General features: G+C 75.5%; 54 protein-coding genes (1 of these 54 running past the window's edge). 26 read left to right on the forward strand and 28 right to left on the reverse strand.

The window, feature by feature from the left end; genetic code table 11:
- The 19 genes from ACLQ2W_RS12670 to ACLQ2W_RS12760 form a co-directional block, all read right to left on the reverse strand.
- The coding region (locus ACLQ2W_RS12670) for a thiamine pyrophosphate-dependent enzyme (protein WP_425786545.1) at positions 1-451 on the reverse strand (451 nt) is incomplete at its 3' end.
- Complete coding sequence (locus ACLQ2W_RS12675) at positions 448-1245, reverse strand: DUF3050 domain-containing protein (RefSeq protein ID WP_281941737.1); 798 nt, start codon at positions 1243-1245, stop codon at positions 448-450. The genes ACLQ2W_RS12670 and ACLQ2W_RS12675, both read right to left, overlap by 4 nt.
- A gap of 3 nt (positions 1246-1248) precedes the next feature.
- Entirely contained in the window at positions 1249-2172 is a 924-nt protein-coding gene (locus ACLQ2W_RS12680; RefSeq protein ID WP_425786960.1) for a phytanoyl-CoA dioxygenase family protein, read from the reverse strand.
- Positions 2173-2225: 53 nt separating this feature from the next.
- Positions 2226-3323: a 4-hydroxyphenylpyruvate dioxygenase gene (gene hppD / locus ACLQ2W_RS12685; protein WP_396774985.1), complete on the reverse strand. Its 1098-nt coding sequence runs from the start codon at positions 3321-3323 to the stop codon at positions 2226-2228.
- A gap of 64 nt (positions 3324-3387) precedes the next feature.
- Complete coding sequence (locus ACLQ2W_RS12690) at positions 3388-4629, reverse strand: beta-ketoacyl-[acyl-carrier-protein] synthase family protein (RefSeq protein WP_425786546.1); 1242 nt, start codon at positions 4627-4629, stop codon at positions 3388-3390.
- Positions 4626-6245 carry a class I adenylate-forming enzyme family protein gene (locus tag ACLQ2W_RS12695; RefSeq protein WP_425786547.1) on the reverse strand — a complete coding sequence of 540 codons (1620 nt, stop codon included), beginning with the start codon at positions 6243-6245 and terminating at the stop codon, positions 4626-4628. The genes ACLQ2W_RS12690 and ACLQ2W_RS12695 overlap by 4 nt, the downstream gene beginning before the upstream one ends.
- Positions 6242-6733, reverse strand: coding sequence for a beta-ketoacyl synthase chain length factor (locus tag ACLQ2W_RS12700; RefSeq protein ID WP_425786548.1), 492 nt, complete (start codon positions 6731-6733; stop codon positions 6242-6244). Before ACLQ2W_RS12700 ends, ACLQ2W_RS12695 begins: the two co-directional genes overlap by 4 nt.
- A gap of 104 nt (positions 6734-6837) precedes the next feature.
- The gene (locus ACLQ2W_RS12705) at positions 6838-8010 is read right to left on the reverse strand and encodes a beta-ketoacyl-[acyl-carrier-protein] synthase family protein (protein WP_425786549.1); all 1173 of its coding nucleotides are present in this window, start codon (positions 8008-8010) and stop codon (positions 6838-6840) included.
- The gene (locus ACLQ2W_RS12710; RefSeq protein ID WP_107160333.1) at positions 8003-8248 is read right to left on the reverse strand and encodes a hypothetical protein; all 246 of its coding nucleotides are present in this window, start codon (positions 8246-8248) and stop codon (positions 8003-8005) included. The genes ACLQ2W_RS12705 and ACLQ2W_RS12710 overlap by 8 nt, the downstream gene beginning before the upstream one ends.
- Positions 8248-8511 (reverse strand): acyl carrier protein, encoded by a 264-nt coding sequence (locus ACLQ2W_RS12715; RefSeq protein WP_107160335.1) that lies wholly within the window; start codon positions 8509-8511, stop codon positions 8248-8250. Before ACLQ2W_RS12715 ends, ACLQ2W_RS12710 begins: the two co-directional genes overlap by 1 nt.
- 206 nt (positions 8512-8717) lie before the next feature.
- On the reverse strand, positions 8718-10064 hold the full coding sequence (locus ACLQ2W_RS12720) for a class I adenylate-forming enzyme family protein (protein ID WP_425786550.1): 1347 nt from the start codon (positions 10062-10064) through the stop codon (positions 8718-8720).
- Positions 10065-10347: 283 nt separating this feature from the next.
- The gene (locus ACLQ2W_RS12725; protein ID WP_425786551.1) at positions 10348-11595 is read right to left on the reverse strand and encodes a beta-ketoacyl synthase N-terminal-like domain-containing protein; all 1248 of its coding nucleotides are present in this window, start codon (positions 11593-11595) and stop codon (positions 10348-10350) included.
- Between the two features lie 55 nt (positions 11596-11650).
- A complete protein-coding gene (locus tag ACLQ2W_RS12730; protein ID WP_425786552.1) occupies positions 11651-12922 on the reverse strand; it encodes a beta-ketoacyl-[acyl-carrier-protein] synthase family protein in 1272 nt (423 codons plus the stop codon).
- Entirely contained in the window at positions 12919-13329 is a 411-nt protein-coding gene (locus tag ACLQ2W_RS12735; protein WP_107160343.1) for a cupin domain-containing protein, read from the reverse strand. Before ACLQ2W_RS12735 ends, ACLQ2W_RS12730 begins: the two co-directional genes overlap by 4 nt.
- Positions 13326-14033, reverse strand: coding sequence for an SRPBCC family protein (locus ACLQ2W_RS12740; RefSeq protein ID WP_425786553.1), 708 nt, complete (start codon positions 14031-14033; stop codon positions 13326-13328). The genes ACLQ2W_RS12735 and ACLQ2W_RS12740 overlap by 4 nt, the downstream gene beginning before the upstream one ends.
- The gene (locus ACLQ2W_RS12745; RefSeq protein ID WP_425786554.1) at positions 14030-15511 is read right to left on the reverse strand and encodes an acetyl-CoA carboxylase biotin carboxylase subunit; all 1482 of its coding nucleotides are present in this window, start codon (positions 15509-15511) and stop codon (positions 14030-14032) included. The genes ACLQ2W_RS12740 and ACLQ2W_RS12745 overlap by 4 nt, the downstream gene beginning before the upstream one ends.
- Positions 15511-15990, reverse strand: coding sequence for an acetyl-CoA carboxylase biotin carboxyl carrier protein (accB, locus tag ACLQ2W_RS12750; protein ID WP_425786555.1), 480 nt, complete (start codon positions 15988-15990; stop codon positions 15511-15513). The genes ACLQ2W_RS12745 and accB overlap by 1 nt, the downstream gene beginning before the upstream one ends.
- Entirely contained in the window at positions 15990-17723 is a 1734-nt protein-coding gene (locus ACLQ2W_RS12755) for an acetyl-CoA carboxylase carboxyltransferase subunit alpha (RefSeq protein ID WP_425786556.1), read from the reverse strand. Before ACLQ2W_RS12755 ends, accB begins: the two co-directional genes overlap by 1 nt.
- The gene (locus tag ACLQ2W_RS12760; protein WP_425786557.1) at positions 17720-18049 is read right to left on the reverse strand and encodes a TcmI family type II polyketide cyclase; all 330 of its coding nucleotides are present in this window, start codon (positions 18047-18049) and stop codon (positions 17720-17722) included. Before ACLQ2W_RS12760 ends, ACLQ2W_RS12755 begins: the two co-directional genes overlap by 4 nt.
- Before the next feature lie 434 nt (positions 18050-18483).
- Here ACLQ2W_RS12760 and ACLQ2W_RS12765 point away from each other — a divergent pair, with 434 nt between their 5' ends.
- The 5 genes from ACLQ2W_RS12765 (at position 18484) to ACLQ2W_RS12785 (ending at position 22929) form a co-directional block, all read left to right on the forward strand.
- Complete coding sequence (locus tag ACLQ2W_RS12765) at positions 18484-19323, forward strand: AfsR/SARP family transcriptional regulator (protein ID WP_425786558.1); 840 nt, start codon at positions 18484-18486, stop codon at positions 19321-19323.
- A 96-nt stretch (positions 19324-19419) separates the two neighbouring features.
- On the forward strand, positions 19420-19767 hold the full coding sequence (locus ACLQ2W_RS12770) for a TcmI family type II polyketide cyclase (protein WP_357297193.1): 348 nt from the start codon (positions 19420-19422) through the stop codon (positions 19765-19767).
- Positions 19768-19985: 218 nt separating this feature from the next.
- A complete protein-coding gene (locus tag ACLQ2W_RS12775) occupies positions 19986-21119 on the forward strand; it encodes a helix-hairpin-helix domain-containing protein (RefSeq protein ID WP_425786559.1) in 1134 nt (377 codons plus the stop codon).
- Positions 21120-21402: 283 nt separating this feature from the next.
- The gene (locus tag ACLQ2W_RS12780; RefSeq protein WP_425786560.1) at positions 21403-22605 is read left to right on the forward strand and encodes a low temperature requirement protein A; all 1203 of its coding nucleotides are present in this window, start codon (positions 21403-21405) and stop codon (positions 22603-22605) included.
- Between the two features lie 117 nt (positions 22606-22722).
- Entirely contained in the window at positions 22723-22929 is a 207-nt protein-coding gene (locus tag ACLQ2W_RS12785; RefSeq protein ID WP_091574126.1) for a hypothetical protein, read from the forward strand.
- Positions 22930-23132: 203 nt separating this feature from the next.
- Here the strand turns inward: ACLQ2W_RS12785 and ACLQ2W_RS12790 are convergent, their stop codons facing one another.
- The 4 genes from ACLQ2W_RS12790 to ACLQ2W_RS12805 form a co-directional block, all read right to left on the reverse strand.
- Positions 23133-25229, reverse strand: coding sequence for an amino acid transporter (locus ACLQ2W_RS12790; protein ID WP_425786561.1), 2097 nt, complete (start codon positions 25227-25229; stop codon positions 23133-23135).
- A gap of 63 nt (positions 25230-25292) precedes the next feature.
- Positions 25293-25724, reverse strand: coding sequence for a hypothetical protein (locus ACLQ2W_RS12795; protein WP_281941770.1), 432 nt, complete (start codon positions 25722-25724; stop codon positions 25293-25295).
- Positions 25725-25821: 97 nt separating this feature from the next.
- Complete coding sequence (locus ACLQ2W_RS12800; protein WP_107160365.1) at positions 25822-26592, reverse strand: DUF5995 family protein; 771 nt, start codon at positions 26590-26592, stop codon at positions 25822-25824.
- A 110-nt stretch (positions 26593-26702) separates the two neighbouring features.
- A complete protein-coding gene (locus ACLQ2W_RS12805) occupies positions 26703-29633 on the reverse strand; it encodes a helix-turn-helix transcriptional regulator (RefSeq protein WP_425786562.1) in 2931 nt (976 codons plus the stop codon).
- Between the two features lie 189 nt (positions 29634-29822).
- Between ACLQ2W_RS12805 and ACLQ2W_RS12810 the strand changes: the two genes are divergently transcribed.
- Positions 29823-32855, forward strand: a complete 3033-nt coding sequence (locus tag ACLQ2W_RS12810; protein WP_425786563.1) for an AAA family ATPase — start codon at positions 29823-29825, stop codon at positions 32853-32855.
- Between the two features lie 223 nt (positions 32856-33078).
- On the opposite strand, the gene paaI is transcribed toward ACLQ2W_RS12810, so the two are convergent.
- A complete protein-coding gene (paaI, locus tag ACLQ2W_RS12815; protein WP_425786564.1) occupies positions 33079-33486 on the reverse strand; it encodes a hydroxyphenylacetyl-CoA thioesterase PaaI in 408 nt (135 codons plus the stop codon).
- Position 33487: 1 nt separating this feature from the next.
- Positions 33488-34795, reverse strand: a complete 1308-nt coding sequence (gene paaK, locus ACLQ2W_RS12820; RefSeq protein ID WP_425786565.1) for a phenylacetate--CoA ligase PaaK — start codon at positions 34793-34795, stop codon at positions 33488-33490.
- Between the two features lie 308 nt (positions 34796-35103).
- On the opposite strand from paaK, the gene ACLQ2W_RS12825 reads away from it, so the two are divergent.
- The 3 genes from ACLQ2W_RS12825 to ACLQ2W_RS12835 are packed head-to-tail and all read left to right on the forward strand — an operon-like array spanning position 35104 to position 36711.
- Positions 35104-35607 carry a FluC/FEX family fluoride channel gene (locus tag ACLQ2W_RS12825; protein ID WP_425786566.1) on the forward strand — a complete coding sequence of 168 codons (504 nt, stop codon included), beginning with the start codon at positions 35104-35106 and terminating at the stop codon, positions 35605-35607.
- Positions 35604-35966, forward strand: a complete 363-nt coding sequence (gene crcB, locus ACLQ2W_RS12830) for a fluoride efflux transporter CrcB (RefSeq protein WP_425786568.1) — start codon at positions 35604-35606, stop codon at positions 35964-35966. The genes ACLQ2W_RS12825 and crcB overlap by 4 nt, the downstream gene beginning before the upstream one ends.
- Before the next feature lie 40 nt (positions 35967-36006).
- Positions 36007-36711: an MBL fold metallo-hydrolase gene (locus ACLQ2W_RS12835; RefSeq protein ID WP_425786569.1), complete on the forward strand. Its 705-nt coding sequence runs from the start codon at positions 36007-36009 to the stop codon at positions 36709-36711.
- 126 nt (positions 36712-36837) lie between these two features.
- Here ACLQ2W_RS12835 and ACLQ2W_RS12840 read toward each other — a convergent pair whose 3' ends face one another.
- Positions 36838-37170, reverse strand: coding sequence for a hypothetical protein (locus ACLQ2W_RS12840; RefSeq protein WP_425786570.1), 333 nt, complete (start codon positions 37168-37170; stop codon positions 36838-36840).
- An 88-nt stretch (positions 37171-37258) separates the two neighbouring features.
- On the reverse strand, positions 37259-38494 hold the full coding sequence (locus ACLQ2W_RS12845) for an MFS transporter (RefSeq protein WP_425786571.1): 1236 nt from the start codon (positions 38492-38494) through the stop codon (positions 37259-37261).
- Positions 38495-38611: 117 nt separating this feature from the next.
- Here ACLQ2W_RS12845 and ACLQ2W_RS12850 point away from each other — a divergent pair, with 117 nt between their 5' ends.
- Positions 38612-39601, forward strand: coding sequence for a LacI family DNA-binding transcriptional regulator (locus ACLQ2W_RS12850; RefSeq protein ID WP_425786572.1), 990 nt, complete (start codon positions 38612-38614; stop codon positions 39599-39601).
- Positions 39602-39659: 58 nt separating this feature from the next.
- Here the strand turns inward: ACLQ2W_RS12850 and ACLQ2W_RS12855 are convergent, their stop codons facing one another.
- Complete coding sequence (locus tag ACLQ2W_RS12855; RefSeq protein WP_425786573.1) at positions 39660-40808, reverse strand: FUSC family protein; 1149 nt, start codon at positions 40806-40808, stop codon at positions 39660-39662.
- Between the two features lie 193 nt (positions 40809-41001).
- On the opposite strand from ACLQ2W_RS12855, the gene ACLQ2W_RS12860 reads away from it, so the two are divergent.
- The 16 genes from ACLQ2W_RS12860 to ACLQ2W_RS12935 all read left to right on the forward strand — a co-directional run.
- Positions 41002-41295, forward strand: a complete 294-nt coding sequence (locus ACLQ2W_RS12860) for a hypothetical protein (RefSeq protein ID WP_425786574.1) — start codon at positions 41002-41004, stop codon at positions 41293-41295.
- A 131-nt stretch (positions 41296-41426) separates the two neighbouring features.
- Positions 41427-42263, forward strand: a complete 837-nt coding sequence (locus ACLQ2W_RS12865; protein WP_425786575.1) for an LppM family (lipo)protein — start codon at positions 41427-41429, stop codon at positions 42261-42263.
- 272 nt (positions 42264-42535) lie between these two features.
- The gene (locus tag ACLQ2W_RS12870) at positions 42536-42880 is read left to right on the forward strand and encodes a hypothetical protein (RefSeq protein ID WP_107159812.1); all 345 of its coding nucleotides are present in this window, start codon (positions 42536-42538) and stop codon (positions 42878-42880) included.
- A gap of 13 nt (positions 42881-42893) precedes the next feature.
- Positions 42894-43502 carry a glycine zipper family protein gene (locus ACLQ2W_RS12875; protein ID WP_425786576.1) on the forward strand — a complete coding sequence of 203 codons (609 nt, stop codon included), beginning with the start codon at positions 42894-42896 and terminating at the stop codon, positions 43500-43502.
- Positions 43499-44182, forward strand: a complete 684-nt coding sequence (locus ACLQ2W_RS12880) for a carboxypeptidase-like regulatory domain-containing protein (protein WP_425786577.1) — start codon at positions 43499-43501, stop codon at positions 44180-44182. The genes ACLQ2W_RS12875 and ACLQ2W_RS12880 overlap by 4 nt, the downstream gene beginning before the upstream one ends.
- Before the next feature lie 16 nt (positions 44183-44198).
- On the forward strand, positions 44199-45425 hold the full coding sequence (locus ACLQ2W_RS12885) for a phage tail sheath family protein (RefSeq protein ID WP_107159804.1): 1227 nt from the start codon (positions 44199-44201) through the stop codon (positions 45423-45425).
- A gap of 1 nt (position 45426) precedes the next feature.
- Positions 45427-45909, forward strand: coding sequence for a phage tail protein (locus tag ACLQ2W_RS12890; protein WP_281941795.1), 483 nt, complete (start codon positions 45427-45429; stop codon positions 45907-45909).
- Between the two features lie 1548 nt (positions 45910-47457).
- Entirely contained in the window at positions 47458-48219 is a 762-nt protein-coding gene (locus ACLQ2W_RS12895) for a hypothetical protein (protein ID WP_405089722.1), read from the forward strand.
- An 82-nt stretch (positions 48220-48301) separates the two neighbouring features.
- A complete protein-coding gene (locus tag ACLQ2W_RS12900) occupies positions 48302-49873 on the forward strand; it encodes a phage baseplate assembly protein V (protein WP_425786578.1) in 1572 nt (523 codons plus the stop codon).
- A complete protein-coding gene (locus tag ACLQ2W_RS12905) occupies positions 49873-50211 on the forward strand; it encodes a hypothetical protein (RefSeq protein ID WP_281941801.1) in 339 nt (112 codons plus the stop codon). Before ACLQ2W_RS12900 ends, ACLQ2W_RS12905 begins: the two co-directional genes overlap by 1 nt.
- Positions 50208-50714, forward strand: coding sequence for a GPW/gp25 family protein (locus tag ACLQ2W_RS12910; RefSeq protein WP_425786579.1), 507 nt, complete (start codon positions 50208-50210; stop codon positions 50712-50714). The genes ACLQ2W_RS12905 and ACLQ2W_RS12910 overlap by 4 nt, the downstream gene beginning before the upstream one ends.
- Entirely contained in the window at positions 50711-53371 is a 2661-nt protein-coding gene (locus ACLQ2W_RS12915; protein ID WP_425786580.1) for a putative baseplate assembly protein, read from the forward strand. The genes ACLQ2W_RS12910 and ACLQ2W_RS12915 overlap by 4 nt, the downstream gene beginning before the upstream one ends.
- Positions 53352-53948: a phage tail protein gene (locus ACLQ2W_RS12920; RefSeq protein ID WP_425786581.1), complete on the forward strand. Its 597-nt coding sequence runs from the start codon at positions 53352-53354 to the stop codon at positions 53946-53948. The genes ACLQ2W_RS12915 and ACLQ2W_RS12920 overlap by 20 nt, the downstream gene beginning before the upstream one ends.
- A complete protein-coding gene (locus ACLQ2W_RS12925; RefSeq protein ID WP_425786582.1) occupies positions 53945-54865 on the forward strand; it encodes a hypothetical protein in 921 nt (306 codons plus the stop codon). Before ACLQ2W_RS12920 ends, ACLQ2W_RS12925 begins: the two co-directional genes overlap by 4 nt.
- On the forward strand, positions 54862-55338 hold the full coding sequence (locus tag ACLQ2W_RS12930; protein WP_425786583.1) for a hypothetical protein: 477 nt from the start codon (positions 54862-54864) through the stop codon (positions 55336-55338). Before ACLQ2W_RS12925 ends, ACLQ2W_RS12930 begins: the two co-directional genes overlap by 4 nt.
- A gap of 27 nt (positions 55339-55365) precedes the next feature.
- Positions 55366-55369, forward strand: partial view of a hypothetical protein gene (locus ACLQ2W_RS12935; RefSeq protein WP_425786584.1) — the 5' portion only. 761 nt of this gene lie beyond the right edge of the window; only the first 4 of its 765 coding nucleotides appear in the window; it begins with the start codon at positions 55366-55368; the stop codon falls past the right edge of the window.

The raw sequence follows: 55369 nt of genomic DNA on the forward strand, positions 1-55369 counted from the left end.
CGCCCCCCCGTGGACGCGCGGGCGCGCAACGGATGGGCGCCCGGCCCCGGGGGCCCCCGCGCCGCCGGCGCTCCCACACCGCGCCGGTGAGGATCGCGCCGGCGGCCCCGACGATGGCATTGGCGCCGAGCACGCCGACGCCGAAGTCGGCGGCGTGCATCGACCCGCCGCGGCCCCGGTTGAGCCCGGTGACCCGGCCGCACAGTTCGGCAAGCATCCGGGCCGGGTCGGCGCCCTTGGCCAGCACGTGCCCGTGCCCGCGGTGGGTGCCGGTCACCAGGTCACCGGCGGTCAGCGCCGCGCAGACCCCGGCGGCGATCCCCTCCTGACCCAGGTACGGGTGGATGCCGCCGACGATCTCCCCGGCGTCGACCAGCTCGATCGCGCGCTCCTCGAAGCGGCGGATCAGCCGGACCGTCCGGTAGAGCGCGGCCGGGTCGGGGCCGGTCACGCCGGACGGCCCTCCTTGATCGCGGCGAGGATGTCGTCCCAGAGCCGGGCCCGGGCGGCCAGCGCGTCGTTCACCGTGTCCGCGCACTCCTGCCACTTGGTGTCGTCGTCGCCGCACAGGTCGGCGAGCATCTGCATGGCCATCGGGGTGTGCTGCTCGCCGTCGACCTCGATGTGCCGCTCCAGGTAGTCGACGAACGTGTTCAGCCGGTTGCTGCGCTCGTTGACGGCGACGACCTGGGTGAACATCTCCGGGATGAGGTCCTCCCGGCCGAACGCGAACGCCGCCGCCTGGCAGTGCACCGGGGTGGTCTCGATGATCCGCCAGGTGGTGCCCGCGAACGCCGCCGACGGCGCCGGCACCCCGGCCTCGCCGAACGACTCGGTGACCGGCCGGCCGGCGCGCAGCAGGTCGACCAGCTTGTCGACGGGGGTGGTGTCCGCGCCGGCCTCGGTCATGCCGCGCACGTAGAGCTCGAAGTGGCTGATGTAGCCCTCACCCAGCTCGTCGCTCTCCTCGACCATGACGATGTCGTTGATCAGGCGGCGGCTGCCGGTCGGGCCGGTCGGGATCCACGGGACCGTGACGCAGGTGAGCTGGCGCTGCAACGACTTCAGCAGCGACATGAAGTCCCAGACCGCGAAGACGTGGTGCTCCATGAACGTCACCAGCGCCTCGTGGGTGTCCAGGTTGGCGTAGAGCGGGTGGTTGACCACCACGTCGCGGCGTTCGGTCACCGCCCGCTCCAGCCGCTCGATGCCCGGGTGCGTCTTACCCCAGTCGTACCGTGACATTTGTCAGCCTCCCTGCTGGGCGCGATCGCGCCAGATGACCGGGCAGTAATCGGGGTCCGCGTAGTCCGGCCGGCCCTCGTGGGTGCGGCGGACCAGCACGTCGTGGTTGTACGCGGCGAGCGTGCCGTCGGAGAGCGGATACTCCCGCCAGGCGTTCTCGCCGTCCTGCAGGTGCAGCGAGATCGCCCGCCGGGGGCGACCGCTGACGTTCGCACCGCTGCCGTGGTAGGTACGGCAGTGGTGGAAGCTCATGTGCCCCTTGGGGATCACCATGGGGATCTTGCGGATCTCGGCGTGGTTGTACGCCGCGTTCTCGGCCAGCATCTCCTCCAACTGGCTGCGGTCCCGGTCGGCGAAGTGCCGCACCACCGTGTCGTCCGCGCCGATCTCCCGCCACCGGTGCGAACCGTCGACCATGGTGATGGTGCCCATCTCCACGCCGCAGTCGTGGAACGGGATGAACGCGGTGAGCATCTCCTCCGACGACGAGGACGCCCAGTAGTGCTTGTCGAAGTGCCAGGGCACGATGTTGGACGGCTCGCCGGCGATCGGCGGCTTCCAGATCAGCGTGGACTGGAAGATCCGGATCTCGGTGGCCCGGGCCAGCCGGGCCGCGACCGCCCCGATCAGCGGCTTGCGCAGGATGCGGGCGATCCCGTCGTGCTCGTGGTGGACGTAGTCGTTGTGCCGCTGCACGTCGCCGCGCGACGGCTCCCAGTAGGCCAGCTTCGGCGGGCGTACCGGCAGCCGCCGGTCACGTTCCCCGGCGTAGTAGCCGTCGGTCGCCGCCACGAGTTCGTCCACCTCGTCGTCGGTGAACAGCTTCTTCGACAGGTACCAGCCGTGCTCGACGTAGTGCCGGACGTCGTCGTCGGAGGGCAGCAGCGCCTCCTCCTCGGCGGTCAGCCCGGGATCGATGGTGGTCATGCCGGACCGGCCGGGCATGGCCTCACGGCCCTCGCTTCGCTCGGTGCGTTCACTCATGCCGTCACCCCTCCGGCCGCGACGACGGGGGTCGCCCCCGCCGCGGCCAGTTCACGTTCCTTCGCCTCGTAGAGCGCCTTGATGTTGCCGCTGCCGAAGGTGCGCGCCCCGCGCCGCTCGATGACCTCCAGGAAGAGCGTGCGACGCACGTGCATCGACTCGGTGAAGATCTGCAGGAGCTGGCCGTCGTGGTCGGAGTCGACCAGGATGCTCAGCTCACGCAGCCGGTCCACCGGCGCGTCCAGCCGGCCGACCCGCTGTTCCAGGTCGTCGTAGTAGGCGCCGGGCGTGCGGGCGAAGCGCACTCCCCGGCCGGCGAGCGCGCCGACGGTGGCGACGATGTCGTCGGTGCGCAGCCCCAGGTGCTGCACGCCGGCGCCGGCGTGCCAGCGCAGGAAGTCCTCGATCTGCCCGGGTCGGGCGCCCGTGTCCGGCTCCAGCAACACCAGGGTGACCTGCCCGGACGGGCTCTGCACCACCTTGGAGTTCATCGCCTGCCCGCCGACCTCGACGTGCTCGGTGAAGATGTGCGCGAAGCCGAACACCTTCTCGTAGTGGGCCACCGTCTCGTCGAGCTGCCCGGGCGGCACGCAGACCGCCAGGTGGTCGACCTCGGCCAGCAGCGCGTCGCCGTCCGGCGCGGCGACCGGCTCGATCGCGCCGGGCAGGAACACGCTCCGGTCCCCGCGCCGCTCCACGAGCCGGTGCAGCACGTCGCCGAAGCCGCCGACCTCGGCGATCACCACCTCGGCGTCCGCGCCGGTGTAGGCGCGCGGCGGCGTCACCCCGGTCGCGCCGCGGGCCACCAGCTCCGCGTACGCCCCGGCGGCGTCGTCGACCGCGAGCGCGACCACGGCGATGCCGTCGCCGTGCCGGTGCACGTAGGTGGCGGCCGGGTGTTCCGCGGACAGGCCGGTGGTCAGCAGCAGCCGGATGCCGGCCTGGGCCAGCAGCAGGGACCGCTGCCCGGCCAGCCCGGTCTCCGGTCCGCCCTGGCCGTGCAGCCGGAACCCGACCGCGGTGTCGAAGTAGAAGGCCGCCTGCCGGGCGTCCCCCACGTAAAGCTCCAGATGGTCTATGCCGTTGATGTGCATGGGCTTCCCCCTGTTCCCCCCGTGGTGGCGACCCGGGCTCGTCGCCCGGGAATGGAGTCTCCGGTCAGGCCGCGGCCGGGGTGGCGACCCGGCGCAGCAGCAGGCTGACGTTCTGGCCGCCGAACCCGAACGAGTTCGACAGCGCGTGGTCGGTCCGGGTGGGCCGGGGCACGGCGCGGACGTGGTCCGCCTCGCACTCCGGGTCCGGGTCGTCCAGGTGGTAGGTGGGCGGGAGCAGGCCGCGCCGCAGCGCCAGCGCGGTGGCCGCGGCCTCCAGCACGCCGGACGCGCCGAGCAGGTGCCCGGTGAGCGCCTTGGTGGAGCTGACCGGCACGCCGCCGACGCCGAACACGTCGGCCAGCGCGGTCGTCTCGGCGATGTCGCCCAGTTTGGTGCCGGTGCCGTGCGCGTTGACGTAGCCGACGTCCGCCGGCCCGATCCCGCCGGCGGCGAGCGCCCGGCGCATGCACGCGGCCGCTCCGGCGCCGTCCGGCCGCGGCGCGGTCGGGTGGTACGCGTCGGTGTTGGTGCCGTAGCCGGCGACCTCGGCGTACCCGGTGACGCCCCGGGCGGCGGCGTGCCCGGCCCGCTCCAGCACCAGCAGCGCCGCGCCCTCGGCGAGCACGAAGCCGTTGCGCCGCTTGTCGAACGGGCGGCTCGCCTCGGTGGGCTCGTCCCAGCCCCGCGCCAGTGCCCGGGCGTTGCCGAACGTGTCGGCGAACGTGCCGAACAGCGGCGCCTCGCTCGCCCCGCAGACCACCACGTCGGCCTCGTCGGCGCGGATCAGGCGTACCCCGTCGGCGACGGCCTGGGCGCCGGAGGCGCAGGCCGTGCCCACCGACGAGCTGTAGCCGCGGATGCCGTGCGCGATGGCGATCCGGGCCGACGGCATGTTCGGCAGGATGCCGGTGAGCAGGTACGGGCTGACCGCCGCCCGGCCGCGTTCGGCCCGGGCCACGACCTGACGTTCCAGCGTGGCCATCCCGCCGACGCCGCCGACGATCACCGCGATCCGCTCCGGGTCGACGTCGCGCCCCACCTCGATGCCGGCGTCGGCGAGCGCCTCGGCGGCGGTGAGCAGGGCGAGCAGCACGACCCGGTCGAGCACCTTCGTCTCCGGCCCGGAGGCGACGCTGCGCGGGTCGATGTCGGGCAGCACCCCGGCCACCTCGAGGCTGTCCCGCGCGGGGTGTCCCTCGGGGGGCCGGCACAGGCCGGAGCGGCCGTTGAGCAGCGCGTCGAACGTCTCCGCGACGCCGCGACCGGCCGGCGTGAACAGCCCCATGCCGGTGATCACGGCGGTCATGACGGCGCCTCGGTCAGGTAGCGCTCGCGCAGCGCCACCTTGCGGACCTTGCCGGTCACGGTGACCGGGATGTCCTCGGCGCGTACCGGCACCACCCGGCGCAGCGTGGCGGCCACGTCCGGGCCGAGCGCCGCGCGGATCGCGGCGGTGCGGTCCTGGGCCGGGTCGGCGCCGGCCGCCAGCTCCAGCAGCACGTCGGTGGTGACCGTGCCGTCGGCCTCCTTGACGATCACCACGGTGCAGTCGGTGACGTCGGCGCAGGCGGCGAGGATCCGCTCCTCGGACAGCGCGGTGAAGAACCGCTTCCCGCCCGCCACCTCGACCGAGTCGACCGCCCGGTCCAGGTGGTAGTAGCGGCCGTCGTCGTCGGCGTACACCAGGTCGCCGGTGAGGTACCAGCCGCGCAGCCGGAACCGGTAGGTGGTGATCGAGTCGTTCCAGTAGCCCCGGAACAGCGACGGCGAGTCGATGCCCAGCCAGCCGACCTGCCCGGCCGGCAGCTCGTTGCCGTCGGCGTCGAGCACGGCCACCCGCGCGAACCGGTACGGGCGGCCGACGCAGCGGCCGTAGCGGTCGGTGTCCACGGTGTGCGTGATGTGGAACATCGAGTGCCCCATCTCGCTGGAGCCCAACCCGTCGATGAACACCGAGCCGGGCACCCGGGTCACCCCGGCGCGGGTCACCACGTCCCGCGAGCCGACCGCGACCAGCCGGCGCACGTGCGGCTCGTGCGAGCAGTCGCCGGTGTTGAACCACAGCCGCACCGAGTCCAGGTCGTAGCCGGACAGGTCGAAGCGGGCCAGTTCGGCCCAGGTCATCGAGAAGCCGAAGACGCCGTCCGGCCGCCACCGCTGGATCGCGTCGAGCACCCGTTCGCCGCCCTGCTCGGAGAGCAGGTACATCTGGGCGCGGTTGCCCAATGCCTGGTTGACCATGAGCACGGTGGCGGTGTGCGGGGCGGGCAGCGCGTTGAGGATCCGGGTGGTGCCCTGCGCCTGCGGCATGGACAGCAGGTGCCGGGTGGCGGCGAAGAGGCTGGCGTGCGAGTGCAGCACCGCCTTCGGCACGCCGGTGGTGCCGGAGGTGTGCGTGATGACGATCGGGTCGTCGGGGTGGTGCCGGTAGTGCGCGGGCGCGGCGGCCGGATCGCCGGCACCGGCGTGCGCCGGCTCACCGAGCAGCGGGGCGCCCAGGTCGTGCCCGGCCAGCGCGGCGGCGTGGTCGGCGTCGGCGAGCACGCCGGCGGCGCGCAACCGGCGAATGTACTCGGCGGCGATCTCCGGGCGCAGCCGGCCGTTCATCAGCGCCGGGATGGCGCCGAGTCGGGTCAGCGCCAGGAACGACAGCACCATGTCGGCGGCGGTGCCGGCCCAGACCGCGACCGGATCGCGCGGCTGCACGCCGCGTTCGTGCAGCCAGGCCGCCCGGGCGGTGACCATCCGGTCGAGTTCGCCCAGGGTCAGCGGGGTCTCGGCCGGGTGGTCGTCGACAGCGGTGTCGAAGGTGAGCCCCGGCCCGTCCGGGTCGGCGCCGTGGGCCAGCACCCGGGCGAGCACGTTGCCCGCGCCCAGTTCGGTGTCGGCGGCAAGCGCGCCGCGTAGACCTTTCGTCCTCATTGACGTGTCTCCTCCCCCAGCAGCACCGCGGTCGCCTCGCCCGGCGCTCCGTCCGGTGCCGGTTCGATCAGGATCAGCAACGCCTGCGCGGCGTCGCCGTCGTGGCACAGCAGGTCCACCTCGGCCTCGCCCTCGGCCCGGGGGTCCCCGGTCGGGCTCAGGCACACCACCGGCCCGTCCAGTCCCCAGCGCGCCGCCACGTGCCCGGCCACGCTGTTCGGCACCGACTGGAAGAAGAACAGCGGGCCGACCCGCCCGCCGCCGGCCACCGTCTCCCGCACGTGCGCCGCCCCGGCCGCGTCGCCGCCGGCGCTGGTTAGCACCACCGCCGTCCGGTTGCCGGCCGGCAACGGCCCGGCCCCGTACCGCCGGGTGAGGCACCGCTCGGCGACGGCCACCACCAGCGGATGGAACCCCGAGAACACGAACCCCGGCACCCCCGGCGGCGCCCCGTCCCCGTCCTCCGGCCAGCGCGCCTCGGCCAGCACCCCCCACCTCGTTGATCTTGCAGTTGGTGCCCCCTGGCCGGGCGTTGTGCCCGTCTTGTCGGGGCGGGAAGTGCAAGATCGCGGGGTGGGGTGGGTCGGCGCGGTCACGGGGCACCCACCAGGAGCGCGGTGTTGGCGCCGCCGAAGGCGGCGTTGAGGGTCAGCGCGTACGGGGTCGGGGCGGGTCGGGGGGCGTCGCGGATGACGTCGAGCGGGCAGTCCGGGTCCGGGGCCAGCCAGCCGGCGGTGGGCGGCAGCTTGCCGTGCCCCAGCGCCAGCACGGTGACCACCAGTTCGAGCAGCCCGGACGCCTCCAACGCGTGCCCGTGCACCGACTTGGTGGCGCTCACCGGCAGCCCGGCGGCCAGGTCGCCGAAGACCCGGACCAGCGCCGCCGCCTCCGAGGCGTCGCTGAACGGGGTGCCGGTGGCGTTGGCGTTGACGTAGCCGACCTCGGCCGGGGGCAGCCCGGCACGGCGCAGCGCCGACTCGACCGCCCGGGCCAGCCCGAGCCCGCCCGGGTGCGGCTGGCAGGCGTGGTAGGCGTCCCCGGCGCGGCCCCAACCGGCCACCGTGGCCAGCGTCGGCGCGCCCCGTCGGGCGGCGACGTCGGCCGACTCCAGCACCACCGCGGCCACCCCGTCACCGAGCAGCAGGCCTTTCCGGCCGGCGCTGAACGGGCGTACCGCCCCGTCGGCGGCGAGCGCCCGGCCGGCGTCGAAGAGCGCGTACTGGTCGGGTTCGACCAGGTAGCCGGCCGCGACCACGACCCGCTCCAGGTCGCCGCGCCGGATCAGCGCGGCGGCGTCGGCGACCGCGGTGCTCGCCGAGACGCAGGCGCTGGTGTAGACCCGGGTGGGTCCGCCGAGGCCGCAGCGGTCGGCCAGGTGACCGGCGAGCGCCGGCACCGGCGGCCCGAGCCGCCCGCCGTCCGCCGCGCCCGGCACGTCCGACGGTTCCGCCGGCCGCTCGGGTACGGGCAGCGAGTGCGGCCCGCCGTGGGTGGCCAGGAACAGCGCCGTGCCCGCCCGGTCGGCCGGGTCCAGCCCGGCGGCCCGGCCGGCGCGGTCGATCGCGTCGGCCAGCTCGTCGGCGAGCGTGCCGACGTCCGGCAGCGTGGCCGCCACGGTGACGCGTCGGCCGGTGGTGTCGAAGCGGCGCACCGGGCGGAACGCCGGGGCGCCGGTGAGCACCCCGGACAGCAGCGCGTCGGCGCCCCGGCCGAGGGCGCTGACCGCGTACATGCCGACGATCCGTACGGGGTCCCGCTCAGCCATCTGCGGGAGCGGTCAGCGAGGCGCGGAACACGGTCAACGCGTCGTCGACGGTGCGGACGCCGGCGACCTGGTCGTCGGTCAGGTCGAGCCGGCGGTCGAACCGCTGCTCGACGAGGTGCACCAGCCAGGCCAGTTCCATCGAGCCGAGCCGGTCCGGGACCTGGTCGGTGGGCTTCGCGGTCAGTTCGGCGAGCATCTGCACCAGGTCAGCTCGCCCCAGGTCGGGCTGACCGGACATCAGGAGTTGTCGCTGTTCGCAGCCGCCCGGTCGGCGACCATGGTGGTGAACTCGCCGACCGTCATCAGGGCCAGCTTCTCCGACTCGTCGTCGGCGAACTTCAACCCGTACCGGTCCTCGACCCGGACGGCGAGGTCGGCCAGCGCCAGCGACTCCAGGTCGACGCCGGAGGGGCCGAGGGTGGTGCCGTCGTCGAGGTCCTCGACGTCGTAGTTCATGTCGGCGAGCTGGTCGATGACGAAGGTGCGGACCTCGTCGCGCATGGGTGGAACCTCATTTCGGGGTAACCAGTTTCCGGTGCCCGGTCGGGACACCGTGTCCGGATGGGCCGGCCGGTCCGCCGGCGTCGAGCGGGAGCTGACGCGGCGGTTGCTCCGGCGCACGGGTGGCGCGCCGGCCGGTCCGGGGCGGGGATCGGGGTGGGCCGGGCGGCCGGCGGACGCCCGGAGGTGCTCGCGCAGCGGGCCGGTCACGTGACCGCGTCCCGCAGCGCCGGGGCGGAGCGGACCAGCTTGCCGGTGGTGGTGCGGGGCAACTGGTCGAGCAGGTGCAGCGTGCGGGGCCGTTTGAAGCCGGCCAGCCGCTCGGCGATCAGGTGGTCCAGCGTCTCCTCGGTCGTCGCGCCGTCGGTCTGCACGTAGGCGCTGATCCCGTCGTCCCAGACCACCACCGCGGCGGTCACCCCGGGCAGGCCGGCGACGGTGGCCTCCACCTCGGTCAGGTCGACCTTCAGGCCACCCACCGACACCTGCGAGTCGAGCCGGCCCCGGATCGTCACCAGCCCGGTCTCCGGGTCGACCACGCCGGCGTCGCGGGTGTGCAGCCAGCCGTCGGCCCAGCGGGTCGGGTCGGCGAGCCCGACGTACGGGTTCGCCGGGCAGCTCACCCACAGCTCGCCGTCCTGCTCCCGGACCTGGATGCCCGGGGCCGGCGCGATGGCGGGACGGTTCCGTCCGTACAGGTCGGTGCCGATGACGCCGACCTCGGTCATCCCGTACATGTTGCCCAGCGGGACGCCGTAGCGGTCGGTGAAGGCCCGGGCCACCGCGGCGGGCACCAGCTCACCGCCGGTGGTCATGCGCGCGAACTGGGGCAGCGGGCCGGAGGGCACGGTGGAGGCGAGCAGCCCGATGTGGAACGGCACGCCGAGCACGGTGGCCGGGGTGTCCTGGGCGGCGATCGCGGCGAGCACGGCGTCGCCGCTGAGCCGTTCCGGCGGGCACAGCTCGACGCCGGCGTGCAGGCCGTAGAGCAGGCCGCCGACCAGGCCGAGCACGTGCACCATGCTGGGCAGCAGGATGATGCGCTCGCCGGGCCGCGCCACCCCGTCGATCTCGGTGTAACGACGCACCTCGGCGACCAGGTCGGCGGCGGTGCGGCCGATCACCTTGGACGGGCCGGTCGAGCCGGAGCTGAGCTGGATGACCGCGTGCGGGCTGCCGGCCGGACGGTCGGAGTACGCGGTGACGCCGGCGTCGACGTCGACGAAGACGCGCAGCGCGCCGCCGCCGGAGCGCACCGGCGCGACCACCACCTGCGGGGTGAGCCGGCGCAGCGCCCGGTCGACCTCGTGGTCGGTGAGCCGGTGGTCGAGCAGCACCGCCTGGGCGCCGGTGCGCCAGGTGGCCAGCAGGTGCGCCACGTACGCCAGCGACGGGGGCAGGCGCAGCGCCGCCGCGCCGCCGGCGCGCAGCCCGGCCCCGGTCAGCCGGGCCTGTGCCTCGCCGACCAGCCGGCGCAACGTGCCCCGGTCGACCGGGTCGGGCAGGCGGAGACAGACGTCGCTGTCGCGCCCGGCGAGCAGGATGTCGTCCACCCAGCCCGCCGTCGATACGGCATCTTGCGCCCCGGTCACGACCCGCCACCGCCCAGCCTGAAAATGGGCGGGGAACCCGCCCGAGAAGAATGCCCTTCGCGTTCGCTGCCCGGAACACTACGAGGGCCTTCTCGGCATCACCAGATGCAAATGGCTAGATCCAAAACAGCGGCTGGGTGGATTGCTCAGGCTCGATCGGACAGGCAGGATCGGGCGCACGCCGGCACAGTGGCCCGCCGGCCGCGTCGCCGTGCGCGACCACCGGTGCCCCGGGGAGGGCGGGTCAGCGGTCGACGGTGGGCGGCGGCGCGGCGCCGCGCAGCACCAGCGCGCTGTTGAACCCGTCGAAGCCGCGGGCCCCGACCAGCGCGATCCGGCTGCGCGGCCGGCGCGGCTCCCGCAGGTACGTCAGCTCGCACCCGGGCGCGGGCTCGTCCGGCCCGGCCGAGGCGGGCAGCACACCACGGGAGAACGCCAGCAACGCGGTGGCCGCGTCCAACGCCGACCCGCCCTGGTGGGCCCGGCCGGTCAGCGGCTTCTGCGTGGTCACCGGCGGGGTCCGGTCGCCGAACACGGCACGCAGCGCGCTCGCCTCGGCCCGGTCGTACGCCGGCACCCCGAGCGCGTCCGGCCAGATCACGTCCACGTCGTGCGGCCGGACCGCGGCCCGCTCCAGGGCCAGCCGCAGCGCACGGGCGTAGTGGGTCGGGTCGGGGCCGGCCGCCACGTCGGTGGGGGTGGCGTCGTGGGTGGCCGCCCAGCCGGTGATCTCCCCGTAGATCCGGGCGCCCCGCTCCAGCGCGTGCCCCAGTTCCTCCACCACGAACACCGCACCACCCTCGGCCGGCACGTACCCGCTCGCCGCGGCGTCGAACGGCCGGTACGCGCGCGCCGGGTCGGCGACGTCGCTGAGCAGGCCGGAACGGAGCTGGCAGGCCAGCGCGTACGGGCTCAGCGGGCACTCGGTCGCGCCGGCGATCACCACCGGCGTGCCGCGCCGGACGGTGCGTACCGCGTGCGCCAGGCTGTCCAGCCCACCGGCCGACTCGGAGACGGTGACGCCGGACGGCCCCTTGAACTGGTGACGGATGGACAGTTGTCCCACGCTCGCGGCGTAGAACCAGGCGATCGACTGGTACGCCCCGACGGTGCGGTTCGACCCGCCCCAGAGCCGTTGCAGCTCCCGCTGCCCGAACAGGTTGCCGCCGGACGAGCTGGCCAGCGTCACCGCCCAGCGGTACGGGTCGGGCGAGACCTCCGGCAGCCCGGCGTCGGCCAGCGCCAGCCCGGTCGCGGCGAACCCGAGGTGCGTCCACCTGTCGGTCTGCACCCGCGCCCGGGTCCCGACGAACCCGGCCGGGTCGAAGTCGGCCACCTCGCCGGCCACCCGGGTCGGATAGCCGGCCGGGTCGAACAGCGTGATCGGGCCGGTACGCCGGGTGCCGGCGAGCACGGTGGCCCAGTGCGCGTCCGCGCCGACCCCGCTGGGCGCGACCACGCCGATGCCGGTCACCACCGCCCGGGCCGTCATGGTGCCGTCCTTGTTCGCGACTGCGGGGCTCGCAACACCGGCTCACTCCTCGCGCTCACGATGCCGCCACGGCGAGCCGGCGGAACACCATCGCGGACTGGAAACCGCCGAACCCGCTGCCCACCGAGAGCGCCACGTCCACCGGCACCTCGCGGGCCTCGTTCGGCACGTAGTCCAGGTCGCACTCGGGGTCGCGGGTGGTCCAGTTGGCGGTGGGCGGGACGACGCCGTACTCGATGGCCATGGCGCAGGCGGCCATCTCGATCGAGCCGATCGCGCCGAGCGAGTGCCCCACCATCGACTTGATCGAGCTGATCGGCACCCGGTACGCGGCCGGGCCGAGCGCCCGCTTGAACGCGGCGGTCTCGTGCCTGTCGTTCTGCCGGGTGCCGGAGCCGTGCGCGCTGACGTACGACACGGCCGACGGGGCGAGCCGGGCCTGACGCAGCGCGTCGGTGATGGCGACCGCCATCTCCGCGCCGTCCGGGCGCAGGCCGGTCATGTGGAAGCCGTTGCTGCGGCTGGCGTAGCCGGCCACCTCGCAGTAGACGTGCGCGCCCCGGCGGCGGGCGTGTTCGGCCTCCTCCAGCACCAGCACGGCCGCGCCCTCGGCCAGCACGAAGCCGTGCCGGTCGGCGTCGAACGGCCGGGACGCGTGCTCCGGGTCGTCGTTGTCCGGGCTGGTCGCGCCGATCGCGTCGAACGAGGCCACGGTGACCGGGGAGATCGGCGAGTCGGCGGCGCCGGCCAGCACGATGTCGGCCTCGCCGTCGGCGACGAGCTGGTGGGCGTACCCGATCGCGTCGATGCCGGAGGTGCAGCCGGTGGAGACCACCTGGGCCGGGCCGTGCAGGCCGTGCCGGCAGGCCACGTCCGCGGCCAGGCTGCTGGGTACCAGCGCCTGGTAGAGGTACGGCCCGCCGAGCGCGTGGTCGACCAGCCAGTGCCGGCCGGAGTCGCTGACCCGGACGTACTCCTGCTCCAGCGCCATGGTCCCGCCGACGGCGGTGCCGAGCACCACGCCGGCCCGCTCCCGCGCGGCGTCGGTGAGCGTCAGCCCGCTGTCCGCGAGCGCCTCGGCGGAGCAGGCGAGCGCGAACTGCACGTACCGGTCGGCGCGTTGCCGCTCGGCGAGCGTGATGCCGGCCGCGTCGGGGTCGAAGTCGCACTCGGCGGCGATCTGCGACCGGAACGGCGACGGGTCGAAGAAGCTGATCCGCCGGGTGGCCGTCCGCCCCTCGGTGATGGTCTTCCAGAACCGGTCCCGGGTGGCGCCGCCGGGGGCCACCACGCCGACGCCGGTGACCACGGTGCGCCGGCCGGTCACGACGGCTCCCGTGGCGGTGGGGCGGCGCTCTCGGTGTCGACGTGCCCGAGTTCCGGGCGGGGCGCGAGCGGACCGAGGTGGAAGACCACCTCGGCCGGCTCGTCGCCGGTGTTGCGCAGCCGGTGCCGGACGTCCTTCGGCACGTAGAGCGCTTCCCCGGCGGCCACCGGGACCGGCTGGTCGTCCAGGTCGACGGTGATCGCGCCGCGCGCCACGTAGAGGAACTCCTCGCTGTACGGGTGGTAGTGCTCGGCGATCCGCTCCCCCGGCGCGAGCGCGGCCACCCCCATGAACCCGGAGGTGCTGCCGACGGTCTTCGGGCCGAGCAGCACCCGCAGCTCGCCGCCGCGCCGCCGGTCGGCGGGGACGTCGTGGACGGAGACCCGGGCGGTGGTGGTGTCGGTCATCGCGCGCCTCCCGCGTACGCCCGCTCGATCCTGTCCTTGATCACGGCGAGCTGGATCGCGCTGTTGGTGTTGATCCGCGCGGTCATGCCGGCGTTGTCGACCGGCGCGGTGGGCTTCATGGCGAAGTCCTGCGTCCAGGTCATCCGGGTGCCGCCGGGAATCTCCTCGTAGCGCCAGTGGATGCGCATGTACTCGAACGGACCGGTCTCCACCCGCCGGGCGTGCACCTCGCGGGTGGCCGGGTCGGCGGTGCGTTCGCTGACCCAGCTCCACGCCACGCCGTTCTCGTCCGGGTGCATGGTGAGCCGGAAGCGGACCGTGTCGCCGTCGCGGTGCAGGATCTCGGCCACCGCGTACTCGGTGAACAGCTCGGTCCACCGGGCCACGTCGTTGGTGACGTCCCAGACCAGCGGCAGCGGCGCGAGGATGTCCACCGCGTTCTCGGTGTGCCCCGGCGGGTCCGCGCGGCGGGCCACCAGGTCGGCGACGCCGGCGATGCTGAGTTCGCCGGCCTGCTCGGGGATCTTCACCCGCCACCGGTCGGCCACCACCGCGGCGAGTTCGAGCAGCGCCAGCGAGTCCATGCCCAGTTCCTCCAGGCTCGCCGCCGGGGTGGTGGCGGCGGCGTCGGGGTCCAGGCCGCAGTGCGTCACCAGGATGTCGGTGATCTCGCTGGCGAGCGGTCGGTCGGGGGCGACGGTCATGGGTTCCTCCAGGTGGTCGGGCCGGTGGCGGGCACGGCGGGTACGGGGGTACGGCCGGTCGGGTCGGTTCCGGCGCGCGGGTCGGGCACGGCGGCCCGCGCGGCGTGGTCGACGTCGGTGCCGGCGTCGCCCGGGGCGAGCAGGCGCTCGACCAGCGCGGTGGTGTGCCGGGCGGCCCGGAACGCCGGGTCGCGCAGCACCCGCCGGGCGAACGGGATGGTGGTCCGCACGCCGGGTCCGGCCACGTCGAACTCGGCCAGCGCGCGGTCGAGCCGGTCCAGCGCGGCGGCCCGGTCCGGCGCCCAGACCGCCACCTTGGCCAGCAGCGAGTCGTAGTGCGGGCTGACCAGGTAGCCGGCGTATCCGTGCGTGTCGACCCGGGTGAACGGGCCGCCGGGCGGGCGGAACCGCTCCAGCCGGCCGGGGGCGGGCGCGAAGTCGCGGTCCGGGTCCTCCACGTTGACCCGGCACTCGATCGACACCCCGCGCAGGTGGACGTCGGACTGCCGCAGCCGCAGCGGCGTGCCGGCGGCCACGTGCAACTGCTCCTGCACCAGGTCGACGCCGGTGACCATCTCGGTGACCGGGTGCTCCACCTGGATCCGGCAGTTGATCTCCAGGAAGTGCGCGCGTTCCGCGTCGTCCACCAGGAACTCGACGGTGCCGACGCCGGTGAAGCCGACCGACAGCGCGCCGCGCAGCGCGACCTCGGCGAGCGTGTCCAGGGTGGCCGGTCGCAGCGCGGGCGCCGGCGCCTCCTCGATGAGCTTCTGGTGCCGGCGCTGCACCGAGCAGTCCCGGGTGCCCAGGTGCACGCCGTTGCCGTGGTTGTCGCAGAGCACCTGCACCTCGACGTGGCGGGCGTCGGCGAGGTAGCGCTCGACGTACACCCGGTCGTCGCCGAAGGCGACCTGCGCGGCGGCCCGGGTGCGGGCGTACGCCCGGGGCAGCTCGGCGGCGGAGCGCACCACGGTCATGCCGCGTCCGCCGCCGCCGGCCGCGGCCTTCACGATCACCGGGTAGCCGACCTCGGCGGCCACCGCCTGCGCCTCGGCGACGGTCGGCAGCGTCCGCACGCTGCCCGGCGGCAGCGGCAGGCCGGCCCGGCTCATCAGCGCGCGGGCGGTGGACTTGTCCGCCAGCGCGGCCATCACCTGCGGCGGCGGACCGACGAAGACCAGCCCGTTCTCCGCGCAGATCTCGGCGAAGTCGGCGTCCTCGGAGAGGAAGCCGTAACCGGGGTGGACGGCCTGCGCGCCGGTCTGCCGGGCTGCCTCGACGATCGCCGCGGCGTTGAGGTAGCTGCGGCGGCTGGCCGCCGGCCCGATCCGGACCGCCTCGTCGGCCAGCCGCACCGGCAGCGAGTCGGCGTCCGCGCTGGAGTGCGCCACCACCGTGCGGACGCCCAGTTCCCGGCAGGCCCGCAGCACCCGTAGCGCGATCTCGCCGCGGTTGGCGATCAGCACCTTGTCGAACATCAGGTGTCCTGTCCGGTCACCGGGTCCAGGGCGATCAGCGGCTGATCGTACTCGACCGGCTTACCGTCCTCGACCAGTACCTCGACCACCCGGCCGGCCTGACCGGCGGTCACCTCGTTCATCAGCTTCATCGCCTCCACGATGCCGATCACCTGACCCGGCCGGACCAGGTCGCCGACCGCGACGAACGGCATCGCGCCGGGCTCGGGGGCGCGGTAGAACGTGCCCACCACGGGTGCCCGCACGGTCGTCCGGTCGGCATCGGGCGTCACCTGCGCGACGGGCCGCGACACCGGCTCACCGCCCGGTTCCCCGCCGGTACGCGGCGTCGGCGGCACCGGGTCGTGCCACTCCACCTCCAGCGCCGCGTCGCCGCTGCGCAGCCGTACCCGGCGGACCGGCCCGGCCAGGTCGTCGACGAGTTTGCGGGCCTGCCGGCGCAGCCCGTCCAGCACCTGCTCGGCCCCGGCGTCCGCCATCACGCCACCTCCGGCCGGTCGTCCACGGCGGCGCGACGCGGCGGCGCCGTGGCGCGGGCCGACGGGTCCACGGATCGCGCCGCGCCGAAGCGGCGGAACCGCTGCCGGCGGCGGCGCACCAGCGTGGCCGGCGGCACCGTGAGCAGCGGGGCCAGGTTCGCCGCGACCGCCCGGCGCAACAGCTCGGCCGCGCCCGCCGGGTCGCCGTGCGCGGCCGGGTACGGCTCCGGCACCAGTTCGTCGACCACGCCGAGCCGGCACAGGTCGGCGCCGGTGAGCCGCAGCGCCCGGGCGGCCTGCGGGGCGGCGGCGCTGTCCGGCCAGAGGATCGCGGCGCAGCCCTCGGGGCTGATCACCGAGTAGACGGCGTGCTCCAGCATGAGCACCCGGTCGGCGACGGCGAGGGCCAGCGCGCCGCCGCTGCCGCCCTCACCGGTGACCACCGCGACGACCGGGGTGGGCAGCACGCTCAGCGCGAGGATGTTCTCCGCGATCGCCGCGGCCTGACCCTGCTGCTCGGCGGCCACCCCCGGATCCGCGCCGGGCGTGTCCACGAGCGTCACCACGGGCAGCCGCAGCCGGGCCGCGAGGCGCATCAGCCGCAGCGCCTTGCGGTGCCCGGCCGGGCTGGCCATGCCGAAGTTCCGGGCCACCAGCTCGGCGGTGGTGTGTCCCTTCTGGTGGCCGATCACCATCACCGGCCGGCCGTCGAGCCGGGCGACGCCGCCGACGACCGCCGGGCAGTCCGCGCCCAACCGGTCGCCGTGCAACTCGACGAAGCCGTCGAACGCGGTCTCCAGGTAGTCGAGCGTGGTCGGCCGGCCGGGGTGCCGGGCGGTGCGTACCGTTTCCCAGGGGTCACGGGCCGGCCGGGCGACGGCGGGTGCCCCGGCGGCGGCCGGTCGCGGTGCCGGCGGGGTGGGTCGGCGGGCGGCCCCGGCGGCGGCGAGCAACGCGGCCAGCCGCCCCCGCAGCGCGTGCCGGGGCACCACCATGTCGACCTGTCCGTGCCGGAGCAGGTACTCCGCGGTCTGGAAACCCTCGGGCAGCGCGGCGCCGGTGACCTGGCGGATCACCCGGGGGCCGGCGAAGCCCAGCCGGGCGCCGCTCTCCGCGAGCACCACGTCGGTGTTGGTGGCGAACGACGCGGCCACCCCGCCGTACGTGGGATCGGTGACCACGCTGACCGTCAGCAGGCCCGCCTCGCGCAGCCCGGCGAGGGCCTGGCTGACGGTGGCCATCTGCATCAGCGACAGCGCGCCCTCCTGCATCCGCGCCCCGCCGGACGCGGTGACCAGCACCAGCGGGACGCCGTCGGCCAGCGCCCGCTCGGCGGTCCGGGTGATCAGCTCACCGACCGCGCAGCCGAGGCTGCCGCCGAGGAAGCGGAAGTCCATCACGGCCAGCGCCACCGGATGCCCGCCCAGCCGCGCGGTGCCGCAGAGCACGGCCTCGTCCAGGCCGGTGCTGGCGCGGGCCGCGCCGAGCCGGTGCGGGTACGGCAGCGCGTCGACGAAGTCGATCGGATCGACCCGGACCGCCCGGTCCGGCAGCGGGACGAACGAGTCCGGGTCGACGAGCTGCGCCACCCGGTCCGGGGCGTCCAGCCGCGTGTGCGTGCCACACTCCGGGCAGACGTCCAGGTTGCGGCGTAGCCGCTTGCGGTAGAGCAGCGAGGCGCAGCCGTCGCAGCGGGACCAGAGCTGCTCGTCGCGGGGCGCGGTGGTGGTCACGGCCGCCGCCCGGCGTCGTACCGGTAGAAGCAGTGCGCCATGGCGTCGCGCGGCGAACGCCAGGTCGGCAGGTACGGCGAGATGTACGGCCGCAGCCGCTCGCTGATCCGGACGAACTCGGGATGTCCGCGGGCGTCCTCCACCGCGCTGTGCGCCGGCGTCTCCGTCTCCAGCAGGTGCACGTAGAGGTCGTGCAGCCGGTAGAGGGACCGGTGCCGCACGCCGACCAGGCCGGGCAGGTCGGTCGCGTCGGACTCGGCGAAGATCTCGGCGACCCGGTCCTCGGCGGTGGGCACCACCTTCGCGACGATGAGCGAGCGGTCCATTCGCGGCCTCCCCTGGTGGGTCCCGGTGCGCGGCGGACCGGTCACGCCGCACGGATGGCCCACGGTGCCGCCCGGGCCGTCAACCGGGCGTCAACCGGGTTCGATCGGACCGCAAAAATGGTGACGCTGCGTTGACGCAACCTGTGCATCAGCTATGCGAAGATCAACTGGCACCCGTCCATTGACGACACTTATTCGCAGATCACGGGCCACTTACGAATACGTTACGGAGGGTCAACGAAGTCATCGGCCGTTGACTCAGAGTAACAGACGTTGATATTCTCCGTTCTGGTCGACCCGGCCACGGCACACGTCCGGCGACCGCGGCGAAGGCGTTCCGACAACGGCGTCGCGGGCGGAAAGATCCGGGCAGACAGGACAGTCGGGACTCAGGTTCCGGTGCTGGGGGGTGCGCCGTGTCCGGTGGATCGAGGATGCCGACGGCAGGCGATCCCGCCCCCCGCGTGGCGTTGCACCTGCTCGGCGGTTTCGAACTGCTGCACGACGGCGTGCCGGTGGTGGTGCCCCGCGGCCTGCAACGGGTCATCGCCCTGATCGGGCTGCGGCCGGCCGCGACCCGTAGCCACCTCGCCGGACTGCTCTGGCCCGAGAACCCCGAGGAGCGGGCGCTCTCGTCGCTGCGTACCGCGCTGTGGCGCCTCCGCCAGGACCCGTGCTGCCCGCTGCGCACCGACGGTGACACGGTCCGCCTCGGCGCCACCGTCCACCTCGACGTGGACGAGCTGGTCGAGGCCGCCGCCCGGGTCCGCGACGGCATGACGCCCCGCGGCGCCGCCGGCACCGGCCGGCACGACCTGCTCCCCGGCTGGTACGACGACTGGGTGCTGCTGGAACGCGAACGGCTGCGCCAGCTACGCCTGCACATGCTGGAGGAACTCGCCGGCAACCACCTCGCCGCCGGCCGGCACGGCGAGGCGCTCGAGGCGGCGCTGGAGGCGATGGCCGCCGAGCCGCTGCGCGAGACCCCGCACCGCCTGGTCGTCCGCATCCACCTGGCCGAGGGCAACGCGTTCGAGGCCGTGCACGCGTTCTACGTCTACCGGGACCTGCTCCTGCGCGAGCTGCGCCTGGAACCCTCCCCGGCCATGACGGCGCTGCTCGACGACACGCTCGCCCCGATCCGCCGGGCCAGCCGGCCGGATCCGCCGCAGCGGCCCGCCGGTCGGCCCGCCAACGCCGCGCCGCGCGGCCCGGCGCCGCACCCGCGCGGCGCGACGTCGCCACCCCCATCAATGCCCAGGGGTACGCCGTGACGGCGAGGTGACACCCGCCCCGGCAACGTGGGACCCGCGACCGCCGCCGTCCGGCCGGTGGTCGACGCGGCAGCAGCGCGGCGGAAGGGGTCTGCGATGAGTCGACTGTTGGTGGTCAGCCGGATCGTGCCCGGATCGCAGGGCCGGGTGGCCCAGATCTTCGCCGAGTCCGACGCGACCGAGCTGCCCCGGCTCACCGGGATCCGGCACCGGTCGCTGTACTACCTCCACGACCTGTGCGTCCATCTGATGGAGACCGTCGACGTCGCCCCGGACCCGACCGCCGACCTGCGCGAACACCCGCTCTACCAGCGCGTCAACGAACGGCTCTCCGCGCACACCTCGCCGTACCTGCCGACCTGGCACTCGCCCCGCGACGCCGTGGCCGGTTGCTTCTACAGCTGGGACACCGCCGACGCCCCCATGCCCGACCGGATCCGCTGACCGGACCGGGCCACGGACGAGGCACCCCGGGACCGCGCACGGCACCAGGTCCCGGGGTGCCTCCCGCACCCACGGTCATCCTCCGGCCACCCGCCGGCAGGATCGGTCCCACCGTCGGCACCCCAGCGCCGACCTGCCTGTCGTGCCGCGCGCACGTGTGCAAAGCTGCCCCGAGCTTTCTCGCGACCGTCGTGCACGTACATACAAGGAGGTTGGCCATGCCGTCGAGCTTCGGGCAGTGGCTGCTCGTGATCCTGGCCCTGCTCATCGGACTTGCCGTCGGCTGGGTGGTGAGCGGCCGCCGGGCCGGCACCGGCACCGCCACGCCCACCGTGGACGGTTCCGCCGGCCCGGCCACGGTGACCGCCACCGTCGACGAACCGCAGCCGGCCGCCGTGGTCGACGAGACGCCGGTCCCCGCCGCGGTGACCGACCGGCCCGCCCCGGCCGACACGGACGCTCCCGCCACCCGCGCCGCCGCCGCCGACGCCTCCGCCGACGGCGCGACCGGCGAGCCCGAGCCGGTCGTGGTCACCGCCGGTACCGCCGACGAGCCGGTGACCGCCTCGACGCCCGCCGCCTCCGTCTCTTCCGACTCGGTCTCTTCCGACTCGGTGACCTCCGACTCGCTGCGGGCCGACTCGGTCTCTTCCGACTCGGTCTCTTCCGACTCGGTGTCCTCCGACTCGGTCGCCTCCGACTCGCTGCGGGCCGACTCGACGGAGCCGGCGACGACGGCCGACGAGCCGCTGACGGTGACGCCGTCCGACGCCACCGAACCGGCCCGCCGCGAGGCGACGCCGGAGCCGGCCGGAACCGCTTCGGCACTCACCGAGCCGACGCCCGCCGCCACTGAGACCGTCGCCACCGAGACCGCCGCCACCGAGACCGAGCCTGTCGCGACCGGGCCGGAGCTGGATCACGTAGCCGCTTCTCCCACGCCCGTCGCCGAGCCCGAGCCCGCGCCCGCGCCCGAGCCCGCGCCCGTCGCCGCCGCGCCCGTCATCGCCGCAGCCGAGCCGGAGCCCGCGAACGAGCCCGCGGTCACGCCGGTCGTGCCGATGCCCCGGGCCTCGGTCGAGAACGACGCGCCCCCGCACGCCGACACCGAGGCGCCGGACGACTTCCGCCGCATCCAGGGCATCGGGCCGAAGCTGGCCGCCGCCCTCCAGGACGCCGGCATCCGCACCTACCGCCAGCTCGCCGAACTGGACGAGGCCGCGCTGCGCGAGACCGTGAAGGCCGCCGGTCTGCGCTCCGCCCCCGGCCTGGCGACCTGGCCCCAGCAGGCAAAGGTGCTGGCCGGTGCCCGCGCCGAGGCCGACAAGGTGCTGCCGGCCAGCGCCGAGTAGTCCGTACCCGTTCCGGGCCGGTGGTGACCGATCGTCGCCACCGGCCCGACGTGTGTGCTCACCGCGGCGCCGGCGGCCGGGGCCCGGGCCGGCACCGCCGGACCAGGGCGACCGCCCCGGACCGGCGGCCCGATCGCCACCTCCCCGCCGGGCCGACGCACGCCGGCGGAGCGGGCGGGTCCTGGCGGAATGCCGGAAATCCGACGGACGGCCACGGCGTCTCGCTACGGTCTGTGCAGGGGCGGGACGGCCGACGCCGAGCCCGCCACCGCAGGAGCAACTCGTGCCCACCCGGACGCCGGAGCCCGCCGACCGGCCACCGCCGGTCCGCGATCCCGAGGCGCCCCGCCGGGTGACGCTGTTGGAGCTCTTCTTCGATCTGGTCTACGTGGTGGCGCTCGCGCTGATCTCGCGGTACCTGATCGGCGGCGTCGGCTGGGAGCGGGCCGCCGAGTCGCTGATCATGTTGATGGCGATCTGGTGGACGTGGGCGATCACCACCCTGGTCACCGACCTCTACGATCCGCAGCGCGCGGAGATCAAGCTGCTGGTGGTGGCCGTGATGTTCGGCGCGCTGCTGATGACCACCGCCATTCCGGAGGCGTTCGGCGCCCGGGGGCTGGTCTTCGCCGGCACGTACGTGGCGATCCATCTCGGACGTGGCCTGTTCCTCATGCCGGCGGTCCGCCGGCACCCGCAGACCCGCCGCCGGGCCATCCGGATCCTCGTCTGGTTCGGGGTGTCGGCGGTGCCCTGGCTGATCGGCGCGGTCGCGGCGCACGGTACCGCCCGGACCTGGTTCTGGGCCTCGGCGCTGGCGGTCGACTACCTCGGGTTCCGGCTGGCCTATCCGGTGCCCGGTCTGGGCGCCGTGCCGGACGACCAGCGCAACGTGACCGCCGAGCACCTCTCCGAGCGCTACCAGCAGTTCTTCATCATCGCGTTGGGCGACGCGGTGCTGGTCTCCGGCACCGTGTTCAGCCTGCACCACTCCGAGGTGGAGAACATCGCGGCGTTCGCCACCGCGTTCGTCACCACGCTGCTGCTCTGGCGCGTCTACGTGCACCGCTCCGGTGAGCTGCTGCCGGAGGCCATCGCCCGGTCGAGCCAGCCGAGCCGGTTCCTCACCACCGCCCCGTACACCCATCTGTTGATGGTGGCCGGGGTGGTGACCACCGCGGCCGGCTTCGACCTGGTGCTCCTGGAGCCGACCGGACGTACGCCGCCGGCCTGGTTGGCGGTCATCCTCGGCGGCCCGGCGCTGTTCCTGACCGGTCGGGCCGCCTTCGAGTACGAGGTGTTCAGCCGGGTGTCGCTGTCCCGCCCCGGTGGTGTCCTGACGCTGCTCTGCATCGCGCCGGCACTGCTGTTCCTCGCGCCGGTGTACGCCGCCGTCGGTGCCATGCTGGTGCTGGCCGGGGTGGCCGTGGCCGACCACCGGCGCAGCCGGGGCCGTCCGCCGGAGGAGCCGGTGCCGCCGCACTGAGTTCCCGGCCGGTAATCGGAATCGGCCGTACCGGGGCCGACACGCCGTTTGGCGGATCACCCGCGCGGGGTACATGCCCTCCACCTCGAACTCACCACAACCCCGTGGAGGCAACTGATGCGCGGCACCTCGATAGTCGGCGTCCTGGTCGTCATCTGGCTCATCATCGGCGCGATCGCCGCCGGGCAGCGCGGCTACTACGGCAACGACGACACCAACTGCGCGGAGGCGGGCACGATCCTGGTCACCATCGTCGCCGGTCCGCTGAACTACATCGGCGCCAACCCGAAGATCGACTGCAAGCTTCCGGAGCCGTCGAAGTAGGTCCGCCGTCTGCCGTAACCCGCACTCCCCCCGGCCCGCGCCCGCCCAGCGAGCGCGGGCCGTTCCGTGCCCCGCCCCGCCGCCGTCACCACCGCCACGGCATCCTAGGAGGCTGGGTTGAGGAGTATGCAGCCGCCTCGGCGCGTGTTAAGCGGGGCCCCCGCCTCTACCGCAGGCGTTAAGCGGGGCCCCCGCCTTCAACCTCAACCGCCGACGTGGATGCCGGGGCGCCGGGTGGGGTCGGGCTCGGACTTTCGGATGATCTCGCGGACCACCGGCGGCGTGTCGCCGCGCCCCAGGATCAGGTAGCGCAGCAGGTGGGCGATCGGGTTCCCCTCCGACCACTCGAAGTGGCAGTGCGGGCGGACCCCGGTGGCGTCGCGCAGCGCGAGCAGGATCGCCGCGATGGCGTTCGGCGCGGCCGGGCTGCGGGCCCGCAGGATCCGGTACCCGCCGATCTCCACCCCGTGCACCCGCAACACGTGGCTGAACTGCGACGGGTCGCTGACGTCGATCTCCAGGAAGAGCACGTCGGCGGCGCCCGGAACCGGGTTCATCGACCGCTGCGCCCGCTCCTTGACCCGGTACTCCTTCACCGACCCGCTCTGCCGCTTGTTGGCGATGACATGCAGCCGCCCGTCCCGGGCGACCGACTCGTCGACGAACCGGCGGGCCGGGCCGTCGAACTCGATCCGCTCGGCGCGCAGCTCGGTGGTCCGGGTGACCCGGGAGATCAACGAGACCGCGACGATTCCGGCGATGAAGAAGCCGGAGATGGTGATGCCGTCCGGCTTCGCCACCACGTTCTCCGCGAGCGCGTACAGCAGCACGGCGGTGAGCAGCGCGAACCCGGCCGCGGCGCGCCGGTGCCGGGCCCGCGCCGCCGAGATGGTCACCGCGATCGCGCCGGAGACCATCATGGCCAGGATGCCGGTGGCGTACGCGCCGGCCTGGGCGTTGACGTCGGCGGAGAAGGCGACCGTGATGGCGATGCTGATCGCGGTGTAGACCAGCACCACCGGGCGGACCGCGCGGCCCCATTCCGGCGCCATCCCGTACGACGGCAGGTAGCGGGGCACGATGTTGATTAGCCCGGCCATCGCCGAGGCGCCCGCGAACCAGAGGATGAGCACGCTGCTGAGGTCGTAGACGGTGCCGAACGCCTCGCCGAGGCGCTCGTGGGCGAGGAACGCCAGCGCCCGCCCGTTCGCCGGCCCGCCGGGGGCGAACGCCGCCGGCGGGATCAGCACCGTGGTGACGAACGTGGTGGCGACCAGGTAGACCGACATGATCAGCGCGGCGGTGGTGAGCAGCCGACGGGTGCTGCGGATCCGGGCGGCGAGCCGGCGCTCCGGGTCGGCGCCGTCGCCGCGGACCAGCGGCATCATGCTCACCCCGGTCTCGAAGCCGGACAGTCCCAGCACCAGCAGCGGGAACGCGAGCACGCTGGTGGCCAGCACGTCGCCGGCGCCGCCGACCCGGGTCAGCCGGGCGGTCCAGTCGGTGAGCAGCCCGGGGTCCGCGGCCACCTGGGCCAGCCCGGCGACCACCACCACCGCGTTCAACGCCAGGAAGACCGCCACCAGCGGAATGGCGACCTGCACGGCCTCGCTGAACCCGAGCAGGAAGACGCCGCCGAGCACCAGCAGCAGCACCACCGTCACCAGCACGGCGGCGGTGGTGCCGTGCGGGAACGACGCGGGCAGCACCGGGTTCTCCAGCAGGTGCACACTGGCGTCGGCGGCGGAGAGCGTGATCGTGATGATCCAGGAGGTGGCCACGAAGCCGAGCAGCACCAGCACGAAGAGCTTGCCGCGCCAGAACGGCAGCAGCCGCTCCAGCATGGCCACCGAGCCCTGCCCGTGCGGGCTCTCCCGGGCCACCCGCCGGTACATCGGCAGCATGCCCAGCAACGTCAGCGCCACGATGAGCAGCGTGGCCAGCGGGCTCAGCGCGCCGGCCGCCACCGCGGCGATGCCGGGCAGGTAGGACAGGGTGGAGAAGTAGTCGACGCCGGTCAGGCACATCACCTGCCACCACGGGTGGGCCCGTGCCTGGTGCTCCCCGACCTCCGGACCGACCGGCTCGACCCGGTGCTGGAACAGCCAACGGTGCAGCCGGTCGGCCGGGGCCGCCGGACGGGTCGGCGCGGCCACCCGCTCCGGCAGCGTGCCCGGGGCGCGGGTGGCCCGGTCGCCGGGCTCGGTGTGCCGGCCGGCCCGGGCCGCGGCGGCGGCGTGCGCCTCGCGGCGGCGGTCCCGCGTACGCCGGGGCTGCTCCCCGTCCCGTGCCTGCGCCATCTGCTCCCCTCCGGCCCCCTGATCACGGTAGGCGGTGGCCGGGGCGTGGCCCGGCGGAACCGGTCAAGCACCACCGGAAGAACCGGGCGCCAGCGCGTCGCGCAGTGCCGTCGGGTCGGCGACGGTCACGGTGACCGCCGGGTGTCGGGGCCAAGGGCCGGGCGCCAGCGCCGGCACCGGTTCGTCGAACCGGAGGCAGAGACCGCCGGCGACGCTGCTGCCGAACGTCACGCCGCCGTCGGCCAACGACAGGTGCGGGCCGACCGCCCGCCACCAGCGGTACGGTCCGCTCAGCTCGACGTCGACGACGTTGGCCGGGGTGGTCCGCAGCCGCCACGGGCCGAACCGGACGACCAGCGCGTCCGGGGCGAGTTCCACCGTGGCGGTCTCCGACCGCACCCCGAGCAGGGCCAGCGGCAGCCGGAACGCGGGGTCGAAGCGGAACGGGAAGTGACGGACCGGACCTGGCGGGCCGGTCGGTTCGGGATATGACACGGCCCCGTCGTACCCGGCCGGACCGGCTCGACACCCACCGGACGGCATCCCCGCGTCCCGCGCCCGGACGGCGGGACGCGGGGACCCCCCGTCCCGGCTACTGCAGGAACGCCCCGAGGGGCGACAGCAGCAGCCGGCCGAGCAGCGCGGCGTTGTCGTCCAGCCGCGTCCGCTCACACTCACGGGCGTCCGGGTCGTGGCGGCAGTGCCAGATCTTCTGCGCGTTGCGCCACGCCACGTTGCGGGTGTACTCCACCAGCTCGCCCTGGTACCAGTCGTCGATGTCGCCGTTGACCATGTCGATCATGAGCTGCCAGTGGTCCAGGTAGCCCCGGCGCAGCTCCGGGATCCGCTCCGCGAAGATCTTGTTGATCTCCAGGTAGTCGCGGTGCTGGTCGCTGCCGTCGACCGGCTCGGACTCCAGGCTCTCCAGCGTCGTCACCAGCGCGAACGGCAGGTCGTAGTTGATGTGCGCGTTGACCCCGGCGGCGGCCGACGGCAGTGGCCGGGCGTCCGGCCCGCGCATCCGCTTGAACAGGCACGACCAGGCGCGCGGCGTGCTCGGGCTGGAGTCGGTCCAGAACCGCAGCGCCTCGAAGTAGCGGGCGGCGAACTCCACGTCGAGCCGGGCCAGGAACGCCGGATCGACGAACCGGTCCTCGTAGAGACCGTCGAGCACCGTGCTGGTGATGACCAGGTAGAGCCGGTTGAAGTCGGCGAGCGGGCAGCTCGCCTCCAGCGGCGGGAGCCGGACCAGCAGGTCCTGCAACTTGGTGAGGTGGTCGACCACCGCCGGCACGTCGGCGGGGTGGTCGGCGAGCAACCCGACGATGTCCTGGTGCACGGGACCCCAGACCGGTTCGGTCATCTCTCCTCCACGATGGTCGGCGCCCCCCACGACGCCATCCGACTCCGCCGGACAGCCTGCCAGCCGCCGGGCGTGGGTCGGATCAGTAGAACGACGTATTCGGCGTACGTCTATTCCGGACGGTTGCGCAGGAAGATGGCGCTGGCCTGCACCCGGGTCCGGACCTGGAGCTTGTCGAAGATGTGCGAGACGTGCACGCCGATCGTCCGCTCGCTGATGAACAGCCGCTGGCCGATCTCCTTGTTCGTCAGCCCCTCGGCGACCGCGGCGAGCACCTCCCGCTCGCGCGCGGTCAGCACCGCCAGCTCGTCCACCGCCGGCACCGCGGGCGCCGCGCGCGGCCGGGGCGCCGGCGCCGGCGCGTCGTCCAGGGTCACCCGGGCCCGACCCGCCAGGGTACGGATCTCCGCGCTGAGCGGCACCGCGCCGAGCGCCTGCGCCGTCGCGTGCGCCTGGCGCAGCAGCTTGCCGGCGGTCGCCATCCGGCTGCGCCGGGACAGCAGCGCCTCGGCCTGCCGCAGGCGGGAGTACGCCGCCGGATAGGGGTGGTGCCGCCGGTCCCACTCGGTGGCCGAGCGGCCCCACAGCTCGGGGTCGCCCCGGCCGTCGTCGAGCCGGCTCAGCTCGGCGTCGCAGAGCGCCAGGAAACCGTCCGCGACGTACCGGACCGGGGCACCCGCCTGGGCGCTCTTGCGGGTCACCCGGTCGACCACCTCGCGCAGCCGGCGCACCGCGTTCGGGTCCACCTCCACCGTCCGGCTGGCCGCCGCCTCGGCCTCGGCCCGCAGCCCGTGCCAGGCCAGCGTGGCCAGCACGATGACGTCGTCGGAGCGGCTCTCGGTCAGGCCCCGCTGGACGGCCTGCCGGGCCAGGTCGTGCCGGCCCTGCCACATGGCCAGCCCGGCGCGCAGGATGAGCATCGGCAGCACGTGCCGGGCGCCGCCGCCGGCCAGCACCGTGGCGACCGCCTCCAGGTCACGGTCGGAGGCCTCGACGTCGCCGTACCCGACGGAGAGCCGGCACCGGGCCAGCAGCAGCTCGACCGCGTCCGCGCCGGACGGCCGGTGCCGCAGCGCGGCGGCGACGACCTTCTCCGCCTCCGCCCACTGCCCGACCCGGAACAGCCCGTTCGTCGCCACCGCCAGCAGCCGGGTCTCCCAGGTGCGGCCCAGACCCAGCTCGGCGACGCGCTCGGCGCCGCGGCGGGCCACCACGACACCCTCCTCCAGGATGTTGAGCGGCCCGGTGAGCAGCTCCGCCAGGTGCAGGTACGCGCAGGCCACGTCCTCCGGCCGGCCGGAGGACTCGGCGGTCTCCAGCGCCCGGCGCATCACCGTCAGCCCGTCCGCCGGGTCGCCCAGGAACGCCTCGCTGAAGCCGAGCGCGGAGCTGGCCAGCACCACCTCGGAGGTGCAACCGGGCACGGCGGCGGCCAGGTCGAGCGCCTCCCGGGCCTGCTCGCCGGCCTCGGCGTAGCGCCCCAGGTGCAGCAGCAGCTCGGCGCGGCGGGCGGCGGCGGTGCACCGCTCGTGCGGCGAGCAGTCGGCCGCGGAGAGCACCCGTCGGTACTCCTCCTCGGCCGGCGCGGAACGGCCGGCGGCGGCCAGGTAACGGGCCCGCCGGATGTGCAACGCGCAGGTCGGCGGGCCGGCCGGATCGGCCGACAGCTCCGCCAGCAGGGTCAGCGCCCGGGCGTGCTCGCCGCTGTGGTGCGCGGCCTCCGCGGCGTGGCTGAGCAGCTCGGCGCGGTCCACCTCGACGGGCGCCGGCCGCCCGCCGTCGGGTGGCACCATGGCCGGCGTGGCGGCCAGCGTCAACGCGGTCGACCAGTGGCGGTGCGCCTCGGCGTACCCGTGCAGCCGTTCCGCCTCGCGGGCGGCGGCCATCGCCGCCGGCAGCGCCCGGGCCGGCTCGCCGGCCTGCCGCCAGTGGTGGGCCAGCCGGGCCTGGTGCAGCTCCGCCGGGGCGGCGGTGAGCGCCTCGGCGTAGCGGCGGTGCAACGCGGCCCGCTCGGCGGGCAGCAGCGCGTCGGCCAGGATCTCGGCGACCAGCCGGTGCCGGAGCCGGTAGCCGTCGTCGGCGCCGACCAGCAGGCGGTGCGCCACCGCCTCGCGCACCGCGTCGAGCAGCTCGTCCTCGGGCAACCGCACCACCTGCGCCAGCAGCCAGTGCTCGACCGGCTCGACGCCGGCGGCGACCGCCTGGACCACGGCGTGCGCCGGCTGGGGCAGCGCGTCGACCCGGCCCAGGAAGACCTCGCGCAGCGTGTCGGAAAGGCCGTCGCGGCCGTCCCGCCGGTCGCGGGCCAGCTCCTCCACCACGAACGGGTTGCCGCCGCTGCGCTGCCACAACTGGTCGGCGGCCTCCGGCGGCAGCGGCGCGCCGACGATCGCGGCGGCCAACTCGTCCGTGCCGGACCGGTCCAGCGGGAGCAGGTCGACCACCTGGACGGAACGCAACCGGCGCAGCTCGGCGAGCACCCGGCGCAGCGGGTGCGCGCCCCGCAGCGACTCCGCGCGGATCGCGGCCAACACGGACAGTTGCAGGTCACCCAGGCCGGCGAGCAGATAGAGCAGGAGCTGACGGGTGCTCCGGTCGACCCACTGGAGGTCGTCGAGCACGAGCACCAGCGGCCGGCCACCGGCCACCAGGTGCAGCCCCTGGGCGACCCGTTCCAGCAGCGCGCCCGCGCCGTCCGGGCCGGGGGTCTCCTCGTCGAACACCTGCAACAGGCCCCGGACCGCCGAGGTGGTGCGCGCCTCGGCCAGATCGGCGTCGAGCCGCCGCAGCGCCTGGCGCACCGGGTGCAGCGGCGAGGCGTCGCCGATGTCGAGGCAGGTGCCGGTGAGCACCAGCGCGCCGGCCTGCCGCACCTGCTCGCCGACCTCGCTCAGCAGCCGGGTCTTGCCCACCCCGCTCTCGCCGGTGAGGAAGACCGCCGCGGTGTGCCCCGGGGCGACGTCGTCGAGCAGCGCCGAGCGCAGCGTCGCCACGGTCCCGGCGCGGCCGACGAGCGGTGCGGAGTCCACGTCGCTGGCCATGGGACGCAGCCTAGTCACAGGTCCCCGCACCGTTCTACGGCGTTCCGGGCCCTGTGGTACCTCCCGCGTCGACAACACGACTAACGGTTGCGCGTGGCCGACATACGTCGTCCTACCGATCCCCCGAGGGCCCGGTGGTGAAAGTGTCCGGAGGTCGTCGGGCACCGGACCAGGGAAAGGGTGGGTGCGATGTTGATCACCACGCCCGTGGCGAGTCGGGAAGCCGCCCGCGCGGCGCTCTGGCCGGTACCGGAGGAACGCCGCACCGTCACGGTGCTCTTCGTCGACATCGTCGGCTCGACCGGTCTGGTGGAACGGCTCGACCCGGAGGACGTGCGGACGCTGCAACGGGTCTACTTCGGCACCGTCTCCGGCGTGCTGCGCCGGTGGCGGGGCGTGGTGGAGAAGTACGTCGGCGACGCCGTGATGGCGCTGTTCGGCGCGCCCGGCTGCGACGGCTTCGACGCGTACCGGGCGGTCCGGGCCGGACTGGAGATCCAGGCGGCGCTGGACCGGCGGTCGCCGGGCGACGCCCGGCTGCGGGTGCGGGTCGGCGTGGCGACGGGCGAGGTGCTGGTGGACCTGACCGGCGCCCGCGACGGCGGCCACGGCGCGGCCAGCGGCGCGGTGATCACCACCGCCGCCCGGCTCCAGGAGTACGCGCCGCCGGGCGGCGTGGTCGTCTGCCCGGTCACCCGGCGGGCGGTCGCCGGCCTCGTGGAGCAGCGTCCACTCGCGACCGCGACGATGGCCGGCAAGACGCTGCCGCTGGACGTCTGGCGGGTGACCGGGGTGTCCCCGTACCGGCCGACCCGGCACCGTGGCCCGCTGGTGGGCCGCCGGCGTGAACTGGCCGGCGCGGCCGACGCGGTGACCCGGGCGCTGCGTGAGCGCCGGCCACGGTGGATCTCCGTGACCGGGCCGCCCGGCAGCGGGCGCAGCCGACTGCTGCACGAGCTGACCCGCGCCGTGACGCGCGTGGACGGCACGGCGGTGCGCTGGTGCGTGGCGCACTGCCCGCCGTACCCGGAGGGAGACCTGGCGCCGCTGGCCGACCTGGTCCGCGCGCTGCTCACCCCGGATGCGACCGACCGGCCGGCCACCGTACGCCCGCTGCCCGGCTCGGCCCCGGGCGCGGCCGGATGGGCCGCGACCAGCCCGGCGCTGGCCGCGTTCCTCGCCGCGCCGCGCGACGCCGCGGCGGCGGCCCGGGCCGCGGTGGCCGCCCGCGAGCTGCTGCTCGACCGGGCCGCCGGAAGCCCGGTGGTGGTGGCGGTGGACGACCTGGACCGGGCCGCGCCGGCCCTGCACCGGTTCCTGGGCCAGCTGTACGCCGCGGCCGGCGACCGCGGGCTGGCGCTCGCGGTGGTCACCACCCACGGCGCCGGCCACGCCGACCCGCGGCCGGCGCCGGTCGCCCGGCGGCTGCGGATCTGGTTGCCGCCGCTGGGCGCGCGGGACACCGGCCGTCTGCTGCGGCACCTGCTGGACCGGGCCGACCGGCCCGCCGCGCTGGCCGCCACGCTGCTGCCGCTGGTCGGCGGCAACCCGGCCGTCGCGAGCGCGTACGTGGCGGCCGACGCGGCGGAGGATGAGCCGGCCGGGGTGCCCGCACCGGTCCGCCGGCTGGTGGACGCCCGGCTGGACCGGCTGGACGGCGCGCAGCGCGCGGTGCTGATGGCGGGCGCGGTGGTCGGCGGCCCGGTCACCGCGGCGACCGTCGAGCGGATGCTCGCCTGGCCGGCCGGCCAGGCCGGGCCGGTGCTGCGCGCCCTGGCCGCGGCCGGCCTGCTCCGCCGCACCGGCGTCGGCGCCGGCGCCGTCCCGGGAGCCGGCGGAAACGCGGGCGCGGACGGGACCGCGCCGGACGGTGCGCGCGAGTGGGCTGATTCGGACACCGGAGCGGGCGTGGGCGTCCGGCGCACCGGTGTCGGCTCGCGCAGCACCACCGTCCCGGGTGTCTTGGGCATCTCGGGTATCCCGCGCGGCTCGGGTATTCCGGGCGGCTCGGGCGGCTCGGGCGGCTCGGGCGGCCCGGGCGGCCCGGGCGGCCCGGGCGGCCCGGGCGGCTCGGGCGGCCCGGGCGGCTCGGGCGGCCCGGGCGGCTCGGGCGGCTGGACGATCGTCGAGCCGGTGGTGGCCCGGGTGGCCGCGCACCGGTTGCCGCGTGCGGTGCGGGCGGACTTCGTCCGCCGGCTGACCAGCGGTGGGTCGGTGCCGGCGATCCGCGCCGACCGCATCGGCGTACCCGTCGCCGTCCGGTCCGGGGCCATCCCCGGGCCGGCGACCGACGCGCGCTCCGGCGCGGTCGTCGGAGCGCGCGTCGACGCCGGGTCCGGCATCGGGGCGGGAACCGATGCCGGGTGGGGAGCCTGGACCCGGACGGGAACCGGCGTCGGGCGGGGGGCCCGCACGGGGACTGGCGTCGGCACGGGGGCCGGCATCGCTGACAGAGGGATCAGCGGCCGTTCGGGTATCGGCACGGGGGCCGGCGTCGCTGACCGGGGAATCAGCGGCCGTCCGGGTGCCGGCGTGGTGCGCCAGGTGGCCGACCAGCCGGGTGAGGCTCCCGCGCGCCTGCCGGCGCCGGTGGGGACCGGCGTCCCCGGGTGGGACGCCGAGGAGCGGGTGACCTGCCCGCTCGGGGCGGGGCGGTCGCGCCGGTCGGGTGGAGGGGCCCGACCGGCGCCCGTCCCGCCGTCCGGACCGGACGGGGCCGCCGCACTCCGGTCGGCGACGGAGCGATCGGGGTACGCCGACGCGGCCGTCATCCGGGCCGACCCGTCACGGGGGGAGATCGGGCCGCGGAACCCGCCGGTCGACCTCGGGCAACGGGACACTCCGAACGGCGCCGGGCGACGGCACGGCGCCGTCAGCGGCGGGCAACCGGACGCTCCGGTCAGTGGCGACGGGCGGACCCGACCGGGTTACCCGGCCCCGTACCGGCCAGTCGGCGCGGCACGGGTCACACCTGACGGCGCGGCACGGGTCGCACCGGGCGGCCCAGCACGGGTCGCATCCGGCGGTCCAACGCGGGTCACACCTGACGGCTCGGCACGGGTCGCACCTGACGGCTCGGCACGGGTCGCATTGGGCCGCTCGGCACGGGTCGCATTGGGCCGCTCGGCACGGGTCGGCTGGGTGGCCGGCCTGCCCGAACGAGCGGGCCGGGGCCGGCGAACACCGACGCCGCCCGACGCCGCGCTCGGGCTGGCGGCCTGACGGTCGCGTCCGGGTCGGAGCGGGCACGGGGCCACTCCGGCCCGGGCAGCGGCCGTGAACAGTCGCACCCGGCAAGCGGCCGGTGGCGCCACGTGCGCGATTCATCGACCTTGGAGTGGTGGCACCTCCGATACCAGGAGTAAACCGACATACCTTGGCACCACTAGTCCAAGATCGACGAAGTGGCCGGGGCGGACGCGGACGCGGGGCGGGGTGGGCCGGGTCAGGCGCGGGCGATGACCCGGCTGTGTCCCCGGAACTCGGCCACCACCTCGTCGCCGCGTCGCACGGTGACGTCGTAGATGCCGCTGCGGCCGTGCCGGACCCGCTCGGTGGCGTACGCGTCCAGCACGTCGCCCGCGCGCACCGGGCGCAGGAAGGTGATCTCGCCGCCGGCGGCCACGGTGGCCGGGCCGTGGCTGTTGCAGGCCAGCGCGAACGCGGTGTCGGCGAGCAGGAACACGAAACCGCCGTGGCCGATCGCATGCCCGTTGAGCATCGCCGGGGTGACCCGCATCCGGGCCACTGCCGCACCGTCGCCGGCCGAGACGAGCTCGATGCCGAGCCCGGTCGAGGCGACATCGGCGTCGAACATGTCGTGGGCCGCGGTACGCCCGCCGTCGTCCGTCATCTCAGTGCTCCCGCCGCTGGTCGACGATGCGGCGCATCTTGCCCATCGAGCGTTCCACCCCGTCCGGCTCGATCACCCGGACCGCCACGGAGACGCCGATGGTGTTCTTGACCTGCTCGACCAGGGCCGCCCCGGCCCGCTCCGCGTCGGCCTCGGCGGCGTCGGCGCGGCGCTCGACGTGGACGGTGAGGGTGTCCAGCCGTCCCTGCCGGTCGAGTACGCACTGGAAGTGCGGCGACAGCGCGGGGGCCCGCAGGATCAGCTCCTCGATCTGGGTCGGGAAGACGTTCACCCCCCGGACGATCATCATGTCGTCGGTGCGTCCGGCGATCTTCTCGATCCGCCGCATGGGGCGGGCCGTGCCGGGCAGCAGCCGGGTGAGGTCACGGGTGCGGTAGCGGACCACCGGCATCGCCTCCTTGGTCAGCGACGTCAGCACCAGCTCGCCGCGTTCGCCGTCGGGCAGCACCGCGCCGGTGACCGGGTCGATGATCTCGGGATAGAAGTGGTCCTCCCACAGGTGCAGGCCGTCCTTGGTCTCCACGCACTCGACCGCCACGCCGGGGCCCATCACCTCGGACAGGCCGTAGATGTCCAGCGCGTGCAGGTCCAGCCGCTGCTCCAACTCCCGGCGCATGTCCTCGGTCCACGGCTCGGCCCCGAAGATGCCCACCCGCAGCGAGGTGGCCCGCGGGTCGACACCCTGGCGTTCCATCTCGTCCACGATGGCCAGCATGTAGCTGGGGGTGACCATGATGACCTCCGGTTCGAGGTCACGGATCAGCATGACCTGCCGCTCGGTCATGCCGCCGGAGACCGGGATGACCGTGCAACCCAGCTCCTCGGCGCCGTAGTGCGCGCCCAGGCCGCCGGTGAACAGGCCGTAGCCGTACGCGACGTGCACCCGGTCGCCGCGCCGGCCGCCGGCGGCCCGGATCGAACGCGCCATCAGGGTGGCCCAGGTGTCCAGGTCGGCGCGGGTGTAGCCGACCACGGTGGGGCGTCCGGTGGTGCCGGAGGAGGCGTGCAGCCGGGCGATCCGCTCCCGGGGCACGGCGAACATGCCGAACGGGTAGTTCTCCCGCAGCTCGGCCTTGGCGGTGAACGGGAAGCGGGCCAGGTCGGCCAGGTCGCGGACGTCGTCGGGGTGGGCGCCGGCGGCGTCGAACGCGCGCCGGTAGTGCGGCACGTGCGCGTACGCGTGCCGCAGCGAGTGGCGCAACCGGTCCAGTTGGAGCGCCCGCAGCTCGTCGACGCCGATCCGCTCGGCGGGATCCAGCTCGTCCGGACGAGGGGTGCGGTCCTGCACGGTTGCCTCCTGCGCGACGGGCCCGACGCCGCCGCGCCGGGCGGGAACCCGCTCACCGTACGCCCGTACGGCCCACCCTGCCAGGTCAACGCCACCTCCTCGCCGATCTTGCGGTTACCGCCCTCCGCACGGGCGGTTCGCGCCCTTTGCCGGGGCCGGTACTACAAGATCGACGAGGAGGCGCGGGGGTCAGGGCAGGGTGGGGCAGGGTGGGGCAGGGCGGGTTATGCTCGGTGAGCCGGCGGTGGGGCCCGCCGTCCCGGGAGGCGCCGGGAGAACCGCGACCACGCCAACGGTCCCTGCCAGTGATGCCCGTCCTGGTGGGAGGCACCGTGCGACGACCGCCCGAGTCCCGCGTCGATCCGGACGTCGATCTCCGCGTACCCGCCGACCGGACGGAGCTGACCGCGCGCCCGGCGGCGGTGCTCGGCGTGATCGCCGCCGGCGGCGTGCTCGGCGCGCTGGCCCGCGCCGGCGCGCAGGCCGCCGCGCCGCACCCGCCCACCGGTCTCCCCTGGGCCACGTTCGGCGTCAACGTCACCGGGTGCCTGCTGATCGGCGTCCTGATGGCGGTCCTCACCGCCCGGCCGGCCGGGCCGCTGGTCCGGCCGTTCCTCGGCGTCGGCGTGCTCGGCGGGTTCACCACGTTCTCCGCGTACGCGGTCGACGCGCAACGTCTGGTGACCGCCGGCGCGCCGGGCACGGCGCTGGTCTACCTGGCCGCGACCGTGCTCGCCGCGCTGCTGGCGGTCGCCGTCGGGGACGTGGTGACCAGCCGGCTGCTGGCCGCCCGGCGCGGGGAGGCCCGGTGACCGTCCTCTGGATCGCGCTCGGCGCGGCGCTCGGCGCTCCGCTGCGCTACCTCGCCGACCGGGCGGTGCAGGCCCGGCACGACTCCGCGTTCCCGTGGGGCACGCTGACCGTCAACGTGGCCGGCTCGCTGCTGCTGGGCGCGGTGCTGGCGGTGCCGGCCGATCCCGCGGTGACCGCGCTGGTCGGCACCGGCTTCTGCGGCGCGCTGACCACCTGGTCCACGCTCAGCTACGAGACGCTGCGGCTGGCCCGCACCGGCGCGCGTCTCCACGCGTACGCGAATGTGCTGGTCAGCGTGGTCGCCGGGCTCGGCGCGGCCTTCGTCGGGTACGCGTTGGCCGCCGCGTTCACCGGCTGACGGGGCAGCCGGCGGGGGCGGGCGGCGATAGCATCCCGCCATGGAGCTGCGCCACCTGGCCGACCGGGTCTGGCTGTTCCCCGGCGACCCCGACCCGGGCGCGGTGCGGCCCACCGTGGCGGTGGTCGCCGACGATCGCGGCAGCGTGCTCGTCGACGCCGGCCACAGTCCCGCGCACGCCCGGGAGATCCGTGCCGGGGTCGCCGCCGCCCGGCTGCCGGAGCCGCGCTGGCTGGTCTACACCCATCACCACTGGGACCACGTCTGGGGCGCCTGCGCCTGGCCGGGCGTGGAGATCGTCGGGCACGAGGCCGGGGTCGCGCCGTTGCGCGCCGAGGCGGCCCGCCCGTGGAGCCACCGTCACCTGCGGGAGCGGGTCCACGCCGAGCCACGGCTCGGGCCCAGCTACCGGGCGCGGGCGCTCGCCGTGGACGACTGGGACGGCTTCGCGGTGCTGCCGCCGACCCGCACGTTCACCGACGAGCTGATGCTGCCCACCGGCGTGGTGCTGCGGCACGTCGGTGGTCGGCACGCCCCCGACTCGACGGTGGTGCTGGTGCCGGACTCCCGGGTGCTGCTGCTCGGCGACTGCTGGTACCCGCCGCCGCTGCACGAACGCGGCCCGACCGACGGGCCGGATCTGGCGCTGGCCCGGAGCCTGCTCTCCGAGCACGTCGAGTGGTACGTCTCCGCGCACGACGAGCCGCTGGGCCGGGACCAGGCCCGCGCCGCGCTCGGCGAGTGAGCGGCCGCCGGCACACCCCGCGCGACCGCGATGACCCGGCGCGGACCGGCCCGGAGCGCACCGCCCCTGGCCTCGACCCGTCCGGTCCAGCCGGCCCAGACGGCCCGGGCCGGGCCGGGCCGCAGGTCAGCGTGCGTGGCGTTCCGGGTGCGCCCGGTTCCAGGCCCGCATCCGCTCCGGGTAGCCGGTGCGGGCCGCCTCGTAGAGCGGCACCGCGTGCCGTTGGGCGATCTTGCCGGTGACCCGGGGCGAGCCGGTGCGGCGGCGGATCCACTCCCCGTCGTGAGCGATGGCGACCACCGTGGTGTCGGTGGCGGTGGTCTCCGGTTCCAGATAGAACTCGACCCCGCGCCGGCTGGCCACGAACGCCTCCAGCTGCGCCAGATCCTCCCGGTTCGCCTCGCGGTCGAGCTTCGTCGGCGTTGTCGGCTCGGCGGCCCGTCGGCTGAACCAGCCCATGCCCGCCTCCTCTCCTCGGCGTCGGACTCCAGTGCAGCACGCGCGCCTGGCAGGGGCCTGGGAGTGCAGTGGGAGTCGGCTGAGCCGCTCAGCCGGCCGGCCGGTCCGCTCCGGCCGGCGCGCGCAGCACCGGCACCAGCGCCAGCGTGGGCAGCAGGAGCAGCGGCACCAGGCCGAGCGCGTTCAGCACGCCGAGGTGGTCGCCGAGGAAGCCGAGCAGCGGCGGCCCGGCGAGGAACGCGGTGTAGCCGATCACCGCGACCACGCTGACCCGGGCCGGGGCCTTCTCCTCGTCGTCGGCGGCGGCGCTCATCCCGACCGGGAAGCCGAGCGACGCGCCGATCCCCCACAACGCCACGCCGACCACGGCCAGCGGACCGGAGCCGGCCAGCACGGCCAGGGCGGCGCCGACGGCGGCGAGCCCGATGGTGCCGAACAGCACCGGCACCCGTCCCCAGCGGTCGATGGCGATCGTGCCGAGGGTCCGGCCCAGCGTCATACCGACCACGAACACGCCGAACACGACGGCGCCGACCGCCTCGTCGACGCCGTACCCGTCGACGAACGCCACCGCCAGCCAGTCGTTGGCGCTGCCCTCGGTGAACGCCATGACCAGCACCAGCAGGCCGACCAGCAGGGTGCGCGGCTCCCGCCAGGCGGTCAGCAGCGCCCGCCGCCGGGCCGCCGGCTCGCCCGCGCCTGTCGACTCGGCCGGCGCGGACAGGAACGCCCGCGCCCCGAGCAGCGTGCCGGTCAGGATCAGCACCGCCAGGACCGGCAGGTGCACCTCGATCGGCACGTCGAGCCGGGCCGCTCCCGCGCCGAGCCCGGCCCCGGCCACCGAGCCGAGACTCCAGGCGGCGTGGAAGCGGGGCATGATCGTACGGCCGATCCGCCTCTCCACGACCGCGCCCTCGACGTTCATCGCCACGTCGCACAGGCCGGAGCCGAAGCCGAACGCGGCGATCCCGAGCCCGACGCCGACCACCCAGCCGGCCAGGCCGGTGGCGAGACCGGCCACCGTCATGCCGAGCGCGACCAGCACGGTCGCCACGACCACCGTGCGGGCCGGGCCGATCCGCTGGGTGACCAGACCGGCGGCGGGCATGGCCAGCAGCGCGCCCACCGACATGCAGAGCAGCAGCAGGCCGAGCCGGCTCGGGCTGAGGCCGAGCGCCTCCCGGACCGCCGGCACCCGGGAGAACCAGCTGGCCATCGCGAGCCCGTTGAGGGCGAAGACGACGGCGACGCCGTTGCGGGCGGCCAGCACCGGCCGCAAGGCCGGTGGCCGTGACGCGGCCGGCGCGTCGAGGGCGTTGCTCACGGTGCGGTAGTCCCTTCCCCGAATGGTTCCCGACGACCATCGCACACCTGAGAGCGCTACCACCACAAGCGCTCCCACCCCTTACCATGTCCGGTCCGGACCGGGCATGATGCGCACATGGGTACGCCGACCGCACGACCCGCCACGCTCGACGACGTGGCCCGGGCCGCCGGGGTGTCCCGGGCCACCGCCTCGCGGGTGCTCGGTGGCTACGGGTTCGCCTCGGCGCAGGCCCGGGCCCGGGTGGGCGCCGCCGCCGACCACCTCGGCTACGTGCCGGACGTCACCGCCCGGGCGCTGGTGCGCGGCGCCGGCGTCCGACTGGTGGTGGCCGTGGTGGGCCGGACCGACGCGGTCTTCGACGACCCGTACGTGCACCGGGTGGTGAGCGCCGCGTCGCGGGTGTGCGCGCCGCACGGGATCGGGGTGGCGCTGGAGTGGCTGCCACTCGACGACCCGTCCGGCCTGGGCCGGCTCGGCGCGGACCGGGGCGTCTGCGGGGTGATCCTGGTCAACACCACGCGGGCGGCGCTGGACGCGGTGCCGACCCGGCTGCGCGGACGGGTCGTCTCGATCGGCCAGGGCTCGGCGACCGTGCCGTCGTTCGACGTGGACAACGCGGCCGGCGCCGGCGCGGTGCTGCGCCACCTGTACGCCACCGGCCGGCGCCGCATCGCCATGGTGACCGGCCCGCGCTGGTTGACCTGCGCGGAGCGGTCGGTGACCGCGTACCGGGAGCTGATGCGGGAGGCGGGGGCGCCGGAGCGGCTGGTGACCGGCGACTTCACCGCGGCGCGGGGCGGCGCGGCGGCGTTGGCGGCGCTGCGCCGGTGGCCGGACCTGGACGCGGTCTTCGCGGCCAGCGACGCCACCGCGTTCGGGGTGATCGCCGCGCTGCGCGGGCACGGGTTGGGGGTGCCGCACGACGTGGCGGTCGGCGGTTTCGACGACCTGCCGTACGCGGCGATGAGCAGCCCGGCGCTGACCACCGCGACCCACCCGGTCGACCGGATCGCCACCGCCGCGGCCACCGCCGTGCTGACCCGGGCGCCGGTCGCGCCGAGCACCGCTTTCGCGTCCACGCTGGTGACCCGGGAGAGCGCCTGAGCGGCGGCGGTCAGCGGCCTGTCTCGCCGTTCCGGGCCATCCGCCGCCGGCGGCACCCTCAGCGCTCCGGCCCGGTGACCGCCGCGTCGACCCGGCTGAGCACCGTCGCGTCGTCGTCCACGCCCACGCCGCGCAGCAGGTCGATGGCGGTGGCCCGGACCGGCCCGATGACCAGCGCGAGCGGCAGCGTCGGGCCGGCGGCGAAGAGCCGGCCGACCGACCGTACCGCCGCCAGCGCCGCCGTGTCCGCCCGGGCGGCGTGCCCGTCGGCGGTCTCCTCCTCTCCGTTGAGGTCGGCGGCGAGCGCGTCGCCGGCCGCGCGGACGGCGTCGGCCAGCGTGCGAACGGCGGCGCCCAGGTCGGTCGGGACGGGCGCGTCGCCGCGGATGACCGTGACCGCGGCCCGGGCCAGCACGCGCACGTTGCGCACCGCGTAGTCGATCTGCCGGATCGAACCGGCCACGGAGCGCAGCCGGCCGAGGTGCCGGCGACGCCGGACGTTGAGCCGGAGCGCCTCGCCGGCGGCCTGGACCGCGTCCCGCAGCCGGTCCACCCCGGCGTCGGCGTGCCGGGCCCGGTCCAGCGCGGCCAGGGCGGCCTCGTCGTCGGCGTGGTCGAGCGCGTCGGCGACCTCGTCGAGCACGCCGGCCAGCTCCCTGAACGTGTGCCGGAACTCGGCCACCAGCGGGGCGAGCGGCCGGCGGGCGTCGACGAGCTGGCTGGCGACCACCGCCACCGCGCCGCCGATCAGCGCGTCGACGAACCGGAACGGGATCAGGGACTCGGTCGGGGGCGAGACCACCACCAGGTAGAGCGCGGAGACCGCGGCCTGGACCACGGTGACCGAGCTGGCGCCGACCGCCACCGCCAGCGCGACGGTGAGCAGGATGACGGTGAACACGGTCCAGGTGGTGCGCGGGCCCAGCGCCTGGACCACCAGGTCGGCCACGAGCACGCCGGCGGCCACGCCGAGCACCACCTCCACCGCCCGGCGGATCCGCTGGCCCCGCGCCTGACCGAGCACGATCAGCGCGGCGGCGGGCGCGAAGAACGGCTGCGGGTGCCCGACCAGCCGGGTGGCGAGCATCCAGGCGACGGTGGCGGCGAGCGTCGCCTCGACCACCGGCAGCCAGCCCCGCCGCAGCCGCCCGGCCGCCGCCCGTACGGCCGGCCCAACCCGCCGCCGGCCCTCACGTACCCCGCTCATCCCCGCCTCCCGTTCCACCCCGGCCCTATCCTGCGGGACCGGCCCGCACCCCGCGCGCGATCTTGCGGTTCCAGCCCACGCTTCGGGTCGTTCACCCGCTTTGTCGGGGCAGGAACCGCAAGATCGACGCGTCGGATGCCGATCGACCCTGGTCGTCGCCGTGCGCGCGGGTCCCTGATGGAGAGGGGCGCTGATGGGTACGGGACTGTGGCGACGGCACGGACGGTGGATGTACCGGGGCGGCCGGCCGAACCGGGGGCTGCCGGGTGTGGAACGGGCTCGCGGCCCGGCGGCACGGCGGTGGGCTCGGCCCCCGGAACTGGTGACGCTGGGGGTGCCCGGCCGGCGCAGCGCGCTCGCGCCCGGGGCGCGCCCGACCGTGCCGGTGGACCGGCACGCCCCGCTCGCCGACTTCGTGCGGGTGGCCGCCGGCATTCCGGTCTTTTGGATCACGTCGGCGGAGCCGGTGCCGGGAAAGGCGGAGTGACAACCTTTCAGGATATCGATCGCGTACGTTCCCGGGGTCGTCCGAATGGGAGAGGCGGCCGGTAAGATCGGCGACAAAGCGGCGGCTGATCGCTGACTGCCGGCCACGGCGCGACCGCGCACACTGGGACCATGAATACGAGACTCCGCCGCAGCCGGGCATTCCGCCTCGCGGTGTGTCTCGCCCTTGTGGCGACGCTGAGCGGCTGCATGCAGCTCAACCTCGGGCTGACCGTGAACACCGACGACACGGTCTCCGGCCAGCTCCTGCTGACCGCCCAGAAGTCCGTGCTCAAGCAGCGCAACCCGGACGTCCCGGCGGCCTTCGCCGAGCTCCGACAGAACATTCCCACGCTCCCCGTCGGCACCGAGAGCCGGTACGAGGACGCCACCTCCTACGGCATTCAGATCGCCTACCGAAAAACACCGCTGTCACAATTCACCAGCGAGAGTGTGAATCTTGTCCGGGATGGCGATCTCTATCGCTTCTCCCTTCCGCTGGACCCGAAGAAATACGGCGGAAAGGTGGCCGAACAAGATCCCCGGAATCAACAGGCGTTCATGACCCTGATGGCGTTCGAGATCTCCGTGACGTTCCCCGGCCGGGTGCTCGACAGCAACGGGACGGTCAACGGGCGCTCGGTGAGCTGGCAGGTCGTCGCCAACCAGCCGAAGCCGGCCGAGTTGCGGGCCGTCGCCGAGGCGCCACCGACGCCGTCCGCCAGCGCGGTCGCCGCCGTGACCGGGGGCGGCTCCTTCCCCTGGCTGCCGGTCGTCGGCGGAGCGGTCGGGCTGCTGGTGGTCGCCGCGGTCGTGGTGGTCGTCCTGCTGCGGCGCCGCTCCCGGGGCGGCCCGGCGGCCGGGGCGCCGCCCGCGTCCCCGACGACCCCCGCGCCGACCGCGCCCACCGCGCCCACCGCGCCGACCGACCGGACCGCGCCGACGCCCCCGGCCGACCGGCCGACCTGAGTCCCACCGACCGCACCGGCCATCGACCTGCCGACCCCGGGCCACCCGGCCACCGACGCCCCGCCCCGACCCCGGCCACCCGGCCTCTGCCCCGCCCTGGGCCACCGACGCCCAGGCCCCGGCCCCGGCCCCGGCCACAGCTTTTCCGCCGTACCGGCGGCGACCCGCCGGTCCCCCACCGCGCACCGGGCGCCACCCGTGGACGCCGTCCTCGGGCCGCCGCACCACCGAACCCCGACCGCACCACCGCACCGTCGAAAAGGGGGATCGCCGTGAACGATCTCTTCACCTGGGCCGCCCTCGGCAGCCTGACCGGCGCCAGCGCCGCCACCCTGCTCGCGACCAACGTCATCGGCGGCCTGATCGGGCCGAGCGGCGACAAGGCGCGCAAGTGGATCGCGCTGGGCGTCGCGCTCCTGCTGTCGTACCTGACCGCCGCGTTCGCCGACGACGCCGGTCCGGAGAAGTGGATCATCGCGTTCTTCAACGGCCTGGTCATCTTCTCCGCCGCGCTCGGCATCAACCAGTTGCCCCCGGGCAACCGGCAGGCGACGCAGGCGTCGCCGACCCAGCTCGCCCAAGGGCACGAGCCCCGCTTCGTCCGCTCCTGGGTCTGAGGAGGTGCCCGCCATGGTCTTCGGCATTCTCAGCGCCGCCGCGCAGATCGTCTTCGGCGCGGTGCTCGGGCAGGCCGCCGCCGGCACCGTCGGGCTGCTGGTCGGCGCCGTCGTCGGGCTGCTCGTCGGCGCGCCGTTCGGCTGGGCGACCGCCTCGGCCGGCACCTACGGCACCGACGCGAAGGGCATCCTCCGCTTCGTGGTCGACCACACGTGGAGCCTGCTCAACACGTTCGCCGGCGCGCTCTACCTGGCCCTGCACCTGGTCGTCGGCCACCGGCTCGACCGGGTCGTCTCGGCCGGCAGCGGCCGGGTCAACGTGGTCGAGGGCGTCTCGCCCCGGTACGCCACCACCATCGGCACGGTCTGCGCCGGATCCAGCCCCGGCATCCAACGGCACGAGGACGTGCACGTCTTCCAGGCCCGGCTGCTCGGCCCGCTCTACCTGCCGCTGGTCGCGCTCAACTACGTGCTGTTCACCGTCGCCCCGGTGTGGCTGCTCTGGCACGACCACACCAACGCGCCGATCAACAGGTTCACCCGCTACTTCGAGATCGGCGTCTACCCGCACGTCTGGAACGAGGCCATCGCGTACCGGATCCAGGGGACGCCGCCGCGATGACCGGCGCCATCGAGGCGGCCGTCGCGGACGTCGCGGCCTGGCTGACCGGGACGGCGGGTGAGCCCGTCCCGGTCGGCCCGCCCCGCGACGACCCGGCCGGCGGCCTCACGGTCTGGCCGCTGGAGCTGCGGCCGGCCCGGCAGACCGCGGCCGGCGGCGCGGCGCGCGAGCCGTACCGCTTCGTGGTCCGGCTCCTGGTCAGCGGCGGTGGGCCGGCGGCGGTGCCGGCGCTGGACCGGGTGCTCGCCGCCGCCACCAACGGGGGCGGCCGGGCGGAGCTGGTGCTGGCCGCCGGCGACCCGGCGCTGTGGCGGGCGTTCGGCGTGCCGCCCCGGCCGGCGCTGCTGCTCGACGTGCCGGCCCGGATCGACCGGCCGACGCCGACCGCGCCGCCGGTGCGCCAGCCGCTGCGGCTGCGGCAGCTCGGCATGCGCACGCTCGACGGCCGGGTGGTCGGGCCGCAGGACCAGCCGCTCGCCGCGATGCGGGTGGAGCTGGTCGGCGCCGCGCAGGCCACCGAGACCGACGCCGCCGGCCGGTTCCGGCTGGTCGGCGTGCCGCACGACCCCGACGCCCCGGACCGTCCGGTACGGATCCGGCTGGTCGGTCGGGGGCGCGTGCACACCGCCGAGTTCGACCCGGCCGCCGACGGCCTGATCGTCGTGCCCGCCCCCGACTGACTCCCGAGGAGGACCGATGCCCACCTACTTCTCCCCCGGCATCTACGTCGAGGAGGTGCCCTCCGGGGCCCGTCCCATCGGCCCGGTCGGTACCAGCACGGCCGCCTTCGTCGGGGTCGCGCCGGACCGCACCGCCCACGTCGACCGGCCGATGGCGGTCAACAGCTGGACCGAGTTCCTGCGCCTCTACGCCGACGGTGAGCACCTGGAGAGCACCCCGCTGGCCCGGGCCGTCTTCGGCTTCCTGGACAACGGCGGCACCCGGTGCTGGGTGGTCAACGTCGGCGAGGGCGGCCAACTCACCGGCACCGGTGGGCGGCGCGGCGGCCTGCAACTGCTGGAGGCGATCGACGAGATCGCCATCCTGGCCGCGCCCGGCTACCACGACCCGGTGTCGCACGAGGCGCTGATCAGCACCGCCGAGCGGCTGCGCACCATGGTGGCGATCTGCGACCCGCCGCCCGAGGTCACCGACGTCTCCCGGCTCACCCGGGTGGCCACGCCCGGCAAGCCCACCACCGGCAAACCCGCCGAGGGTACGCCGAAGGACAGCGACGACGACGCGCCCGGCACCGGCGGCGACCGGCCCCGGCAGTCCGACTTCGCCACCTTCTACTTTCCCTGGATCCGGGTCCGCGACCCGCTCGGCGGCGACCTGGTGCTCACCCCGCCGAGCGGGCACGTGGCCGGCATCTGGGCCCGCACCGACGCGTTGCGTGGCGTGCACAAGGCGCCGGCCAACGAGCCGGTACGCGGCGCGGTCGACCTGGCGTACCGGGTCACCCGGCCGGAGCACGACGTGCTCAACCCCAAGGGCGTCAACGTGATCCGGTTCTTCGCCGGCGAGGGCATCCGGCTCTGGGGCGCCCGGACGCTCGCCGCCGAGGCCAGCGAGTGGCGCTACCTGAACGTGCGACGCCTCGCCATCTCCATCGAGCAGGCCATCGCCAACGGCACCCGGTGGATGGTGTTCGAGCCGAACGACTTCACGCTGTGGCGCTCGATCCGGCGCGACATCGGCGCGTTCCTCACCCGGGTGTGGCGCGACGGCGCGCTGCTCGGCCGTACGCCGGAGGAGGCGTTCTTCGTCAAGTGCGACGAGGAGACCAACCCGGCCGACGTGCGCGACGCCGGGATGGTGGTGGCGCACATCGGCATCGCGGTGGTCAAGCCCGCGGAGTTCGTGGTGTTCAAGCTGAGCCAGTGGGCCGGCGGCACCGAGACCGAGACGATCGGAGGCTGACATGCCGACCACGGCCACCCCGCAGCCGGGCGCGCCCGTCGACCCGTACCGGGCGTACCACTTCAAGCTGCTCATCAACGGCATCACCAACGGGCACTTCACCGAGGTCAGCGGCTTCGAGGTGGCGATCCCGTCGCTGGCGTACCGGGAGGCCGGCAACGAGCGCATCCGGGCCGTGCCCGGGCAGGTCGAGTACGCGCCGGTGACGCTCCACTTCGGCCTGACCAACGCCCGGGAGCTGTGGGACTGGGTGAACGCGGCGGCGAAGGGCACGGTCAACCGGCGCAACGTCTCGGTGGTGCTGCTCGACCCGGCCGGCACCGCCGAGGTGCTGCGCTGGAACATGATCAACGCCTGGCCGACCCGGTGGCGGGGCGCCCACCTGAACACCCTCTCCCAGGAGATCGCCATCGAGGCGCTGACCCTGGCGTACGAGGGGCTGGAGCTGGAGTCCGGCAGTGCGACCGCCCCGGCGACCGCGTGACCGGCTGGCCCGCGCGCTGCGGGCCACCGCCGACCGCCTGACGGACCCGTCACCCGACGCCCACCGGCGTCCCGCCGTGCCGCCGGCGGCCCTGCCGTCGCGCCGCCCCGGCGAGCCTCCCGAACACTGGCTCCGTCTGGTGGCCGCCCACGCCCCCGGCCTCCTCCGGGACCTCCCCCACCCCGCGCCCGTCGGCGATGACCAAGGAGTGGGCGTCGGCTCTGACCCCGTCGCCGACACGAACTCCTTGATCACCGGGCGTTCCGCGCGGGCCGGGGCGGGATGGGGCCGGGTGGGACGGCTGTGGCGTGGGTGGAGAGCGCGCCCGACCGATGGCGTCGGCGTGGCCCGGCGGCTCGGCTCGCCGAGATCTTGGTATGAAAGGGCCCCCCACGGGGCCGCTTCCTACCAAGATCTTCACCAGCGCCCGAAAGTTGGGACGAGTGTCCCGTCCAGTGGTAGCGAGGAGGGCGGTGGAGGGGGGCGGCCCGGCGGGCCGGATGCGGCGGCGGTGACCGGCTCCGACCTGGACGGCGGGGCGGCGTGGATCGACTCGGAGTGGCGCCCGGGTCCGAGGGAGGCGGGTGCCGGACCGACCCGGGTGCCGACAGGATGGGATCCGGGCGGCACGGCACCGGTAGGCCGGGGCATGCCGCCGGCCCGGGCCGACCCGACGGGGGCAGCATCCGGGGCGATGTCCCCCGGCCCTCGGACCAATGCCGGCTCCCGCTCCACCGGATCACCGACCGCCGGATCACCGACCGCCGGATCACCGGCCGCCGGATCACCGGCGCCTGACGCAGCGGCTTCCGGAGTCTCCGCGGCACCCGCTGGCGGCGCCACGAGGCACCACGGCACACCGAGGCGGAACGATGCCGCGGAACCGGCCGACACGGGGTGGCCGGCCGACACCGGACGGCCAGGCGACACCCGATCGCCGAGCGACACCCGACGGCCCGACCAGGGCGCGGACCGGGTGGACGTACCCGGTGGAGCCGGACCGGACCGGGCGGGGACGCCGGGCCGACACGCGGCGGCCGACTCCCGTCGTGGCGGCCGGGACGGGCGCCGGGCCGACGCCACCGCCGGGCCGACGCGCGCCGGGGCGGACGGGTGGTCGGTCCGGGAGTCCGTGCTTCCGCTCTCGTTCGGACCCGCGCCACGGGGATCGGTCGACGGGCCTGACCGGGCCGGGCCCGAACGGGCCGGACACGACGGACCCGACCGGGTGCAAGGCGGCGGGTTTCCGGTGCCGCCGTCGTGGCGGCGACCACTCCCGTCGGCGTCGACGGAGCACGACGGAGGCCGGCATCGTCCGGTCGACCCGTGGCCGGCCCTGCCCGATGAGACCGGCACGGGTCGGGCCGGCGGCGCGGGGCGACCGTTCGGAGCGGGACAACCGACGGGCGCGAACGGGACGACGGAGCCGGGCACGGCGCACCGGGACCCGTGGCCGGCGCTGCCGGACGAGCCGGCGCCCCGGGCGTCGGCCACGCGGGACGCCCGGTTCCGGGACGCCCTGCTGGACCGGGAACAGGCGGGTGGCTGATGGAACGCGTCGCCTTCCTGGTGGACGAGTCGGGCACCCGGGTCGACTGTCTGCTCAATCCGGAGACCGTGCAGGTCACCCGGCTGGCCGGGATACGCCCGCGCGGCGGACCGGACGGGTCGCTCACCGGCGCCGGCCTCGCCGACGACCCGTTGGTCTTCACCGGCGGCGGGCGCACCGAACTGGTGCTGGACCTGCTCTTCGACATCGACTTCGTGGAGTCCCCGGCCCGCCCCGACGATGTCCGCGCGCTGACCCGTCCGCTGTGGATGCTCGCCGAGAACTCCACCGTCGAGCACGGCTGGCCGCGTCCGCCGCTGGTCCGGCTGGTCTGGGGCAAGACCTGGAACGTGCCGGGCGTGATCGCGGCGATCGCGGAACGCTTCGACGCGTTCACGCTCACCGGCACGCCCCGGCGTTCCTGGCTGCGGCTACGGCTGGTCCGGGTCGCGGAGAGCGCCGAGGCGGCGCAGGCCGGCTTCGAGGCGGAGCTGGCCGCGGCGAGCACCCCGACCGTGACGCCCGGCTCGGCGGTGGTGGCCGCCGCGGACGGCGCGGCCGAGCCGGGCTGGTCGGGTGTGCGCTTCGACCTGCTCGCCCACGACGCGTTGGGGTCCCCGCTGCGCTGGCGGCTGCTCGCCGAACACAACCGGATCACCGACCCGCTCACGGTGCCGGCCGGCACCGCGCTGGCGGTGCCGGCGTCCGTCCTCGCCACGCCTCCGCTCGACGCCACCACCACGACGGGAGGTACGCCGTGACCGCATCCGACCCGCCCGTGCCAATGACGCGCGCCGGCCGCCGCCTGCCGGGGGCGCACCACGCGACGACCGGAGGCGTGCGGTGAACCGGGCGGCGGCGGTACGCGTGGACGGCCGGCCGCTGGCCGACCCGACGCGGCTGCGCGGGGTCCGGGTCGCCGCCCGGCTGGACCGGCCGACGCAGTGCGAGCTGGCGCTGGCCACCGCGCCCGGCCCGGGTGCCCTCGACCCACCGGTACGCCCCGGCGCGGCGCTCGACGTCCGCCTCGACGGCCACCCGGACGCGTTGTTCACCGGCGAGGTGACCGCCGTCGAGGTGGAGTACGCGGGCGGCGGCGCCGCGCTGCTGCGGATCCGGGCGTACGACCCGCTGCACCGGCTGCGCAAGCGGCAGGAGCTGCGGGTGTTCGAGTCGGTGACGGCCGCCGAGCTGGCCGGGGAGCTGTGCGCCGGGCTGGGGCTGGCGGTGGTCGCCGAGGTCGACGGGCCGCGCCTGGACCGGCTACTCCAGCACCGGCACACCGACCTGGAGCTGCTGTGCGAGGTGGCCGGCCGGGCCGGGCTGCACCTGGGCGTGGACGGGGACCGGCTGCGGCTGCTCACCCTCGACGGCCACGGCGAGCCGGTGCCGTTGACGCTCGGCGGAACCGTGCACGCGCTGCGGATCGTCGAGAACCTGGACCGGGCCGGGGCGGAGTGCGCGGCGCTGGGCTGGCACCCGCAGCGCGCCGAGCCGCTCGGGCAGCGGGCCGGTGAGGCACGCAGCGGGCGGCGGATCCCGCTGCGCCCGGAGCCGGGCGACGTCGGCGCGGACGGGGTGCGTACCGCGGTGGACCAGCCGGGGCGCAGCGACGACGAGCTGGCCGCGCTGGCCCAGGCCGGGCTGGACGCGCGGGTCGCCGCGCTGGTCACGGTCGAGGGCACGGCCGAGGGTGACCCGGCGTTGCGGCCGGGCCGGCGGATCGCGCTGGCCGGCGTCCCGGATCCGGTGGCCGGCGTGTACGTGCTGACCGAGGTGGTGCACACGGTGGACGCGGACGGCCACCTGACCCGGTTCTCCACCGCCCCGCCCGAGCCGCCGCCGGTCGCGGCGCCGCCGGCGGCGACCGTCACGCTCGGCACGGTCACCGCCGTCGACGACCCGGACGGGCTGGGCCGGGCCCGGGTGACGCTGCCCGCGTACGGGGACCTGGACGCCGGCTGGCTCGCCGTGCTGTGTCCGGGCGCGGGCCGGGGCAAGGGGATCGTCGCGCTGCCCGACCCGGAGGACACCGTGCTGGTGGCGTTGCCCGGCGGTGAGCCGACCTCGGGCGTGGTGCTCGGTTCGCTGTTCGGCGCCGTCGAGCCGTACGACGCGGGGATCGTCTCCGGCCGGTCCCGCCGCTGGTCGATGCGGACCGGCACCGGCCAGTCCATCGTGATCGACGACGACGGGCGCACGTTGCGGCTGGCCACCGACGCGGGCAGCTTCGTCGAGCTGCGTCCCGAGCTGACCACCGTGCACGCCGCCGGTGACCTGGTGCTCTCCGCGCCCGGCCGGGCCATTGTGGTGCGCGCGAAGACCGTCGACTTCCTGCACGCCCCGGCGGCCGAGGACGCGCAGACCGCCGCCGCCCAGGCCCGTACGCTCGCCCGTTCCTCCGGAGGTGGCTGATGCGCTGGATCCACCGCGACTCGTTGATCACCTGCGGCCACGACGGGCGGGTGACGAACCGCCCGTCGCAGCACTGGGTCACCGTGCGGGGCGTGCCGGCGCTGGTGCGGCCCGACCCGGTGGGACGGGACGTCACCGCCTGCCCGAACTACGGCCCGACGGTCAAACCCTGCCTGCACACGATGACCGTGACGGTCGGCTACAGCGCCTGGGTGCGGGTGGACCGGCAGCCGGTGGTGCTGTCGCACCTGGACGGCCTCACCGACGGCACGCCGCCGGGGACCGTGCACCACCAGGTCCGCGACCCGCGGCAGATGTTCCTGGGGGCGGACCGATGAGGGCGTTCCGGTTCGTCGGCGCCGGGTTCGACGCCGGCCGCGCCGGCGGCCTCGCGTTGACCGCCGCCGGCGGGCTCGCCATGACCGAGGGCGACGAGACGGTACGCCAGGCGCTGTGCCTGCTGCTGTCCACCACGCCGGGCGAGCGGTTGATGCGTCCCGGGTACGGGTCGCGGCTGCACCGGTTGGTCTTCGCGCCGAACGACGACACCACCGCCGGGCTGGCCATCCACTATGTGCGGCAGGCGATCCGGCGCTGGGAGCCGCGGGTGGAGGTGCTCGACGTCGACGCCGGCCCGGACCCGGACGACCCGTGGCGCCTGGTGATCCGGCTTGACTACCGGGTGCGGGCCAGCCTCTCCCCCGGCCAGCTCGTCTTCTCCGTCGACCTGCTGCCGCCCGACGACGAGCCCGACGACAAGGCCGACGACGAGCCCGACGAGCCGGGCGACCGGCCCGGCGGCAGCTCCGCCGGCCGGCCCGGTGAGGAGGCCACGCCATGACGCTGCCGGTGCCGCACCTGGACGACCGCGCCTTCCTCGACCTGGTCACCGAGGCCCGGGAACGGATCCGCCGCTCCTGCCCGGACTGGACGGACCTGTCCGCGCACGACCCGGGGATGGCGTTGCTGGAGGCGTTCGCCTACCTGACCGAGGTGATGATCTACCGGCTGAACCAGTTGCCGGAGAAGGCGTACGTGGCGTTCCTGAACCTGCTCGGCGCGACCCGGCACCCGCCGGCGGCGGCCTGGGCGGACGTGCGCCTGACCCGCACCGGCCCCGACCGCGGCCCGGTGCGGGTGCCGGCCGGCACCCGGATCGCCGCGGCCCGTGGCGCCGACCCCCGGCCGGTGGTCTTCGTGACCACCGAACCGGCCCTGCTGCCCGCCGGCGAGACCGAGACGACGGTACGCGTGCACCACTGCGAGCCGGTCGACGCGGAGCTGCTGGGCACCGGCACCGGCCAGCCGGGCCAGACGTTCCGGGCCGCCCGCGCGCCGCTGACCCGCACCACCGAGGCGCTGGACCTGCTGCTCGGCGTGGAGGTGCCGGCCGGCTCGGTGGAGCTGGGCGCCGCGGCCCGCGAGCACGAGGGACGCACGTACGAGATCTGGCGGCCGGTGGACAGCTTCGCCGGCGTCGGCCCGCAGGCCAGGGTCTATCTGGTCGACCGCGCCTCCGGGGTGGTCACGTTCGCGCCCGCGCTGGACCTGCGCCCGGCCACCGGCGACGGGAGCGGGCCGGACGCCGGGAGCGGCGCCGGGAGCGCCCCGGCCGACGAGGGGACGGCCGGGGTGACCACGGTGGCGGCGGTGCCGCCGGCCGGGCGGCAGGTGCGGCTCTGGTACCGGTGCGGCGGCGGGCCGGCCGGGAACGTGGCCGCCGGCGTGCTGACCAGCCTGCGCGACCCGCTGCCGGGGCTGCGGGTGGCGAACCCGCTGCCGGCCACCGGCGGCCGGGAACTGGAGTCGCTGGAGTCGGTGCTGGCCCGCGGGCCGTACGAGTTCTTCGCCCAGCAGCGCGCGGTCACCGCCCGCGACTTCGAGGTCCTCGCCACCGGCTCCGGCGCGGTGGCGCGGGCGCGGGCGTTCACCCGGGCCGCCGTCTACAGCTTCGCCCGGCCGGGCGAGGTGGAGGTGGTGCTGGTGCCGTACGTGCCGGAGGCGGCCCGTCCCGGCGGCCGGCTGCCGGTGGCGGTGCTGCGCGAGCACGAGGTCGAGGAGGCGCGCCGCCGGGTCGAGGCCGACCTGGAGCGCCGCCGCGCGCTGGGCACGGCGGTGCGGGCCGGCTGGGCCCGCTACAAGGCGGTCTCGGTCCGGGCCCGGGTGGTGGTGCGCCGCGAGGAGGACGTGGACGCGGTCCGCCGGCGCATCCACGACCGGCTGCACCAGACGCTCAGCCCGCTGCCCACGACGCTCAACCCGACCGGCTGGGCGTTCGGCGAGCCGCTGCGCGCGTCGAACGTCTACCGGATGCTGGAACACGCCGAGCCGGGCGTGCGGTACGTCGAGTCGGTACGGTTCGTGGTCGACGAGGCGCCGGACGCGCAGGTGCGGACCATCGCGGTGGACCAGTACCAGCCGGACACCTGGTACGCCGGGCGCGGGCCGGTGCTGTTCCGCTCGACCGACGCGGGCGCGGGCTGGGAGCCGGCCGGCCGGTTCGACGACGAGACGGTGGTCCGGGTGGCGCCCGCGCCCGCCCCGACCCGCCCCGGCGTGGTGCCCCGGGCCGGTTCGGTGGCGGTGGTGACCGCCCGCGACGCCGGCGGCTCCCGGGTCCGGCTGAGCACCGACCTGGGCGAGACGTGGACGCTGCTCACCGACCTCGACTCCGGCGTGCGGGACCTGGCCTGGATCGACCGGGACGGCACCGGCGCGCTGCTGCTGGCCACCGACGCGGGCCTGTACGAGGTGCCGCTGCTGCCCGGCGCGGTGCCGTTGCAGATCCTGGTCGACCCGGCCGACGCCGACCGCGGGTTCTACGCGGTGCGGTCGTTCGTCTCGGAGCGCGGCGCGCCCGGCGTGGCGGTCGCCGCGCAGGCCGGCTTCGGCGTCTACCTGTCCGTCGCGGCCGGCCGCCCCGGCACGTTCAGCCACGTCGGTCTGGCCAACGTGGACAACCGGGTCCTCGCGGTGCAGTACGACGGCCCGGCCACGCTGCTGTGGTGCGGCGCGGGCGAGCCGGACCCGAAGAAACCCGGCCAGGGCGCGCACCGCACCCGGCTGTTCGAGTCCGACGTGCAGTGGCAGTCGATGGCCGCCGGCTGGATCGGCGGCACCTGCCGGGACCTGGCGTTCAGCGGGCCGCTGGCGCTGGCGGCCACGCAGAGCGGCGGCGTGGTCCGGCTGGACACCCTCGCCGGGCAGCCGCAGTGGCGGCCGGTGATGGTCAACTGCGGGCTGCCGCTGCGGGACCGGACCCGGTTCTCGCCGGTGGACGCCATCGCCGCCACCGCGCCGACCGACCCGTCCGGCGCCGGTCGGCTGGTGCTGGCCGGCGGCGAGCGCGGCGTGTACCGCAGCGGCGACGGCGAGGACTGGACGGCCAGCGCCAACCAGGCCACCGCCGACGTGGTCACCGTCCCCGGCACCTGGCTGCTCTGCTCCGGCGAGCACGACATCGAGGTGGTGCGGCAGGATGCGCCGAACCGCGATTGAGCGGCTGTTGCCGGCCGCGTACCAGCGGGCCGCCGGCCCGGGCAGCGTGCTGGGCGCGCTGCTGGACGTGATGGAGGCGCTGCACGCCCCGGACGAGGCGGTGCTCGCCGACGTCGACGCGCTGTTCGGGCCGTACCGGACGCCGGACGGGTTCGTGGCGTACCTGACCCGCTGGGTGGCGATGGACCACGTGGTCGCCGCGCCGCGCGCCGACGCGCCACCGCCGCTGCCGCTGGGCCGGCTGCGGGACCTGGTCGCGCACGGCGCGCTGCTGGCCCGCTGGCGCGGCACCCCGTACGGGATGCGCACCGCGCTGGAGCTGGCCACCGGGGTGACCGGGTTCGTGCTGGACGAACCGGCCGACCGGCCGTTCCACCTGGTGGTGCGCGTGCCGCCGGCCGCCGCGGACCGGCTGGCGCTGGTTGGCCGGATCGTCGAGGCGGAGAAACCGGCGGCGGTCACCGTCGAGGTGGTCGGCCTGCCCGACGACCCGTCCCCGCCCGGGCCGGTACGCGCGGTCGGCCGGGCGTCCGTGCCCCCACCCCCGTCCCACGAGCCGCCGGAGGAGCCGTCATGACCACCGAATGGACCGTCGTCGCCGCCGCCGAACAGTTCACCCTGGACGCCCGCAACGCCGGGGAGTTGACCTTCACGGTGTCCAATCCGGGCCCGGCGCCGGACACCGTGGTGTTCGACGTGGCGCCCGGCGAGGGCAGCCAGCGGGCCTGGTTCACGGTCACCGAGCCGCAGCGGGTGGTGCCTGGCCAGGGCTCGGTGTCGGTGCTGGTCCGGCTCGCCGTGCCGGCCGGCACCCCGCCCCGGCGGTACGACATGACCGGGTTCGCGTACTCGGCGAACACCGCCCCGGAGGAGAGTTCCCGCTCCAGCGGCCGGGTGACGTACGACGTGCGGGCGGTCGCGCCGCCGAAGCGGACACCGTGGCCGTGGCTGGCCGCCGCGGCGGTGCTGCTGCTGGTGGTGACCGGCGTGGCGGTCTGGCTGGTGACCCGCGGCCCGGACACCCCGCCGACGCCGCAGGCCCGACCGGTGACGGTGGAGGCGGAGACGCTGGTGGCCGCCGCGGAGGTCCGGTCCACCACCGCCGCGAAGGCCGAGGTGGTGGCGCAGGAGAACTGCTGTGACGTGACGTGGTCCGGCGACGCGCAACTGTTCTTCCTGGGCCGGGCGGTCGGTGACCGGGTGACCGTGTCGGTGGACCTGCCGGCGGACGGCACCTGGCGGTTCTCCACCGTGCGCACCACCTCGTTCGACTACGCGAACACCATCTGGCTGGTCGACGGCAGGCAGGTGGGCGACACGTTCCTCGGCTTCACACCGACCGTGGTGCGCACCGACGACGTGGAGGTGGGCACGCTGGAGCTGACCCGGGGCACGCACAAGCTGACGCTGGTGGTGGTGAGCCGGACCCAGGGCACCGACCGCTACTTCGCCGGCGTCGACCAGATCCGGTTCACCCCGGTCGGCCAACCATGAGTGGTCGGCAGAAGCTGCTGGTGGTCGCGCTGGCCGGGCTGCTGGTGGTGCTCTACGTGGTGGCGGTGGCCGGGCGACGCGACGGCCCCGGTGACCCGGCCGCCGGGCCGGGACCACTGGCCCGGCTGGGACGCGGCGCCGGCACGGTGGACCCGGCGACGGTGGGCGTGGCGTGCGGGCCGCCGGCCACCGCCCCGACCGCCACCGCCGACGGGGTGGTGGTCGCGTTCGGCGCCACCTGCCGGCTGCGCGTCGCCGACCCGGGCGCGCTGCGCACGCTGGTGCTGCGCGGCGCGACGCCGTTCGAGGTGACCGCCCGCGCGCCCGGCGACGCGGACGTCACGGTCACCGACGAGGTCACGCCGGGGCCGGACGGGGCGACGGTGGCGAAGGTGGCGGTGGACCGGGAGACCGAGGTGCTCCTGCGATGCCCGGGAGGTGGCGGGTGCACGGTCACGCTCGCCCGGTCCTGACCGGGCCCGACCGCCGGGAGGCGCGACATGG

It is taken from the genome of Micromonospora sp. DT227 (assembly GCF_049841835.1).
In the GTDB taxonomy this organism is placed as follows: Bacteria; Actinomycetota; Actinomycetes; order Mycobacteriales; family Micromonosporaceae; genus Micromonospora.

What these genes read in the sequence shown, in the direction of transcription:
- ACLQ2W_RS12765 (WP_425786558.1), top strand. Translation starts at nt 18,484, where the DNA reads ATGCCGACGGCAGGCGATCCCGCCCCCCGCGTGGCGTTGCACCTGCTC.
- ACLQ2W_RS12735 (WP_107160343.1), bottom strand. Translation starts at nt 13,329, where the DNA reads ATGACCGACACCACCACCGCCCGGGTCTCCGTCCACGACGTCCCCGCC.
- ACLQ2W_RS12740 (WP_425786553.1), bottom strand. Translation starts at nt 14,033, where the DNA reads ATGACCGTCGCCCCCGACCGACCGCTCGCCAGCGAGATCACCGACATC.
- ACLQ2W_RS12920 (WP_425786581.1), top strand. Translation starts at nt 53,352, where the DNA reads ATGCGCCGAACCGCGATTGAGCGGCTGTTGCCGGCCGCGTACCAGCGG.
- ACLQ2W_RS12835 (WP_425786569.1), top strand. Translation starts at nt 36,007, where the DNA reads ATGGAGCTGCGCCACCTGGCCGACCGGGTCTGGCTGTTCCCCGGCGAC.
- ACLQ2W_RS12880 (WP_425786577.1), top strand. Translation starts at nt 43,499, where the DNA reads ATGACCGGCGCCATCGAGGCGGCCGTCGCGGACGTCGCGGCCTGGCTG.
- ACLQ2W_RS12905 (WP_281941801.1), top strand. Translation starts at nt 49,873, where the DNA reads ATGCGCTGGATCCACCGCGACTCGTTGATCACCTGCGGCCACGACGGG.
- ACLQ2W_RS12680 (WP_425786960.1), bottom strand. Translation starts at nt 2,172, where the DNA reads ATGACCACCATCGATCCCGGGCTGACCGCCGAGGAGGAGGCGCTGCTG.
- ACLQ2W_RS12725 (WP_425786551.1), bottom strand. Translation starts at nt 11,595, where the DNA reads ATGACGGCCCGGGCGGTGGTGACCGGCATCGGCGTGGTCGCGCCCAGC.
- ACLQ2W_RS12850 (WP_425786572.1), top strand. Translation starts at nt 38,612, where the DNA reads ATGGGTACGCCGACCGCACGACCCGCCACGCTCGACGACGTGGCCCGG.
- ACLQ2W_RS12910 (WP_425786579.1), top strand. Translation starts at nt 50,208, where the DNA reads ATGAGGGCGTTCCGGTTCGTCGGCGCCGGGTTCGACGCCGGCCGCGCC.
- ACLQ2W_RS12805 (WP_425786562.1), bottom strand. Translation starts at nt 29,633, where the DNA reads ATGGCCAGCGACGTGGACTCCGCACCGCTCGTCGGCCGCGCCGGGACC.
- ACLQ2W_RS12790 (WP_425786561.1), bottom strand. Translation starts at nt 25,229, where the DNA reads ATGGCGCAGGCACGGGACGGGGAGCAGCCCCGGCGTACGCGGGACCGC.
- ACLQ2W_RS12775 (WP_425786559.1), top strand. Translation starts at nt 19,986, where the DNA reads ATGCCGTCGAGCTTCGGGCAGTGGCTGCTCGTGATCCTGGCCCTGCTC.
- ACLQ2W_RS12745 (WP_425786554.1), bottom strand. Translation starts at nt 15,511, where the DNA reads ATGTTCGACAAGGTGCTGATCGCCAACCGCGGCGAGATCGCGCTACGG.
- ACLQ2W_RS12710 (WP_107160333.1), bottom strand. Translation starts at nt 8,248, where the DNA reads ATGTCCGGTCAGCCCGACCTGGGGCGAGCTGACCTGGTGCAGATGCTC.
- ACLQ2W_RS12825 (WP_425786566.1), top strand. Translation starts at nt 35,104, where the DNA reads ATGCCCGTCCTGGTGGGAGGCACCGTGCGACGACCGCCCGAGTCCCGC.
- ACLQ2W_RS12915 (WP_425786580.1), top strand. Translation starts at nt 50,711, where the DNA reads ATGACGCTGCCGGTGCCGCACCTGGACGACCGCGCCTTCCTCGACCTG.
- accB (WP_425786555.1), bottom strand. Translation starts at nt 15,990, where the DNA reads ATGGCGGACGCCGGGGCCGAGCAGGTGCTGGACGGGCTGCGCCGGCAG.
- ACLQ2W_RS12890 (WP_281941795.1), top strand. Translation starts at nt 45,427, where the DNA reads ATGCCGACCACGGCCACCCCGCAGCCGGGCGCGCCCGTCGACCCGTAC.
- ACLQ2W_RS12690 (WP_425786546.1), bottom strand. Translation starts at nt 4,629, where the DNA reads ATGACCGCCGTGATCACCGGCATGGGGCTGTTCACGCCGGCCGGTCGC.
- hppD (WP_396774985.1), bottom strand. Translation starts at nt 3,323, where the DNA reads ATGCACATCAACGGCATAGACCATCTGGAGCTTTACGTGGGGGACGCC.
- ACLQ2W_RS12695 (WP_425786547.1), bottom strand. Translation starts at nt 6,245, where the DNA reads ATGAGGACGAAAGGTCTACGCGGCGCGCTTGCCGCCGACACCGAACTG.
- ACLQ2W_RS12760 (WP_425786557.1), bottom strand. Translation starts at nt 18,049, where the DNA reads ATGGACCGCTCGCTCATCGTCGCGAAGGTGGTGCCCACCGCCGAGGAC.
- ACLQ2W_RS12930 (WP_425786583.1), top strand. Translation starts at nt 54,862, where the DNA reads ATGAGTGGTCGGCAGAAGCTGCTGGTGGTCGCGCTGGCCGGGCTGCTG.
- ACLQ2W_RS12840 (WP_425786570.1), bottom strand. Translation starts at nt 37,170, where the DNA reads ATGGGCTGGTTCAGCCGACGGGCCGCCGAGCCGACAACGCCGACGAAG.
- ACLQ2W_RS12800 (WP_107160365.1), bottom strand. Translation starts at nt 26,592, where the DNA reads ATGACCGAACCGGTCTGGGGTCCCGTGCACCAGGACATCGTCGGGTTG.
- ACLQ2W_RS12675 (WP_281941737.1), bottom strand. Translation starts at nt 1,245, where the DNA reads ATGTCACGGTACGACTGGGGTAAGACGCACCCGGGCATCGAGCGGCTG.
- ACLQ2W_RS12810 (WP_425786563.1), top strand. Translation starts at nt 29,823, where the DNA reads ATGTTGATCACCACGCCCGTGGCGAGTCGGGAAGCCGCCCGCGCGGCG.
- ACLQ2W_RS12885 (WP_107159804.1), top strand. Translation starts at nt 44,199, where the DNA reads ATGCCCACCTACTTCTCCCCCGGCATCTACGTCGAGGAGGTGCCCTCC.
- ACLQ2W_RS12865 (WP_425786575.1), top strand. Translation starts at nt 41,427, where the DNA reads ATGAATACGAGACTCCGCCGCAGCCGGGCATTCCGCCTCGCGGTGTGT.
- paaI (WP_425786564.1), bottom strand. Translation starts at nt 33,486, where the DNA reads ATGACGGACGACGGCGGGCGTACCGCGGCCCACGACATGTTCGACGCC.
- ACLQ2W_RS12925 (WP_425786582.1), top strand. Translation starts at nt 53,945, where the DNA reads ATGACCACCGAATGGACCGTCGTCGCCGCCGCCGAACAGTTCACCCTG.
- ACLQ2W_RS12770 (WP_357297193.1), top strand. Translation starts at nt 19,420, where the DNA reads ATGAGTCGACTGTTGGTGGTCAGCCGGATCGTGCCCGGATCGCAGGGC.
- ACLQ2W_RS12860 (WP_425786574.1), top strand. Translation starts at nt 41,002, where the DNA reads ATGGGTACGGGACTGTGGCGACGGCACGGACGGTGGATGTACCGGGGC.
- ACLQ2W_RS12855 (WP_425786573.1), bottom strand. Translation starts at nt 40,808, where the DNA reads ATGAGCGGGGTACGTGAGGGCCGGCGGCGGGTTGGGCCGGCCGTACGG.
- ACLQ2W_RS12785 (WP_091574126.1), top strand. Translation starts at nt 22,723, where the DNA reads ATGCGCGGCACCTCGATAGTCGGCGTCCTGGTCGTCATCTGGCTCATC.
- ACLQ2W_RS12875 (WP_425786576.1), top strand. Translation starts at nt 42,894, where the DNA reads ATGGTCTTCGGCATTCTCAGCGCCGCCGCGCAGATCGTCTTCGGCGCG.
- ACLQ2W_RS12715 (WP_107160335.1), bottom strand. Translation starts at nt 8,511, where the DNA reads ATGCGCGACGAGGTCCGCACCTTCGTCATCGACCAGCTCGCCGACATG.
- ACLQ2W_RS12895 (WP_405089722.1), top strand. Translation starts at nt 47,458, where the DNA reads ATGGAACGCGTCGCCTTCCTGGTGGACGAGTCGGGCACCCGGGTCGAC.
- ACLQ2W_RS12705 (WP_425786549.1), bottom strand. Translation starts at nt 8,010, where the DNA reads ATGGCTGAGCGGGACCCCGTACGGATCGTCGGCATGTACGCGGTCAGC.